This window comes from Paraburkholderia sp. SIMBA_027 (genome assembly GCF_046535315.1).
In the GTDB taxonomy this organism is placed as follows: domain Bacteria; phylum Pseudomonadota; class Gammaproteobacteria; order Burkholderiales; family Burkholderiaceae; genus Paraburkholderia; species Paraburkholderia tropica.
In genome coordinates this window covers 458944-514202 of sequence record NZ_JAWRWY010000004.1, presented here as the reverse complement: position 1 = coordinate 514202, position 55259 = coordinate 458944, and the positions used below count along the sequence as shown (strand labels likewise).

At 65.6% G+C, this 55259-nt stretch carries 57 protein-coding genes and 1 pseudogene (2 of these 58 only partly in view); 31 read left to right on the top strand and 27 right to left on the bottom strand.

Annotation, left to right across the window (positions count from 1 at the left end):
* Positions 1-24 carry the final stretch of an alkaline phosphatase family protein gene (locus SB764_RS10340; RefSeq protein WP_410863474.1) on the top strand. 1509 nt of this gene lie to the left of the window's left edge, so only the last 24 of its 1533 coding nucleotides appear in the window; the start codon falls outside the window, past its left edge; the stop codon is at positions 22-24.
* Positions 25-39: 15 nt separating this feature from the next.
* On the opposite strand, the gene SB764_RS10335 is transcribed toward SB764_RS10340, so the two are convergent.
* From SB764_RS10335 to SB764_RS10320, 4 genes are all read right to left on the bottom strand, one after another.
* Positions 40-696 (bottom strand): septal ring lytic transglycosylase RlpA family protein, encoded by a 657-nt coding sequence (locus SB764_RS10335; RefSeq protein ID WP_410863472.1) that lies wholly within the window; start codon positions 694-696, stop codon positions 40-42.
* A 63-nt stretch (positions 697-759) separates the two neighbouring features.
* A complete protein-coding gene (locus SB764_RS10330) occupies positions 760-1533 on the bottom strand; it encodes a peptidoglycan DD-metalloendopeptidase family protein (protein WP_410863471.1) in 774 nt (257 codons plus the stop codon).
* A gap of 154 nt (positions 1534-1687) precedes the next feature.
* The gene (locus tag SB764_RS10325) at positions 1688-1891 is read right to left on the bottom strand and encodes a hypothetical protein (protein WP_074981856.1); all 204 of its coding nucleotides are present in this window, start codon (positions 1889-1891) and stop codon (positions 1688-1690) included.
* A gap of 211 nt (positions 1892-2102) precedes the next feature.
* The gene (locus SB764_RS10320; protein ID WP_110329214.1) at positions 2103-2594 is read right to left on the bottom strand and encodes an NAD(P)H-dependent oxidoreductase; all 492 of its coding nucleotides are present in this window, start codon (positions 2592-2594) and stop codon (positions 2103-2105) included.
* 98 nt (positions 2595-2692) lie between these two features.
* Between SB764_RS10320 and SB764_RS10315 the strand changes: the two genes are divergently transcribed.
* The 3 genes from SB764_RS10315 to SB764_RS10305 all read left to right on the top strand — a co-directional run bounded on the left by SB764_RS10315 (position 2693) and on the right by SB764_RS10305 (position 4734).
* Positions 2693-3217, top strand: a complete 525-nt coding sequence (locus SB764_RS10315; RefSeq protein ID WP_321891412.1) for a DUF1697 domain-containing protein — start codon at positions 2693-2695, stop codon at positions 3215-3217.
* A 98-nt stretch (positions 3218-3315) separates the two neighbouring features.
* Positions 3316-3981, top strand: a complete 666-nt coding sequence (locus tag SB764_RS10310; protein WP_110329213.1) for a DUF2278 family protein — start codon at positions 3316-3318, stop codon at positions 3979-3981.
* A gap of 198 nt (positions 3982-4179) precedes the next feature.
* On the top strand, positions 4180-4734 hold the full coding sequence (locus SB764_RS10305; protein WP_410863469.1) for a molybdopterin-dependent oxidoreductase: 555 nt from the start codon (positions 4180-4182) through the stop codon (positions 4732-4734).
* A 20-nt stretch (positions 4735-4754) separates the two neighbouring features.
* Here the strand turns inward: SB764_RS10305 and SB764_RS10300 are convergent, their stop codons facing one another.
* The 4 genes and pseudogenes from SB764_RS10300 to SB764_RS10285 form a co-directional block, all read right to left on the bottom strand.
* On the bottom strand, positions 4755-5480 hold the full coding sequence (locus SB764_RS10300) for a copper homeostasis protein CutC (RefSeq protein WP_110329212.1): 726 nt from the start codon (positions 5478-5480) through the stop codon (positions 4755-4757).
* Between the two features lie 42 nt (positions 5481-5522).
* Entirely contained in the window at positions 5523-6515 is a 993-nt protein-coding gene (locus SB764_RS10295; protein ID WP_321871099.1) for an ROK family protein, read from the bottom strand.
* A 171-nt stretch (positions 6516-6686) separates the two neighbouring features.
* Positions 6687-7826 (bottom strand): annotated as a pseudogene (locus SB764_RS10290) (cysteine desulfurase family protein); the annotation flags it as partial.
* Positions 7827-7995: 169 nt separating this feature from the next.
* Complete coding sequence (locus SB764_RS10285; protein ID WP_110329195.1) at positions 7996-9087, bottom strand: FUSC family protein; 1092 nt, start codon at positions 9085-9087, stop codon at positions 7996-7998.
* A 345-nt stretch (positions 9088-9432) separates the two neighbouring features.
* Between SB764_RS10285 and SB764_RS10280 the strand changes: the two genes are divergently transcribed.
* Positions 9433-10443, top strand: a complete 1011-nt coding sequence (locus SB764_RS10280) for a glycosyltransferase family 2 protein (protein ID WP_321865523.1) — start codon at positions 9433-9435, stop codon at positions 10441-10443.
* 16 nt (positions 10444-10459) lie between these two features.
* Here the strand turns inward: SB764_RS10280 and SB764_RS10275 are convergent, their stop codons facing one another.
* Entirely contained in the window at positions 10460-11812 is a 1353-nt protein-coding gene (locus SB764_RS10275; RefSeq protein ID WP_065061531.1) for an MFS transporter, read from the bottom strand.
* Between the two features lie 286 nt (positions 11813-12098).
* On the opposite strand from SB764_RS10275, the gene SB764_RS10270 reads away from it, so the two are divergent.
* Positions 12099-12551: a PRC-barrel domain-containing protein gene (locus SB764_RS10270; RefSeq protein ID WP_065061530.1), complete on the top strand. Its 453-nt coding sequence runs from the start codon at positions 12099-12101 to the stop codon at positions 12549-12551.
* A 120-nt stretch (positions 12552-12671) separates the two neighbouring features.
* Here SB764_RS10270 and SB764_RS10265 read toward each other — a convergent pair whose 3' ends face one another.
* Positions 12672-13616, bottom strand: a complete 945-nt coding sequence (locus SB764_RS10265; RefSeq protein WP_065061529.1) for a LysR substrate-binding domain-containing protein — start codon at positions 13614-13616, stop codon at positions 12672-12674.
* A gap of 154 nt (positions 13617-13770) precedes the next feature.
* Between SB764_RS10265 and SB764_RS10260 the strand changes: the two genes are divergently transcribed.
* The 6 genes from SB764_RS10260 to SB764_RS10235 all read left to right on the top strand — a co-directional run bounded on the left by SB764_RS10260 (position 13771) and on the right by SB764_RS10235 (position 20186).
* Entirely contained in the window at positions 13771-14616 is an 846-nt protein-coding gene (locus SB764_RS10260) for a MaoC family dehydratase N-terminal domain-containing protein (protein ID WP_183039482.1), read from the top strand.
* A 55-nt stretch (positions 14617-14671) separates the two neighbouring features.
* On the top strand, positions 14672-15835 hold the full coding sequence (locus tag SB764_RS10255) for an acyl-CoA dehydrogenase family protein (RefSeq protein ID WP_065061528.1): 1164 nt from the start codon (positions 14672-14674) through the stop codon (positions 15833-15835).
* 15 nt (positions 15836-15850) lie between these two features.
* Positions 15851-17029 carry a CaiB/BaiF CoA transferase family protein gene (locus tag SB764_RS10250; protein ID WP_074981849.1) on the top strand — a complete coding sequence of 393 codons (1179 nt, stop codon included), beginning with the start codon at positions 15851-15853 and terminating at the stop codon, positions 17027-17029.
* Between the two features lie 113 nt (positions 17030-17142).
* A complete protein-coding gene (locus SB764_RS10245; protein ID WP_410863465.1) occupies positions 17143-18543 on the top strand; it encodes an MFS transporter in 1401 nt (466 codons plus the stop codon).
* Positions 18544-18700: 157 nt separating this feature from the next.
* Positions 18701-18865: a hypothetical protein gene (locus tag SB764_RS10240; RefSeq protein WP_167371394.1), complete on the top strand. Its 165-nt coding sequence runs from the start codon at positions 18701-18703 to the stop codon at positions 18863-18865.
* Positions 18866-19208: 343 nt separating this feature from the next.
* Positions 19209-20186 carry a LysR family transcriptional regulator gene (locus SB764_RS10235; RefSeq protein WP_065061525.1) on the top strand — a complete coding sequence of 326 codons (978 nt, stop codon included), beginning with the start codon at positions 19209-19211 and terminating at the stop codon, positions 20184-20186.
* Positions 20187-20429: 243 nt separating this feature from the next.
* Here the strand turns inward: SB764_RS10235 and SB764_RS10230 are convergent, their stop codons facing one another.
* Positions 20430-21722: an NAD(P)/FAD-dependent oxidoreductase gene (locus SB764_RS10230; protein WP_176080912.1), complete on the bottom strand. Its 1293-nt coding sequence runs from the start codon at positions 21720-21722 to the stop codon at positions 20430-20432.
* Positions 21723-21942: 220 nt separating this feature from the next.
* Here SB764_RS10230 and SB764_RS10225 point away from each other — a divergent pair, with 220 nt between their 5' ends.
* Positions 21943-22602, top strand: coding sequence for a helix-turn-helix domain-containing protein (locus SB764_RS10225; protein WP_321891419.1), 660 nt, complete (start codon positions 21943-21945; stop codon positions 22600-22602).
* Between the two features lie 305 nt (positions 22603-22907).
* Positions 22908-23396, top strand: coding sequence for a hypothetical protein (locus tag SB764_RS10220; RefSeq protein WP_231957639.1), 489 nt, complete (start codon positions 22908-22910; stop codon positions 23394-23396).
* A 21-nt stretch (positions 23397-23417) separates the two neighbouring features.
* Here the strand turns inward: SB764_RS10220 and SB764_RS10215 are convergent, their stop codons facing one another.
* From SB764_RS10215 to SB764_RS10195, 5 genes are all read right to left on the bottom strand, one after another.
* The gene (locus SB764_RS10215) at positions 23418-24158 is read right to left on the bottom strand and encodes a GGDEF domain-containing protein (protein WP_410863463.1); all 741 of its coding nucleotides are present in this window, start codon (positions 24156-24158) and stop codon (positions 23418-23420) included.
* Between the two features lie 11 nt (positions 24159-24169).
* A complete protein-coding gene (locus SB764_RS10210; RefSeq protein ID WP_074981843.1) occupies positions 24170-24556 on the bottom strand; it encodes a DUF1987 domain-containing protein in 387 nt (128 codons plus the stop codon).
* A gap of 17 nt (positions 24557-24573) precedes the next feature.
* Positions 24574-25137 carry a SiaB family protein kinase gene (locus tag SB764_RS10205; RefSeq protein WP_110329192.1) on the bottom strand — a complete coding sequence of 188 codons (564 nt, stop codon included), beginning with the start codon at positions 25135-25137 and terminating at the stop codon, positions 24574-24576.
* Positions 25138-25151: 14 nt separating this feature from the next.
* Positions 25152-26267 (bottom strand): SpoIIE family protein phosphatase, encoded by a 1116-nt coding sequence (locus SB764_RS10200; protein WP_408583144.1) that lies wholly within the window; start codon positions 26265-26267, stop codon positions 25152-25154.
* A 487-nt stretch (positions 26268-26754) separates the two neighbouring features.
* The gene (locus SB764_RS10195; protein WP_321865519.1) at positions 26755-27888 is read right to left on the bottom strand and encodes a sensor domain-containing diguanylate cyclase; all 1134 of its coding nucleotides are present in this window, start codon (positions 27886-27888) and stop codon (positions 26755-26757) included.
* A 234-nt stretch (positions 27889-28122) separates the two neighbouring features.
* On the opposite strand from SB764_RS10195, the gene SB764_RS10190 reads away from it, so the two are divergent.
* Complete coding sequence (locus tag SB764_RS10190) at positions 28123-29712, top strand: tetratricopeptide repeat protein (RefSeq protein WP_110329190.1); 1590 nt, start codon at positions 28123-28125, stop codon at positions 29710-29712.
* A 20-nt stretch (positions 29713-29732) separates the two neighbouring features.
* Here SB764_RS10190 and SB764_RS10185 read toward each other — a convergent pair whose 3' ends face one another.
* Both SB764_RS10185 and SB764_RS10180 read right to left on the bottom strand, forming a co-directional pair.
* Positions 29733-30140 carry a DUF2000 domain-containing protein gene (locus SB764_RS10185; protein WP_176080918.1) on the bottom strand — a complete coding sequence of 136 codons (408 nt, stop codon included), beginning with the start codon at positions 30138-30140 and terminating at the stop codon, positions 29733-29735.
* A 50-nt stretch (positions 30141-30190) separates the two neighbouring features.
* Complete coding sequence (locus SB764_RS10180) at positions 30191-31033, bottom strand: helix-turn-helix domain-containing protein (protein WP_410863493.1); 843 nt, start codon at positions 31031-31033, stop codon at positions 30191-30193.
* Positions 31034-31275: 242 nt separating this feature from the next.
* Between SB764_RS10180 and zwf the strand changes: the two genes are divergently transcribed.
* Both zwf and SB764_RS10170 read left to right on the top strand, forming a co-directional pair.
* Complete coding sequence (zwf, locus tag SB764_RS10175; RefSeq protein WP_410863460.1) at positions 31276-32913, top strand: glucose-6-phosphate dehydrogenase; 1638 nt, start codon at positions 31276-31278, stop codon at positions 32911-32913.
* Between the two features lie 139 nt (positions 32914-33052).
* Positions 33053-33853, top strand: coding sequence for an ROK family protein (locus tag SB764_RS10170; protein ID WP_234774692.1), 801 nt, complete (start codon positions 33053-33055; stop codon positions 33851-33853).
* Between the two features lie 35 nt (positions 33854-33888).
* On the opposite strand, the gene SB764_RS10165 is transcribed toward SB764_RS10170, so the two are convergent.
* Both SB764_RS10165 and SB764_RS10160 read right to left on the bottom strand, forming a co-directional pair.
* A complete protein-coding gene (locus SB764_RS10165; RefSeq protein ID WP_065061516.1) occupies positions 33889-34530 on the bottom strand; it encodes a DUF1109 domain-containing protein in 642 nt (213 codons plus the stop codon).
* Positions 34527-35072 (bottom strand): sigma-70 family RNA polymerase sigma factor, encoded by a 546-nt coding sequence (locus SB764_RS10160; RefSeq protein ID WP_074981830.1) that lies wholly within the window; start codon positions 35070-35072, stop codon positions 34527-34529. The genes SB764_RS10165 and SB764_RS10160 overlap by 4 nt, the downstream gene beginning before the upstream one ends.
* Positions 35073-35520: 448 nt before the next feature.
* On the opposite strand from SB764_RS10160, the gene SB764_RS10155 reads away from it, so the two are divergent.
* The 7 genes from SB764_RS10155 (at position 35521) to SB764_RS10125 (ending at position 41789) form a co-directional block, all read left to right on the top strand.
* Positions 35521-36180, top strand: a complete 660-nt coding sequence (locus tag SB764_RS10155) for a cytochrome b/b6 domain-containing protein (RefSeq protein ID WP_110329187.1) — start codon at positions 35521-35523, stop codon at positions 36178-36180.
* Between the two features lie 51 nt (positions 36181-36231).
* Positions 36232-37017, top strand: coding sequence for a molybdopterin-dependent oxidoreductase (locus SB764_RS10150; protein WP_410863458.1), 786 nt, complete (start codon positions 36232-36234; stop codon positions 37015-37017).
* Between the two features lie 85 nt (positions 37018-37102).
* On the top strand, positions 37103-37378 hold the full coding sequence (locus tag SB764_RS10145) for a pentapeptide MXKDX repeat protein (protein WP_074981826.1): 276 nt from the start codon (positions 37103-37105) through the stop codon (positions 37376-37378).
* Positions 37379-37661: 283 nt separating this feature from the next.
* Positions 37662-38756, top strand: a complete 1095-nt coding sequence (locus SB764_RS10140) for an LLM class flavin-dependent oxidoreductase (RefSeq protein WP_176080924.1) — start codon at positions 37662-37664, stop codon at positions 38754-38756.
* A 20-nt stretch (positions 38757-38776) separates the two neighbouring features.
* The gene (locus tag SB764_RS10135; protein WP_065061550.1) at positions 38777-39589 is read left to right on the top strand and encodes a class II aldolase/adducin family protein; all 813 of its coding nucleotides are present in this window, start codon (positions 38777-38779) and stop codon (positions 39587-39589) included.
* On the top strand, positions 39589-40185 hold the full coding sequence (locus tag SB764_RS10130) for a cysteine dioxygenase (protein ID WP_410863455.1): 597 nt from the start codon (positions 39589-39591) through the stop codon (positions 40183-40185). Before SB764_RS10135 ends, SB764_RS10130 begins: the two co-directional genes overlap by 1 nt.
* Positions 40182-41789, top strand: a complete 1608-nt coding sequence (locus SB764_RS10125; RefSeq protein ID WP_074981820.1) for a rhodanese-related sulfurtransferase — start codon at positions 40182-40184, stop codon at positions 41787-41789. The genes SB764_RS10130 and SB764_RS10125 overlap by 4 nt, the downstream gene beginning before the upstream one ends.
* A gap of 49 nt (positions 41790-41838) precedes the next feature.
* On the opposite strand, the gene SB764_RS10120 is transcribed toward SB764_RS10125, so the two are convergent.
* Positions 41839-42750, bottom strand: coding sequence for a LysR family transcriptional regulator (locus SB764_RS10120; RefSeq protein ID WP_065061509.1), 912 nt, complete (start codon positions 42748-42750; stop codon positions 41839-41841).
* A 180-nt stretch (positions 42751-42930) separates the two neighbouring features.
* Here SB764_RS10120 and SB764_RS10115 point away from each other — a divergent pair, with 180 nt between their 5' ends.
* Together SB764_RS10115 and SB764_RS10110 are read left to right on the top strand one after the other, a co-directional pair.
* Positions 42931-43890 carry an ABC transporter substrate-binding protein gene (locus tag SB764_RS10115; protein WP_065061508.1) on the top strand — a complete coding sequence of 320 codons (960 nt, stop codon included), beginning with the start codon at positions 42931-42933 and terminating at the stop codon, positions 43888-43890.
* A gap of 232 nt (positions 43891-44122) precedes the next feature.
* Positions 44123-45208, top strand: a complete 1086-nt coding sequence (locus SB764_RS10110; protein ID WP_065061507.1) for a porin — start codon at positions 44123-44125, stop codon at positions 45206-45208.
* 109 nt (positions 45209-45317) lie between these two features.
* Here SB764_RS10110 and SB764_RS10105 read toward each other — a convergent pair whose 3' ends face one another.
* Both SB764_RS10105 and SB764_RS10100 read right to left on the bottom strand, forming a co-directional pair.
* Positions 45318-46874 carry an amino acid permease gene (locus SB764_RS10105; RefSeq protein WP_110329183.1) on the bottom strand — a complete coding sequence of 519 codons (1557 nt, stop codon included), beginning with the start codon at positions 46872-46874 and terminating at the stop codon, positions 45318-45320.
* Positions 46875-47435: 561 nt separating this feature from the next.
* Positions 47436-48671 (bottom strand): hypothetical protein, encoded by a 1236-nt coding sequence (locus SB764_RS10100; protein WP_410863452.1) that lies wholly within the window; start codon positions 48669-48671, stop codon positions 47436-47438.
* Positions 48672-48951: 280 nt separating this feature from the next.
* Here SB764_RS10100 and SB764_RS10095 point away from each other — a divergent pair, with 280 nt between their 5' ends.
* Both SB764_RS10095 and SB764_RS10090 read left to right on the top strand, forming a co-directional pair.
* Positions 48952-49440 (top strand): cupin domain-containing protein, encoded by a 489-nt coding sequence (locus SB764_RS10095; RefSeq protein ID WP_065061504.1) that lies wholly within the window; start codon positions 48952-48954, stop codon positions 49438-49440.
* A 129-nt stretch (positions 49441-49569) separates the two neighbouring features.
* Positions 49570-50001 (top strand): MarR family winged helix-turn-helix transcriptional regulator, encoded by a 432-nt coding sequence (locus tag SB764_RS10090; protein WP_410863450.1) that lies wholly within the window; start codon positions 49570-49572, stop codon positions 49999-50001.
* Here the strand turns inward: SB764_RS10090 and SB764_RS10085 are convergent, their stop codons facing one another.
* Positions 50002-50784, bottom strand: coding sequence for an enoyl-CoA hydratase (locus SB764_RS10085; protein WP_074981813.1), 783 nt, complete (start codon positions 50782-50784; stop codon positions 50002-50004).
* 208 nt (positions 50785-50992) lie between these two features.
* Here SB764_RS10085 and SB764_RS10080 point away from each other — a divergent pair, with 208 nt between their 5' ends.
* The 3 genes from SB764_RS10080 (at position 50993) to SB764_RS10070 (ending at position 53227) form a co-directional block, all read left to right on the top strand.
* Entirely contained in the window at positions 50993-51715 is a 723-nt protein-coding gene (locus SB764_RS10080) for a GNAT family protein (RefSeq protein WP_321871121.1), read from the top strand.
* Positions 51712-52170, top strand: a complete 459-nt coding sequence (locus SB764_RS10075; RefSeq protein WP_065061501.1) for a GNAT family N-acetyltransferase — start codon at positions 51712-51714, stop codon at positions 52168-52170. Before SB764_RS10080 ends, SB764_RS10075 begins: the two co-directional genes overlap by 4 nt.
* A 202-nt stretch (positions 52171-52372) precedes the next feature.
* Positions 52373-53227 carry an alpha/beta fold hydrolase gene (locus SB764_RS10070; RefSeq protein WP_065061500.1) on the top strand — a complete coding sequence of 285 codons (855 nt, stop codon included), beginning with the start codon at positions 52373-52375 and terminating at the stop codon, positions 53225-53227.
* 52 nt (positions 53228-53279) lie between these two features.
* Here SB764_RS10070 and SB764_RS10065 read toward each other — a convergent pair whose 3' ends face one another.
* The 3 genes in view from SB764_RS10065 to SB764_RS10055 are tightly spaced (at most 50 nt apart) and all read right to left on the bottom strand, a layout consistent with a single transcriptional unit that may run on beyond the window.
* Positions 53280-54326 carry an ABC transporter substrate-binding protein gene (locus SB764_RS10065; RefSeq protein ID WP_176080927.1) on the bottom strand — a complete coding sequence of 349 codons (1047 nt, stop codon included), beginning with the start codon at positions 54324-54326 and terminating at the stop codon, positions 53280-53282.
* 50 nt (positions 54327-54376) lie between these two features.
* Positions 54377-55243, bottom strand: coding sequence for an ABC transporter ATP-binding protein (locus tag SB764_RS10060; protein WP_322005755.1), 867 nt, complete (start codon positions 55241-55243; stop codon positions 54377-54379).
* Positions 55237-55259, bottom strand: partial view of an ABC transporter permease gene (locus SB764_RS10055; protein WP_183717000.1) — the end only. It continues 1015 nt past the right edge of the window; the window shows 23 of its 1038 coding nt (coding positions 1016-1038); its start codon lies beyond the right edge, outside the window; the stop codon is at positions 55237-55239. The genes SB764_RS10060 and SB764_RS10055 overlap by 7 nt, the downstream gene beginning before the upstream one ends.

Here is a 55259-nt window from a genome sequence, read left to right as displayed (position 1 = left end):
CGGCGGCGAAGCGGACGTCGCTGAGCCGCGCGCAATGCGTCAGCGTGCGCGATCGACGCGATAGCGCTTCGGCGGCGGCACGGGCTTCGCGCGGCGCGCCGGACGTTTGGCGCGCCGCGCGCCGGATTGCGCCGCGGCTTCCCGCGCCGCCACCGGCTCGATGCGCACACGCGCCGACCCCGCGCCCGAATAACCGAGCACGCGCGCCGCGCCGAACGACAGGTCGATCACGCGACCGCGCGCATACGGCCCGCGATCGTTGATGCGCACGACCACGGAGCGCCCCGTTGCGGGCAGCGTCACGCGCGCGAACGAGCCGAACGGCAGCGTGCGATGCGCCGCAGTCAATGCGTACATGTCGAAACGTTCGCCGTTCGCGGTGCGATGGCCATGGAATTCGCGTCCGTACCACGACGCGATGCCGGTCTGAAAGCGTCGCTGCGCGTGCCGCATGCGCTCGACATGCTGGCCGGATACCGCGTGGTGCGACGCGACACGCGTGTGCTTCTGCGCAGAGACTGCGTGCCCTTCGCGCGTCTCATGCCTGATCGGCGAAACCGGCGCGGGCTTGCGCGCCTGCGCCGTGCCCATCAACGCAACAAGCAGCGGCACCAGCGCGACGCGCCAACGCCGCGCGACGGGTGCGTTTTGGCCCCGCGCGCGCCCGAGCGCCACGGCAAACTGGATCTTCTTCAACGTGTTCCCGAGGGTCTGATTGTTCTTCCGCCCGCGCCTGGCAGGCGTGCAGCGTGCGCCCGGTCAGGGCTGCGTGAGCGGCCCCGAACCGGCAGGCAGATGCGCGAGCGGGTCGACCGGCTTGCCGCCTTCGCGCATCTCGAACTGGAGCAGCGCTTGACCATCGGCGCGTGCCCCCATTTCGGCGATGGACGCGCCCTGCTGCACCGGATCGCCTTCCGCGACGAGCAGGCGGCGGTTGTTGCCGTACGCGGTCACATAGCCGTTCTCGTGCTTGACGATCACCATCAGCCCGTAAGCCTTGATGCTGTCGCCCGCATACACCACGCGTCCGGGCGCGGCGGCGCGAATCGGCGTGCCCGCATGACTGGCGATCTCGATCCCGCGTGCGCCATCGGCACCGAACTCGCGCACGATCACGCCGCTCACGGGCCACACGAAGCGACTGCTCGCGCTCGCCGACACCGCGCCCGCGGACGGCTGCGCTTGAGCCGACGCGCCGTCATGCCACGCACGCCAGTCCGGCGGCCCCATGCGCAGCGTCTGCCCGGCATGCAGCGGCGCGTTTTCCTCCAGGCTGTTCCATTGCGCGACGTCGCGCGCAGTGCGCCCGAAGGCGAACGCCACGCTCTGCAAGGTGTCGTTGGGCTTCACGCAGTAGTAGCCCGCGATCACGCCATGGCACGCGGACGCCGCGCCGCCGCGTTCGAAGTCGCCGTCGAACGCACAACCGGACAGCGTCGCGGCCGCGGTCACCGCCACGGTCGCTACCAGACCACTTGCCCACCCCGCGCCGCGTCCCGGCCTGACCATGAACGACCCCAGCCACGATTTCATTGATTCGTCATCCTATGTTTATCGGCAATGCAGGCGGCGCGTCGATTCGACGGAGTCCACCACGCGGCCAGTCGAATGCGCAAGCGGCGCAAGTCCCGTTCGGGAGCCTGCGCCGCTGCGAAATGCGCCGCTTCAGGCGGCCATGACGTTGGCGTTAGTGCTGAAATGCCGGCGCCTGATCGAGCGGCTGTGCACGATCGGCGGGCGATTGCATGGCGACGTCGCGGCGGGCGTGGTGCTTGCCGCTGTGCTTGTGGGCGTGCTTGTGATGATGGCCGGCGGGCGCGGCGGATGCCGTCTGCGTGAAGGCAGCGGCGGAAACGAAAAGGGCGAGGCTGGCGATCAGGATGCGCTTCATGGTGTGACTCGATAAAACGGGATTAAGAAGGATCGAGAACCAACCAAGCGATTGGCCCTCGCCCGCAAAACGCCCACCTTATCGCCCAGTTGACGCCCCGCTCTCACACCTGACAATCCTTTACAACAATGCGCGAAACCCGACCATCTCTGCAAATTTCCCTTAAATTGCGGGGCCGCTTTGCGCGTCGCGGATGACCTTCGCGATCGCCTCAGAACACGCCGAGTGCGAGTCCCGCCGCCAGTCCTTCGCCGAGTTCGGCGCAGCGCGCGAGATCGTCGGGGCCGATGATCTTCGGCGCGAGAATGCGCTCCGGCGTTTGCGCGTGCGTGCACACGATCATTCCTTGCGCCACGGCTTTCAACCGCCAGCCCGTCGCGATGCGTTCGATCTGGCGCAGCGCGTTTTGTCCGTCGCTGCCCGCGCAGATCATCGCGGCATAAGGACGCCCGTTTACGCGGTCGAGTGCCGCGTAATAGCAGCGATCGAAGAAGTCCTTCATCAGCCCGGACATCGATGCGAGATTCTCGGGCGTCGCGAACAGATAGCCGTCGGCGGCCAGGACATCGTTTGGAACGCTGGCGTCGGCGCGTTGCAGACGCACGTTCACGCCCGCCTGCGCACGCGCCGCGCGCGCGGACGCTTCGGCCATCTGCTGCGTGCCGCCCGTCATCGAGTGATAGACGATCAATAGCGTTTTCATTGCGTCTTTGTGAGCCTGTTCGCTTCGCGAAATGCCGATGATACCGTGCCCGCCCGCGCCCACAGCGCGCGCCCGGCGCTTCGCAGTATTATCAGGCGATGCCTACCTCTACCTATGTCGCCCTGCTGCGCGCCGTGAATGTCGGCGGCACCGGCAAACTCGCGATGAACGAACTGCGCGCGATGTGCGAAGCACTCGGTTTCGCCAACGTGCGCACCTATATCGCCAGCGGCAATGTCGTGTTCGACAGCCGCCTCGCCGCATCGAGCGTGAAGAAGCAACTCGAAGCGAGCCTCGCGACTTACGCGGGCAAACCCGTCGGCGTGCTGTTGCGCAACGCCGCCGAGATGGCGGCCATCGTCGCCGCCAATCCCTTCGCCGATGCGCCGCCCGATCGCACTGTCGCGATCTTTCTCGACACCGCGCCGCCCGCTAACCTGCTCGAAACGGCGCGCGGCCAGCAAGCGGAAAGCATCGTCGCGGGCAAGCGCGAAATCTACGTGCAGTATCCGGACGGCATTGGCCGCTCGAAGCTCAAACTGCCCGCTGCCGCCGACGGCACCGCGCGCAATATGAACACCGTCGCCACGCTCGCGCAATGGGCCAATCAGCGCGCCGAATAAAAATGAAAGCTCGCTGACGCCTTCGCGAAGCCGCGGTGCAGCACGACTGTCACGCGTCTGTCTTATGATGAAACGCCATGCACCCGGAGATGCAGACGATGACGCTTCCCTACGGTTTCGCAAAAGGCAAGATCACTTCCGCGCCGCAACTCAAGCCCACGCAGCGGCCGCATGAAGTGCAGTATCACCTGCATTTCGGCCTCGATGTGGGCGGCGCGCAGTGGGATGTGGCGGTCAATGTCGGCACCACCGACGCCGACGACCTGCTCAAATACAAGCTGCTCTTCGATTTCCGCCACGCCATGTTGCAGACGCTGCAAGCCGATGCCTCGGGCGAGCAGAATCTCACGGGCCAGCACGCGCTGCCCGCGCTTGATTTCCAGCGCAGCGACTTTCTCGCCAACACCGGCGCATGGCGCAACAGCGACGTGATGGACGGCACCGATGCCGTCGAACCGGTCGCCACGCTCCAGCGTCTTTTGTTGCGCGCGCAACAATCCGGCTACGACGTTTATGTGTATGGCCGCTTCTACAGCGAAGGCAACGGCGTACACGACGTGCACATGAATCAGGGATCGAAAGGCGAATTCATTCATCGCGCGGGCAACGACCGCAACGATCACAACGACATCTGGCAGGACGGCGCGCTGCTCGTCGACGTGGGCGCGCCGCAATGGGCGCTCTATGTGGCCGCGTTCGATCAGCAATATCTGCCGACCGACGATCTCGGCAATCCCACCGCGGACTCGAAACCGATCGCCTGAGCGGTCAGCGCGATTCAGCCCCGCCGCAAGATAAGCGCGGCAATATGCGCGACATGTCAGGCCGATCGTTGATACAGCGGCGCGGGCTATCGTAATATACGCGAAGTTATATCGACGCTTTGTCGATTTTTCCGGTCGATTTTCAGCCGATCCCCTGTCGATCGCCGTCAGGCCGCCGCGCGGCCCGGAGCCTCCACGATGAACCTCGCGCCCCACGCCGCTGCGGCCACTTCCACCGATCACACCGATCACACCGATCACACCGATCACACCGATCACACCGATCACACCGATCCTGCCGACGAAGACGTCGTACTCACGCTCTCCGGCAGCGTGGTACGGCCTCAAACGCTCACGCTCGCAGCCTTGCGCGCGATGCCGAGCGTCACGTGCGCGCCCTTCGATCTGCGTTGCTACACCACGCAGCGGTTCATCCGCACGGTCGAGCCTTATCGCGGCGTGCTGCTGACGGCGTTGATCGAGCACGCGGGCCTGCACTGCGAAGCGCCCGGCGACTTCAAGCGCATGATCTTTCTGGCCGTCGGCCATGACGGCTATGCCGTGCCGTTCACGTGGCACGAGCTGTTCAACTCGCCGGTGGGCGAGCAGGCCATCGTCGCCTACGAATGCGGCGGCCAGCCGCTCAGCGCCGCGGACGGCGCGCCCGTGCTGTTTTCCGGCGCGGATAACGTGCCCGCGCCGCGCCATCTGAAGCGTCTCGCGCGCATCGAAACGCGCGTGCTTGCGCCTTGAACATGCCTTGAGCACGCCGCTCAGGCGAGCGCCGCCATCGCGTGCTTGAGGCCCATCACCGCGCGCGCCGACGTCATACTCCCGCGCTCCGGAAAGAAGCCAAGTTCGACGCCCTTGTGCTCGCCGTGCGCAAACACCGCGCGGCATGACGCGTGCACCTGCGTCGCGCCGCTCGCGCGCACGATGCCCGCCACGTTGAGCGCGTCGATGCCGCTGCCCGGCATGATGCCGATGCGGTTCGCCGCGTGCCGCACGAGGGCGTTCAGCGCGACGATGCCATCAGCCGCGCGCGCGGCGCCGCCCGAAGTCAGAATGCGTTCGAAGCCCAGCGCCACCGCTTCTTCGAGCGCGCGCGCCGGATCGGGCACGAGATCGAAGACGCGATGCAACGTGGTGCCGAGCCCGCGCGCGCGTTCGCACAAGACGGCCAGCATCTGCACGTCGAGCTGACGATCGGCCCGCGCCGCGCCGAGCACGACGCCCGCGAGACCGGCCGCGCGCATGGCGTCGATATCGGCGAGCATGGCTTCCGTGTCGGCGGGCGACCACGCGAACGAGCGCGCGTGCGGCCGGACCATCGCGTAGACGGGAATCGGCGCGTGCGCCGCCGCCGCGATCAGGCCGGGCGTCGGCGTGAGGCCCCCCAGATCGAGCGCCGAACACAATTCAATCCGATCGGCGCCGCCCGCGACGGCGGCGTCGAGTCCGTCCACGCTGTCCACGCAAATTTCGAGCGTAATAGGCATCGGCGATCCTTGTTTCATGAGGTGAAAGAGCGTTGACGAGGCTTAGCGGTTTGAAGCCTGACGCGCGAGCAGCGCCGCGCCGATCAGGCCGCCATCGGCGCTGAAACGGCCGGGCACCACGAGCGGTTCGTCGCGCCGATGCAGCACGCGCGAGCGGACCGCCTGATCGAGCCGCCCTATCAGCGCGGGCGAACCGGCGAGCCCGCCGCCCACCGTCACGCGCGACGCGCCCGTGACGTTGACCACGGCAGCCAGCGGATCCGCGACCAGTTCGAGCCAGACGCCGATCGTGCGCACGGCGGCGCGATCGGCGTGCGTCCAGGCATCGAGGATCGCGTGGCTGTCCAGTGCGGGTGTCGGCGAATCGGTGGTCGATGCCGCGTTCAGGAACACATGCAGCCGCTCGATCCCGCGCGCGCCGCCTATCGCATCGACACAACCGCGCTGACCGCAGCCGCACGCGAAGCGCGGCACGTACAGCGGCTCGGGCTCGCCTTCCGGCTGACATTGCGTGTTGACGATGGGACCGTGCCCCCACTCGCCCGTCACGCCGCCCGCGCCCTGTATCAGCTGTCCGTTCGCGACGAGGCCGCCGCCGACGCCCGTGCCGAGCACGGCGGAGAACACCACGCGATGACCGGCGCCCGCGCCGGCCACGGCTTCCGCGAGCGCGAGGCAGTCAGCGTCGTTCGCGGCGAACACCGGGCGGCCGAGCCGCGCGCCGAGTTCGCTCGCGAGCTTGCGGCCCGTGATACAGGGAATATTGGCGGAAAACGCGGTGCTGTCGGCGGGATCGACGAGGCCCGCAATCGATAGCGCGAGCGCCGCATCCGCGGCACCGTCGACATGCGCCGCGAGCATTGCACTCAACGTATCGACGAATTGAGTCCAGTCGTGCGCGGGCGTAGGCTGCTTCGCGAGCGCGACGAGTTCGCCCGCGTGCGTGCAGGCGGCGAGGCGGATGAACGAGCCGCCGATATCGGCGGTATAGAGCGTGCGCGCGCCCGCGAGTGCGGGCAGGGCGTGATCCGGCATGAAGGACCTCTCGCAGCGCCGCCCGCGCGGCTTGCGCGCGCCGCGCCGGGCGATCCCGGCCGACGCCTGTGAGCGGCAGCCCTCACACTTTACGCGGCGCGCCGTGGTCGAAGCAAACGCACCGTCTTGAGCGCTTCAAACCGCCGCCGGCGCTTCGCGGCGTTGCACCGGCCGGCATTGCGCCACGACCTGGGCGAGACGGGCGATGGCGTGATCGACATCGGCTTCGGTCGTGTAGCGGCCAATGCTGAAACGCAGCGTGCGGCTCGCGGCGTCGGCGTCGAGGCCGATCGCACTCAGCACATGCGAAGGCGCGCCCGATGCCGAGTTGCACGCCGACGTGGACGACACCGCCACATCCGCCGCCAGCATGAACGGGAAAAAGCCCGCGTGGCCGATCGTGAGACTCAGCGTATGCACAATGCGGCGCGCCGCGCGCGCGTTCTGCGTGACGCCGTCGAGACGCAGCGCACCGTCGAGCAAACGCGCGGCCAGTTGCGCGATGCGCTGCGTATCGGCGTCCATGCGCTCGGCGGCCAGCGCGCACGCCGTGCCCATGCCGACGATCTGATGCGTCGCGAGCGTGCCCGAACGCAACCCGCGCTCGTGGCCGCCGCCGTGCATCTGCGCCGCGATGCGCGCGGCCGCTTCGCGGCGCACGTACAGCGCGCCGATGCCCTTCGGCCCATAGACCTTGTGCGCCGACATCGACAGCAGATCGATGCCGAGCGCGTTCACGTCGATCGGCGTCTTGCCGAGCGCCTGTGCGGCGTCTACGTGCAGCAGCGCGCCCGCCGCGTGCACGATCGGCGCGATGGCGGCAATGTCGGTCAACGTGCCGATCTCGTTGTTCACGAGCATCAGCGAAACGAGGCCCGTGTCGTCGCGCAACGCGGCCTGCACGGCGGCGGGCGTGATGTCGCCGTGCGCGTCGGGACGCACGAAGCTCGCTGTCATGCCGCGCTTTTCGAGGCTCGCGACGGTATCGAGAATCGCCTTGTGTTCGAGGCAGCTGGTGATCAGATGGCGACGGTCGGCGGCGTTATCCGCGTAGCCTTTCAAGGCGAGATTGTTCGATTCGGTCGCGCCCGAGGTCCAGACGATCTCGTCGGCGTGCGCGCCGATCAGCGCGGCCACCTGGGCACGCGCGGCTTCGACGAGCGAGCGCGCCTGCATGCCCGCCGCGTGCGAACTCGATGCCGGATTGCCAAACGCGCCTTCCATGCCGAGGCATTCGCTCATGGCGGCGATCACGCGCGGGTCGGCCGGCGTGGTCGCCGCGTAGTCGAAATAGTGCAGTTTTTCAGCCATTCTCGTGGTACTGGGAAGAGAGATTTCGAGACTCGAATGGCCATCCATGCTACGCGGCAGCGACGAGAAAATGATTCCAAATCGCTCGCCGATTTCGGGCAAACGCAGAATTATTTTTTCTTTCGTGCCAGATCGCACGCGTCTCGCGTGTCTTTAAAACGAAAAACGGTTAAACCGGCGCTTCGCCGAGATGCTCGGTATGCATGTCGCTCAGGCGGCACAGCAAAATGCCGTAGCCCGTGAGATGCCCGAGATACACGCTGGTGTAGATGCCTGCCGCGGGCAACGATTCGAACAGCGTCTGGAGCGTGGCAAGCCGCAGCGGCTTGTCGTCCAGTCCGGGCCGTTCGACTCGCAGATCGGCGACATCGGCCAGTTGCCGGTGCGCGGCGGCGAGCAAACCGAGCCCGCGCAGATATTCCGTTTTCCAGTGCGCATCGAGCGCTTCGAATTGCGCATGAAACGTGTCGAACGTTTCGAGAAAATTAACCACCGAATCGAACAGTTCGTGATAACACCAGAACAGCGGCAGGCGCGAGCGATTGCGCTGTAAATGCGGCGACACCCACGACTGCGCGAGATCCGCCTTCAAAAGATCGTGCGCCTCTTTCAGATTGCTGCTCGATTTGCGCAGCGCGGCCGTAAGCGACTTCAATTGCGTGCGGTCGAGTTTCTCTGCGGCGATTTGCGTGAGCAACGCCGTCGCTTGTTCATTGCCGCTATTCACGAGCGTATTCGCCCAAAAACCATGATCGGGCGGAAACACGATCTGCTGGATCACGAAACCGAGCAGCATGCCGAGCACCACGCCAATCAGGCGTTGTTCGAGCAAGGGAATATGTTCGCCGGTATAGAGCACGAGCGTCATGGGCACGGTGATGCTCGTCATCTGAAACACCGAGGGACGCAGGCTCACGATCGCGAAGATCACGATCGGCAGCAGCAGCACGCCCAGCCATAAATGCGGCGCGGTCAGCCAGATCAGCAATGTGCCGATGGGCATGGCCACGAGATTCGAGGTCACGCGCTTGTAGAAATAACCGCGCGCGGCCGAAATCGAACTGCCGAGCGCCAGCGTGAGCATCGCCGAACCGGCGAGCGCGACGGCCGCGTCGGGATAACCGAAATGGTAGGGAATGGCAAAACCGATCCACAAGCCGAGCGTGAGCTTCGTGTACTTCGCCATTTCCGATAACGAAAAGCGCGCGAACGAGCGGCGAAACGGCGTTAAGGGTTTGTGGACGTATTGGGATGGCGTCATGGGTGTCGATCGGTACAGGCGATATCAGGATGCTAATCGAGCCGACGCATTTTCCGGCAGCCATTTACGCGATGACGTGGCGCTATTTTCCGGAGCCGCGCCGATGACCCGTGGTTATCTTCCAGTTAGCGCACCGCAAGCTTTTATTTGCACTGCACCATGCGTTTTTTTTTTCGAATCCTCTGACGAATTCCGTACAACGCCCACCTGATCAGCGTTTTCCCGAATCCGCCAAGCTTGCGATTTATTTTCAATTTCTTTCGAGTTTTTATCCCTTACCGTCTTGCAAGTTGTTTGGCGTTCGCATGGCGAACCTCACTGGATTACTGAGCAATGGGTAGGCCCATGACGATAAAAACCAAGGTCTCAATATGTCTGCCTACGTGCAATCGTCCCGATCTGTTGATTCGCTGCATTGAATCGTGTTTGCAGCAAACACATACAAACATCGAGATCGTGATTGGCGACGATTCGCAGGACGACCGTACGGCGGCTTCAATCGCCGCGCGTTACGGTCGCGATAAGCGCATCGCGTATCGGCGCAACACGCCTTCGCTCGGACAGGCGCGCAATGTCGCGAGTCTGTTCGCGCGCGCCACCGGCGAAAAGATTCTGCTGATTCACGACGACGATTTGCTGGTCGCAAACGGCATCGAAAGGCTGCTGGCGCAATGGACGCGTTATCCGGATCTACAGGTCGCGTTCGGCAATCAATATGAAGCCGATCATCGCGGACGCATCGATCTCGCAGGCAGCCGGCGGCTCAATCTCGCGTTTCATCGCACGCCCGCGGCGGCCGGTTTGCTGGCGCTGCCCGGACGCGCGGGCATCGTGCAGATGTTCCCGAACAACGGCTGGCTCGCCGACGCCGCGCTCGTCAAGCAGATCGGCTATGGCGGTCACGACGAGGTGTGCTGCGACTTCGTGTTCGGCACGCAGTTGTGTCTCGCGGCACGCAAGGTCTGTTACGTCGACGATTACGTGTCGGTCTATTGCAAGACAGACGTGTCGGTTTCGCAGGCCACGCGTCACACGCCGAATGCCGCTTCGCTCGCGGCCTGGCGTTTCGTGCAGGCGCTGGCCTTGCCGCCCGCACTCGAACCCGCGCGGCGTATTGCTTTGCGGCGGCTCGTGCCGATCGTCGTGTCGCTGCATGCGCGCAATCGCGAGGCGCGTATCGGCCTGAAGCTCGCGCTGCGCAATCTGCGCGCGTATCGCTTCGGCTTGAGTCCGCGTCTCTACTATCACCTGCTGATGATCTGGCGCAGCGCGCGGCGCGTGAATCCAGCGTTGCCGTCACTGGATTTCGACGCGAGCGAACAGCCCGTCGACATCACGCGCACGCGACTTCCTTAGGATGCCGATATTTTTGCTATGAGCCCATGACCTTGTGCGCGTCGGACGGTCCGGCGCGGTCGGGCGTGCCCATGGTTTCGAGCGCGGCGTCGTGATGCAGCAGCAGCGCGGCCGCCGCGCCGACGAGGCCCGCGCCCGCGAGGCACAGCAGCCCCGCGCCGAAACCGCCCGTGCTGTCCTTGATCCAGCCCATCGCATAGGGGCCGAAGAAGCCCGCGAGATTGCCAAGCGAGTTGACCGCCGCGATGCCGCCCGCCGCCGCCGCGCCTGAGAGAAAGGCGGCGGGCAGCGTCCAGATCACCGGCAGGCAGCCGAAGATGCCGAAGCCCGCCACCGAAAGCGCGAGCATCTTGAGCACCGGATTGTCGAGCCCCGCCGCCGCCGCAATGCCTGCCGCGGCCACCGCGAGCGCAAACGCCACGTGTTTCTTGCGTTCGAGACGCCGGTCCGAGTGACGGCCCCAGAACACCATCGAAATCACGCCGACGATATACGGCAACGAAGTCACGAAGCCGGTCTGCACATTCGTGAGCCCGAACGCCTTGACGATCTGCGGCAGAAAGAAACTCAAGCCGTAATTGGTGGCGTTCGCACCGAAATAAATCAGCGCCACGGCCAGCACGCGCGGATTGATCAGCGCTTCCACCACGCTGAAGGTATGGACCGCTTCGCGATGCTTGCGCTCCTGCGCCTGACGCGCGACGAGCCATTCGCGTTCGTCGTCGGCGAGCCAGGTCGCTTGCGTGGGTTTGTCGGTGAGATAGAACAGCACGACGAAGGCCAGCACGAGCGCGGGCGCCGCTTCGATCAGATAGACCCATTGCCAGCCCGCGAGTCCGGCGAGGCCGTCCATCGACAGCAGCGAGCCCGACACCGGACCGCCGATCACCGTGGAAAGCGGAATGGCCGCCATGAAATAGCCCACCACGCGCGCGCGATATTTGGCCGGAAACCAGAGCGTCAGCAAAAAGATGATGCCGGGGAAAAAGCCCGCTTCGGCAATGCCCAGCAGAATGCGCAGCGTATAGAACACGTGCGCGTTCGACATGCCGCTCCACTGCGCGATATGCGGAATGAACGCCATCGCGCCCGCCAGCAAGCCCCACGTAAACATGATGCGGGCGATCCAGCGCCGCGCGCCGAAACGTTCGAGCAGCAAATTCGACGGCACTTCGAAAAAGAAATACGCAATAAAGAAGATACCGGCGCCAAAGCCAAATGCGCTCGCCGATAAATCGAGCGCCTTGTTCATTTGCAGCGCAGCAAAACCCACATTCACGCGATCCAGATAGGCGATGAAATAGCAGACGATCAGGAAGGGCACGAGGCGTGCCGTCACGCGGGTCATCGTGCGCGTTTCGAGGTCCATCGGTTGTCTCCTTCAAGGCTGGCGTCTCGCTCCGCCGCACCTGCGCCGAATCCGGGCCAGTCCGTATCATGTGGTTACAGACTAGGCGCTCGCGCGCCGTTGCGAAAGGCGCGTTTCATAAAACGTCCGGTATGTCATCGAGTACCGATCGACCGTCGAATGACCGTGGGCTTTCTGCCGCATTGCACCTTAAGCGCAGCTTTTTTTCATTCCGGCTACTATGGCCGTTCGATTTTTATATCGGGCGGCATCGCCGCAAACCCAACCTGATTCAGGAGCACCAGAAATGTCTTTCCGCATGACGATGTTGGCGGCCGCAGTCGTGGCCGCGAGTGTGGCCAGTGCAGGCGCGCAAGCCCAGGTCGCCGGCGCGCAGCCGCTGAGCGTGACGGTCGAACAGTCGCAGGCGCTGCTCGAAGGCTGGAGCGTGAAGAAGAGCGTGCTCGGCAAGGCCGTCTATAACGACGACAACGTCAAGGTGGGCACCGTGCGCGACCTGATCGTGGCGCCGGACGGTTCGGTGTCGGCGGCCATCGTCGCAGCGGGCGGCTTCCTCGGCGTGGCTGCGCACGACGTGGCCGTGCCCATCGCTTCGCTCGAAGTGCGCAAGGGCAATCTCTATCTGCCGGGCGCGACCAAGGAAGCGCTCAAGGCTACGCCGGCCTTCCAGTACGCGAAGATCGAATCGCCGCCGAAGCCCAAGCGCATCGACAACAAGCAGCAAGAACAGCAGCAATAAGCAGTAGCAAGCAGCACGACACGGGCGGCGCAATGCCGCTCTCGCACGCCAGCGTATGTATGACGCTGGCGTGCGGTCGCGAAAACAGTTGTTTTACCTATGGCTCGCGGGCCGCGCTGTCTAGCCGCCCTGCGCCATCTCCCGCAGTTCGATCCCTTCCCACGACCCGCGCGCGCACAGCGCCTCGATCGTTTCGCAGATCGTGCGGCGCACCGCCAGCGACGCCGAACTCACCGGCAAGGCATTCGGCCAGCAGATGCTCGCAGGCCGCCGGATCACCGGATCGACGATGCGGCGCATTCTGGGCCGGTCGGCGCTCGCCCGCAGCGCCAGCGCCGAAGCCGGCAAGATCGTGCACGCCGCGCCCGACTGCGCGAGCGACAGCAGAATCGGCAACGAATCCACATCGGCGATGATATTCAGCGGCACCTGTTCGCGCGCGAACGTACGCTCCAGCAGCAGGCGCAAGCCGTTCGCCACGCCGGGCGCGACCATCGGCACGTCGGCGAGCGAGGCCAGCGTGACGGTGCGCGTGCGCGCCGACACGCCGCGCGGCTCGCCCAGCAGATACAGCTCCTCGTCGAGCACCGGCAGCGCGGAGATGCCTGGCGTGGCCGTGTCGCGAAACAGAATCGCGAGGTCGAGCCGCCCGTTCGCGAGCAGTTCGTTCAGGTAGCCGCTCATGCTCTCGAAGAATTGCAGGCGAATGCCCGGATAACGCTCGCGCACACGCTCGAATACCGGCATCGCCAGCACGGACGTCATGGTCGTCGGAAAGCCGATGGCGACCGTGCCCGACTCCGCGCCCACGCCGTCGCGCACTTCCTGGCGCAACTGTTCCATCTGATGCAGCACGAGCCGCGCATGGCGGTACAGCGCCTGCCCGGCCGCCGTGGGCTTCACGCCCTGCGGACTGCGTACGAGTAGCGGCACGCCGAGATCGTCTTCGAGCTTCGCGATCTGCTGGCTCAGCGAAGGCTGCGCCACGAAGAGCTTTTCGGCGGCCTTGCCCAGACTGCCGTAATCGACGATGTGCACGAAATAGCGAAGCTGACGAACGTCCATGAGGTGCTGCCCTTCCTGCCGGTTCAAGCGAGGGTCATAGGATACCCTTATGACCGGCACATTCAATCGGTATTTCCGCCGCGCCGGACATTCGCCTACAGTCGCCTCATTCCTATTGCAAAAAGCGCTGGCCGCACCGGCGCTGGAGACGGCGATGCACGCATGCCAACCCGATCGGCTCGAACAGCCGACGCAGAACGTCACAGATTTCCTCTCCCCAGCTCCCGCCGCCGCGCTGGCCGCCACGCTCGATTGCCGCAGCACGCCGCGTTCGGGCGACGCGCTGCCGCCCATCTGGCATTGGCTCTACTTCTGGTCCGCCGCGCCGCAAGCCGAACTGGGCAGCGACGGTCATCCGCAAAAAGGCGGCTTCCTGCCCGATCTCGGTCTGCCGCGCCGCATGGCCGCGGGCGGGCGCATGAGCTTTCATGCGCCGCTCAGGATCGGCGCGCAGGCCGAGCGCGTCTCGCGCGTGCTCAATGTCGAGCACAAGGAAGGCCGCAGCGGGCGTCTCGCCTTCGTGACCGTCGAGCATGCGATCGAATCCGATGGCGTAACGGCGATCCGCGAGGAACAGGACATTGTGTATCGCGAGCCGGCGCAGCCTGGCCAGCCGCAACCAAAGCCCACGCCCGCGCCGGCGAACGCCGACTGGACACGCGAGATCACGCCGAGCGAAACGCTGCTGTTCCGCTATTCGGCGCTCACCTTCAACGGCCATCGCATTCACTACGACCGCGAGTACGCGCGCGGCGTCGAGGGCTATCCCGATCTCGTCGTGCACGGTCCGCTGATCGCCACGCTGCTGCTCGACCTCGTATCGCGCAGCGTGCCCGGCGCGGTCGTGCGCGAATACGCCTGGAAAGCGGTCCGGCCGACGTTTCTCGGCCACCCGTTTCGCGTCTGCGGCCGCCGCGCCGAAGACGCTCAATCCATCGAGTTGTGGGCGCAGGACCACGACGGCGCGCTGACCATGTCGGCGCGCGCCGTGCTCGCCTGAAGCATCGCGCCCCGCAGGCTCCTTCCTTCCACCGAGATTCACCGAGATCCACGACATGAACGACGCCACGCCCGATCAATTCCAGGACATTCGCGAAGCCGTCCGCGATCTGTGCAGCCAGTTTCCGAACGAATATCACCGCAAGATCGACGAAGCGCGCGGCTATCCCGAAGCCTTCGTCGACGCGCTCACGCAAGCGGGCTGGCTCGCCGCGCTGATTCCGCAGGAGTACGGCGGCTCGGGACTCGGCCTCACCGAAGCGTCGGTGATCATGGAAGAGATCAACCGCAGCGGCGGCAACTCGGGCGCGTGCCACGGCCAGATGTACAACATGGGCACGCTGCTGCGCCACGGCTCCGAAGAACAGAAGCGCAAGTATCTGCCGAAGATCGCCAACGGCGAACTGCGCCTGCAGTCGATGGGCGTGACCGAACCGACCACCGGCACCGACACCACGAAGATCAAGACCACGGCCGTGCGCAAGGGCGACCGTTATGTGATCAACGGCCAGAAGGTGTGGATCTCGCGCGTGCAGCATTCCGACCTGATGATCCTGCTCGCGCGCACCACGCCGCTTTCGGACGTGAAAAAGAAAAGCGAAGGCATGTCGATCTTCATCGTCGATTTGCGCGAAGCCATCGGCAAGGGCCTGACCGTGCAGCCGATTCTGAACATGGTCAATCACGAGACCAACGAGCTGTTCTTCGACAACCTCGAAATTCCGGCGGAAAATCTCATCGGCGAAGAAGGCAAGGGCTTCAAGTACATTCTCGACGGCCTCAACGCGGAGCGCACGCTGATCGCGGCCGAGTGTATCGGCGACGGCTACTGGTTCGTCGACAAGGTATCGCAATACGTTAAGGATCGCCAGGTATTCGGGCGTCCGATCGGCCAGAACCAGGGCGTGCAGTTCCCGATCGCGCGCGCGTTCATCAACGTGGAAGCCGCGAACCTGATGCGCTTCGAGGCCGCCCGCCGCTTCGACGCGCACGAGCCTTGCGGCGCGCAGGCCAACATGGCGAAGCTGCTGGCCGCCGACGCTTCGTGGGAAGCCGCCAACGCCTGTCTGCAATTCCACGGCGGCTTCGGCTTCGCGTGCGAATACGACGTCGAACGCAAGTTCCGCGAGACGCGTCTCTATCAGGTTGCGCCGATTTCCACCAACCTGATTCTCTCGTACGTCGCCGAACATATTCTCGGCCTGCCGCGTTCGTTCTAACCGGAGAGCCGAATCATGCGCCCTCTCGAAGGCATCAAGGTCGTCACGTTCGAGCACGCAATCGCGGCGCCGTTCTGCACGCGCCAGCTCGCGGATCTGGGCGCGCGCGTCATCAAGGTCGAGCGTCCCGGCGTGGGCGATTTCGCGCGCGGCTACGACGAGCGCGTGCACGGTCTCGCCTCGCATTTCGTCTGGACCAACCGTTCGAAGGAAAGCCTCACGCTCGACGTGAAGCGCGCTGAAGCGCTGGAGATCGTGCACACGCTGCTCGCCGACGCCGACGTGTTCGTGCAGAACCTCGCGCCCGGCGCGACGCAGCGGCTCGGCCTCGGCTACGACGCACTGCGCGAGCGTTATCCGCGTCTGATCGTCTGCGATATCTCGGGCTATGGCGGCGACGGTCCGTATCGCGACAAGAAGGCCTACGACCTGCTGATCCAGAGCGAGTCGGGCTTTCTGTCGATCACCGGCACGCCCGACGAATCCGCGAAAGCCGGTTGCTCGATCGCCGATATCGCCGCCGGAATGTACGCGTACTCGAACATTCTCGCGGCGCTGATCGAGCGCGGCAAAACCGGGCGCGGACGCCATATCGACGTGTCGATGCTCGAAAGCATGGTCGAGTGGATGGGCTATCCGCTCTACTACGCGATCGACGGCCAGACGCCGCCGCAACGCAACGGCGCGGCGCACGCCACGATTTATCCGTACGGTCCGTTCAAGGCCGGCGACGGCAAGTCGGTGATGCTCGGCCTGCAAAACGAGCGCGAATGGAAGGCGTTTTGCGACGTCGTGCTGCGCCAGCCCGAACTCGCCGCCGACGAACGCTTCGCCTCGAACAGCCGCCGCGTCGAGCATCGCGCGGCGCTCGGCGCGCTCATCGTGGCGGCCTTCGCCAGCCTCAGCGCGCGCGACGTGGTCGAGCGCCTCGAAGCCGCGAAGATCGCCAATGCGCACATCAACGACATGCAGGCCGTGTGGGAGCACGCGCAGCTCGCCGCGCGCGAACGCTGGACGCAGGTGCAGACGCCCGCGGGCGCGGTGCCCGCGCTGCTGCCGCCCGGCGTCACGCTCGCGGACGCGCCGCGCATGGACGCCGTGCCCGCGCTCGGCGAGCACACCGACGCAATCCTGAACGAACTCGGCTACGACGCGACGCAGATTCGCGCGCTGCACGACACCGGCGCGGTCTGACCTGAGCGGACGACCCGCGCCCACCATAGAACGCCGCAGCAATAAGCGGCGCATGGCAGCAAGCCCCCGCGGCCCTTCGGCCTCGGGGGCCGCATCACAATCGGAGACATCACATGCACCACGCGGTCAATGCCGCCGGACGCCTCGACCGGCTACCCGTTTCACGCTTTCACTGGAAGATACTCGGCCTCATCGCGGGCGGCGCGTTCCTCGACGCCTTCGACATCTATCTCGCCAACGGCGCGATGGCGTCGATGGTCAAGGACGGCTTCACCGACATGCGTCACGGCGCGCTGTTCGTCTCGTCGACGTTCATGGGCATGATGGTCGGCGCGTTCATCGCGGGCTGGCTCGGCGACCGGCTCGGGCGGCGCTATTCGTATCAGGTCAATCTCGCGGTGTTCGGGCTCGCCTCGATCGCCGCGTGCTTCGCGCCCAACATCGAATGGCTGATCGTGCTGCGCTTCATCATGGGCCTCGGGCTCGGCGCGGAACTCGTGGTGGCGGCGGGCACGCTCGCGGAATTCGTGCCGCCCGCCACGCGCGGCAAGTGGGTCTCGCTGCTCGCGGTCATCACCAATAGCGGGCTGTTCGCGGCGCTCGCGGCGGGCTACTGGGTCATCCCGCATCTCGGCTGGCGCTATATGTTCGCGCTCGCGGGCGTGGGCGCGCTGGTGGTGTGGTTCCTGCGCCATCGCATGCCGGAGTCGCCGCGCTGGCTCGAATCGGTCGGCCGTTTCGAGGAAGCCGAAGCCACGCTCGCGGAAATCGAGCAGGAAGTACGCGCGCAGGTGGGCGAACTGCCGCCCGTGCAGCGCGCCGTCGATCTGCACAAGGGCAGCGTGCCGCTCAGCGCGCTGTTCGCCAAAGGCATGCGCGGACGCATGCTGGTCGCGGCGCTCACGGCCGTCGGCGTGAACGTGGGGCTGTATGGTTTCATCGCGTGGCTGCCGACGTTCTTCGTGGCGCAAGGTCTGTCGATCGTGAAGTCGCTCGGCTTCGTGTTCGTGATGTCGATCGGCTCGCCGGTGGGCGGCCTGATCGGTTACTTCATCGCCGACCGGGTCGGACGCGCGCGCGGCATCGTGGTGTCGTCGATCGTGAGCGTCGCGCTCGGCTGGCTCTACGTGACGCTGCGCGATCCCACCGCCATCATGCTCGTGGGCTTCTGCCTCGTGAGCGCGATCTACACCATCTGCACGCTCGGCCTGTTCGGCTACATTCCCGAACTCTTCCCGACCGAAATGCGCCTGCGCGGCACCGGCGTGGCGGGCACCTGCGGACGCGCCTCGTCGATCGCCACGCCGTGGCTCGCGTTGATGCTCTACGAACGCTTCGGCGTCTCGGGCGTGATCGCGATGGTGACGGCGATTCTCGCCGTGCTCTGCGTGGCGATTCTCGCGCTGCGCGTGGAAACGAGCCGCGCCGCGCTGGAGGATATCGCGGGCGACGTGGGCAATGCGGCTGAAAACCTCGACGACGCGCCGGCCGTGCTCGCGCCGGAAGGCCGCTGATCGAGGCCGATATTGCGGGTCATTTCAAGGCCCGCTGCGAAAGCGCTTTCCGCGCGTAAGGAACGGTAAGCGCTTTCGCAAACTCCTGCTTTCTGTCACAAAGGAAACTTCCCCGGACTGGGTACTATCCGCGCATTGCTTACAAACGGATCACGCCATGTCCGCATTTCGACGAACCCTCGCGGTGCTGAGTCTGTGCGCCGCGCTCGCGGGCCTGAACGGCTGCGCCACCACCATTGGCAATATCGGCCTCGGTGCGGGGTTGGGCGTCGCGGCCACGGTCAGCGCCCTGTATTGCGTGCTCGCCTGCTCGCATTACTGATCCTTATCTGATCCCCGCCTGATCGCAGGCTTTCGAAGCCTGTCCCGCGATATCGAAGCGACGCGCCGTGCAACGCGAGCGCGCCGCCCACGGTCGAACACCTTCATTTCCCTCGCATCCGCAGTCCGCTCCAACCCGGCGATCACCGTCGCGGCCTGACGCTTTCACTCGCTTTCCGGATCTTTCCTTGCACTCGCGCGCGGCGTGCATCCTCGAAAATGCCTACGTAGAAGGCTTTTCGTAAGCATGCACACTTTGACACACGCTCGTCCCGCGCAGTAAAATTATTTCATCACGCGTTGAATATATGCGCGAGTGGCCTCCCCTCCCCCTACGGAATCCGATGGACAAGCTGGGCAGCATGAAGATGTTCGTTGGCGTCGCCGAAGCCGGCGGTTTCGCCAAGGCCGCGTCGCGCGCCGCGCTCAGCACCGCAGCGGTGTCGCGCGCGATCATGGAACTGGAGGCGAGTCTGCAAACGCGCCTCTTCAACCGCACCACGCGCCAGATCTCGCTGACCGAAGCGGGCCGCCGCTATCTGGAGCATTGCGAGCGCATTCTCAACGAAGTCGCGCTCGCCGACGCCGAAGCCATGGGCGCCGCCGCGCAACCCAACGGCCGCCTGCGCGTGCACGCCACTGCGAGCTTCGGCCAGCATTACCTCACGCCGCTGCTCGCGCGCTACACGCAGCAATTCGAAGATGTGTCCGTCGACCTGGTGCTCGCGCAGCGCACGCCCGATCTGCTCGAAGAACGCTTCGACGTGGCGATCGTCGTCGCGCAAACGCTCAAGGATTCGTCGCTCGTTTCGCAGCGGCTCGGCACGTCGCGTTCGGTGCTGTGCGCCGCGCCGCAATATCTTGCGCGACGCGGCACGCCACTCGACATCGGCGATCTGGAGCGGCATACCTGCGTGCAGCTCACGCGCCAGGATTTGCCGGTACTGGCGTGGGAATTCGAAGGCCAGCACGAAGGCGAGCCGGCGCGGACCTTCCGCCCCACGCAGCAGGCGCCGCTGACCGTGAACATTGCGGAGGCGCTCGGCGAGGCCATACGCGCGGGGATGGGCATCGGCATGTTGCCGATCCCCACGGCGCTGCAAGGCATGCGCGACGGCACGCTCGTGCAGGTGCTGCCCGGAGCGCGGCTCAAGCCGTTCAACGTGTTCGCGCTCTATGCGTCGCGCCAGTATCTCGATGCGAAGATCAAGACGCTCGTGGAGTTTCTGCGCGAAGCGGTTCCGCGCCGCATGGCCGAGCACGAACAGGAACTGCAACTGCTGAACGCGCGCTACGATCACGACGTGGTGTGCGAGAGCTGACGCGCGCGGCTTGAAGTTTAACGCGCGTTTTTGCCCGTGACTTATTTGTAGTTATCCGAATCAATTCGAATCGATGCCATGACAAACGGCGCTCAGCGCCTCGCTCGCTTCATCGCACGGCACGCGATGAGCGCGAGCGACGATCCGCGCACCGCGCCTGCCGATGCTCACGACCGTCTGCCCGCTCGCGATGCGCGTGGCGCTTCGTGCGCCTCGCGCTCCCGCACAGCCACCGCACGGACTTCACGCGAGCCGGATCTTCGGCTGCACCCAGCCGTTGATCCGCTCGGCGGTCCACAAAAGCGTGGCCTTGCGCAAGCCATGCAGCGATTGTTGATGGCGGCGATACAGCATCGCGTGGCTCAGTTGCGCCACGCGTCCGCGAATGAAGCCGCCACGGAAGAAGCCGAAGCGCCCGAGCGTGCCGAACGCGTCGTAGTCGCTCAGCGAGACCAGCGCGCCGAAATCGCGGAACGCGAAATCGGGCAGCGGCTTGCCCGCCAGCCAGCCGGGCAGATGGCGCGCCAGATACTCCGCCTGCTGCGTCGCCACCTGCGCCGTGGGCGCGAGCGGACGTTCGGCGCCCGCGGGCGTGAGGCTCGAACAATCGCCGAGCGCGAAGATGTGATCGTCGCGCGTGGATTGCAGCGTCGGCCCGACCACGATCTGGTTCGCGCGGGTGGTTTCCAGTCCGCCGATGCCGCTCAGGAATTCCGCCGCCTTCACGCCCGCCGCCCACACCATCAGATCGGCCTGTGCCAGCGCGCCGTCATCGTGGACGAAGCCGCCCGGGCACGCCTCGGTCACGCGCGTGCCGGTCTTCACCGTGAAGCCGATCATCTCCAGTTGCTGCTGGCTCGACGCCGAAATAGCCGGCGGAAACGCGCCCAGAATGCGCGGTCCGCTTTCGAGCAGCGTGAGTTGCAAACGTTCGCGCACCGAAGCGTCGCCGTACGCGCTCGCCACTTCGAGCAGACGGCTCAGTTCGGCCGCCAGCTCCACGCCGGTCGCGCCGCCGCCGACGATCGCCACACGCAGCGCCTCGTCGCGCGCCACGCTGCGAAACGCCCGCGCGCGCAGCGCTTCGTTGAAGATCTCGGCCTGCTTCTGGCTGTCGATAAAGTGACAGTGCGTCTTCACGCCCGGCACGCCGAAGTCGTTCGCGCGGCTGCCGAGCGCGAGCACCAGCACGTCGTAACCGACTTCGCGCGGCTCCAGCACCATCGTCCCGTCCGGCATGGTGATCGCGCCCAGTTGCACGCGGCGGCGCTCGCGGTCGAGACCGAGCATCTCGCCCGGCTCGTAGGCGTAGCCGTGCTCGCTCGCATGCGCGAGGAAGATCACCTGCTGCTGCTGCACGTCGCGCGTGCCGGCGGCGATGGTGTGCAGCATCGGCTTCCAGATGTGCGTGGGGCTGCGGTCGATCAGCGTGACCTGCGCCTTGCCCGCGCGCCCGAGCGTGTCGCCGAGCTTCGTTGCCAACACAATGCCGGCGATGCCGCCGCCCACGATCACGATACGAACCGGTTTCGACATTTTCAATTCAACGCGTGATGAATAAAGACCGATGGTAAACCCGCCCCATGCTGTGTGTCAAACGGACGCAGAATCGGACGCAGAATCGAATCCAGACATCGACGCAGCCCCGCAAGCCGACCCGCGCGCCGCGTCAACGCGTCCGATACGGGCTCTCGCGGTGACGCGGCCAGGCTCGGGTACACTCACGTCCATCGAAAATCATGGAATGCAGACCCGCATGAAAGAGAAGGCCACCGCATCGTTCACGCCTACGCCGATGAAGCGCGGCCGCGGGCGGCCGGCGCAGGACGCCTCGGTCGGCCCCGACGTGCTGCTGCGCAATGCGCGCAAGACCTTCGGCACGCGCGGCTACGACGCGACCAGCGTGCGCGAGATCGCGCGCGAGTCGGGCGTCGACCCCGCGCTGCTTGCGCATCACTTCGGTTCGAAAGAGGCCTTGTGGACGGCCGTGGTCGAGCAGATCGCCGAACACGCCGCGCCCATGATCGCAGCCACGGCGGCCTTGCGCGACTCGGATCTCGGCCCGAAGGCGCGCGTGGACCGTGCGCTGGAAATCTATATCGACAAGGTGTTCGATCAGCCCGATATCGGCCTGTTCTTCGCCACCGCCGCCACCGAAGAAGGCGCGCGCCTCGACCGCCTCGTCGAACGTCTCGTGCGGCCGGTTCACGACGTATTCGTGCCGTTGCTCGCGGATGCCGCCCGCGCGGGCGAGCTCAAGGTGCAGGACGCCGAGATGCTGTTCTTCGTGCTGATGAACGGCATCAGCAAGACCGTCAGCTACGCGCATCTGATGGCCGCGTTCTCCACGCTGCCCAATCATCCGAAGAAATTCAAACGCAGCGTGCTGGAGACGGCGCTCGCGCTGCTGGCCTGAGCACGGCCGGCACGCGGACCAAACCAACCAGGCCGGACGCATCGGGCCCGCACGGTGCGCGCGACAACCGGCTGCGCATCGTTCGCGCGCGTACGGTCGCCAGCGCACACATTGAACTGGCAGGACGCGCAGGACTGACTACAATGCTTGGGTGTCCTTCACGCTTCTGTCGCGCGAAGCGGCACAGGCATTCGCTTTCGGTACTTACCCCAGGCGTACCCCAGGTCGTGTGACGTTTCAATTCCTTCATTGGAGGCATGGTCATGACGTGCCTGAACGAAAGGATTGTCGGCGCAATCATTTTTATGCTGAGCGGATATGCATTCGCGGACGGCATCGCGACCGATGCGCCCGGAACCCTGACGCTGGCGAACATCGCGCCCACCCTGCCCATGGAAGTCGTCGCGGCGATACCCGAGCCGCAACGCTACGTCTATCGCTACGAGATGGCGTATCAGAGCCGCACGCCCGGCGCGCCAGAGACGCAATTCGAGAACTTCTACAGCGCGGATGTCGCGCACGAGTACCGCTTCGCCGATGCGAAGGCGGCGGCAGGCAGCGCGCCGCCCGGTGCGGCCGGCCAGCCCGCGCAGGCGTATCTGCGCATGGGGCCGTCCACGGCGCCGCAGCTCTCGATCATGCAGATACCCAACTCCACGCTCACGCTCGGCGCGCAGCCGCAACGCCGCCTGTCGCTGATCGTTGACGACTGGGTGTTCTCCGGCACGGCGCGCGTGGCCGTGCTGCACTCGCACGACACGGGCGCGACGCTGACCGTGCGCCACGGTTTCTAGCGCGCCGCAACGAAGCCGGCGTTACGCCGAAGCGAGCGGCCCGTCGAACGACACGCGGTCGCGGCCGCCGCGTTTCGCCGCGTAGAGCGCGGCGTCGGCGAGACCATAGGCCGTGTCGAAGTCGGTGCCCGCCGCGTTGTCGCTCACGCCGAAACTCGCGGTGATGCTGCGGCTCACCGGATCCGGAAACGCGTGCGCCGCGATCGCCGCGCGCATGCGCTCGGCCAGATCGAGCGCATCGCGAATCTCGAAGCCCGGCAACACCACCGTGAACTCCTCGCCACCCACGCGGCCGATGAGACCGTGCTCGCCCAGAATCCCACACAGGCAGTTGACGATGCCGAGAATCACCGCGTCGCCCGCCGGATGGCCGAAGTCGTCGTTGACCTTCTTGAAGTCGTCGATATCGAGCAGGATCATCACCGCGCGATCCGCGCGCAACGCCTTGACGGTGCGCTCGATCACCGCGCTGCGATTGAACACGCCCGTGAGCGCGTCGTGCGTCGCGCGATAGTGCAGTTGCTGCGTCAGCGCCTGCATCTCGCGCTCGGCGCGGTCGCTGCGCCCGATCAGGCGGCGCGTCTCGCGCATCAGGCGCTCGTAATGGCGGATCAGTTCGTCGAGCGCCTGGCGATAGGCGTCGGCATCCGCGTGCGGGTCCGCGCCGATCGCGCGCGCGCGTTCGAGCGCTTCGCTCTCGTTGCGAAACAGGTCCGGCGCATGATCGTGAGAGACCTCGCGGCGATATGCGGTGGCGTCCACGCCCGCGGTCCTCAAGTCGCCACCGGACAATCGTTGAACTGGATCGCCGTGAAGTCGGTCTGCAACTCCTCGCCGAATTCGAGGATCGTCTCGTCTTCCTCGTCGCGATACCAGTTCACCTGCACCTGATTGCCCGCCGATGCCGCGCGGTCGAGCGCGTCGAACACGCTGAACAGCATCTTCGTGCTGGAGCTGTTGAAATACGTGAGCGTGACTTCGACCGTGATGGTCGCGGCCGTGCTCGCATCGAGCCACGCGTTGAGCTGCTCGATGATCGGCGCGTAGAACGCGGCGGCGTTCTCGGGATACGACTCGCCGCGAAGCGAAAGCCATTGCTGATCGAAGCGGAAATCGATTTCCGGCGAAGTCGCCGTGGCGGCAATAAATAGGTTTTCCATTCTGTAACCGGCCCTGGTCAGATGATGGTCTTGAGGCAAAAGAGCGTGGTCTCGGGATCGTCCTCGCGCGGATAGAACGCGAATTCGAGCGGCGCGCTCGCATCGCGCGCCATCGTCAGAAAGCCCAGCCCCGCGCCCTTGCTTTCGGTCGGCGTGTCCGCGCGCAGCGACAACTTGTAGGCCTGCTTGATTTCCTCGATCGACATGGAACGCAGCGGCTCCAGCTTCTCGCGCAGATCGTTCACGGCCACCGTCGCGATCGGATTCATGCACACCATCAGATGGCGCTCGCCGTCGGCGGAAATGCACATCGCGCCTTCGCGCACCGCGCCGCCCTGCTGCCAGTTCTCGGAGAGCGCATCGGACGAGTAATGCACGATGTTCTGCGAGAGTTCGATGAACGACGAGAAGATCTTGCGGCGCGTCGGCCCGCTCAGTCCGGCCACTTCCAGTTGCAGCTTCACGACCTCGCTCATGGCGGCCACGATGCTGTGGGAGAAATAGCCCTTGTGATAAAAAATCAGGTTGCGCTGACGCGCAATTTCAAAGAAACAATGGTTCTGATCCAGAATGGCAGACATATTCGTGGATTGCCTTAAACACGTGCAAAGAAAAGTGTGACGTCGTCGCGTCGCGCCTGCGCGCCTTGCCACTTGCCGAGCGCCTCGAGCAGCCGCGCCGAAATCGCGGCGGGCGTGTTCTCGCGGGCGGCAAGAATCAGTTCGAGCGCGCGGCGTTTGCCGAACGCGATCTTGCGCGGACCGCCGATCTGATCGGTCAAACCGTCGGTCGAGACGAACAGCAGACTGCCTGGCGGCACGTCCACCGTATGCAAACTCCACGCGTAGTCGGCGAGGCTGTCGACATAGCCCACGCCCATACGGTCGCCCGCGATGCTTTCGAACGCGTCGGCGTCGGGGCGCAACACATGCAGCGCCACGCGCGCGCCCGCGAACCGCAGTTGCGCGCGGCTCGCGTCGTACCAGAAGAACGCGGCGTCGAGGCCGTCGTTGGATTGCGGCGCGTCGCCCACGCCGTTGATCTGCCCGAGCAACGCCTTCACGTTGCGATTGACCGCCGCCAGCAGCGCGGACGGATCCAGCGGACCCAGTTGCTCCAGCGCCTGCGAAAGCGACGCTGACGCCAGCAGCGTCATGAACGCGCCCGGCACGCCGTGGCCCGTGCAGTCGGCCACCGCGCCGAACCAGCCGTCGGCGAATGCGGCGAAGTGATAGAAGTCGCCGCCCACCACGTCGCGCGGTTCCCAGACGAGCGCCGCGTCGGGCAGCGTGGTCGAGAGCGTTTCGCGCGAAGCGCGCAGCATGGCTTGTTGGATCACGCTCGCATACTCGATGCTCTGCATGATCTGGCGATTCTTCTCCGCCTGCATTTCCGCGACGATGCTCAGCAGACGCAGCCCGTTGCCCACGCCCAGGAAACGGCCTTCGCGCGTGACGATGAAGCCATCCACCAGCGCCTTCTCGCCCACCTCGACGGTCTTGAACGTGAGCGCCTCGATGCTCATGTCCGCCTCGACGATCAGCGGCTCTTTGTCCATGAACGCGATGCAGCTTTTTTTATCGTAAAGCTCGCGATGAAACGGCTTGCTCATTTGCGACAGAAAAATATCGCGATTGATCAGGCCGATGGGGCGATCGTTTTCGATCACCGCCAGACTGGCCATATCGCGCCGCGAATAAAAAATCTCCATCACCAGAGAATTCGAATCCGCAGCGTCGATGGCCGGTACGTCCTGTGCCAATTCCCCGGCGCTACGCGGACCTGCTGAAAGTCCCGGACGACGAAACTGCGCAAGCGCGGGATGCATGGCTATCCGTTCCAATAAATAAGGAAAACCAGCACGCTAATGACTCTTTATGTCAGTTTCGTTACATTCGTCTGAGAAATAGCTCGAATCGATGCGTTCGCATTCGACGGCTTGCACGCTAACGTTTGCGCGTTTTTTGCCTGCTCGAAGCGGGTAATTTTGACTGCCTCGCGCACGCGGAGGCTTTTTTTTGAGGGTTGCGGTGCAACACGCCTCGTGGCACGAATGTACGATGCGCCGTTAGCCGCATGCGCGCGGCGTGAATGGATTATTTCTGGAAATTAAATAAACAACGCCCGTTGGCAATCGTTAATCTCGGCGCGATTTATTTAGAAAATGGCGAATTGCCATCTGGTTTTTTATCAGCGATTCAAGCATGCATGTCGAGCGTCGATACGCGATTGCGGCCTTCGAGCTTGGCCTGGTACATCGCACGGTCGGCGGCGTCGAGCAGCGTCTGCGCGGTGCTGGCCGCGTCGTCGCGGTTCGTTGCAGCGGAATCGGCGCGATGTGCGCGATGGGCCCGATAAGCGGAAACGCCAATCGACACGCTCAGCTCGAGGCACGCGCCGTCCTCGCTATGGACTACGATCGATTGCACCGCGCGCCGGATGCGCTCGGCCACGTTGAGCGCGTCGGGCATATCGCATTGCAGCAGCGCGACGAATTCCTCGCCGCCGTAGCGCGAAATCGTGTCGCCCACGCGCACGTGCTGGCGCAGCGCGACGCCAATCGCCGCCAGCGCCTGGTCGCCCACCGTATGACCATGCGCATCGTTGATCTGCTTGAAATGGTCGATGTCGATGAACAGGCACGAGATCGGCTCGGCGTGATGCGCCGCGCGATACACGTCGTGATGCAGGCGCTCGTCGAAATAGTGCCGGTTCGACAGGCCCGTGAGCCGGTCGGTGATGCCGATCAGGCGCAGATGCTCGCGGTGCGCGACGTTGTCGAGACTCAGCGCGGCGACGTTTGCAAAGCGTTCGAGCAGATCGGTCGCCATGCTCGCCTCGTAACGATGCGGGTCGCCGCTCGCGAGGCACAGATAGCCGAGCACCGCGTCGTGCGCGCAGAGCGGCAGCACGATCGCGCTGCCCTTGTGCGCGCGTGCGTCGATAAAAGTGTCGCGGGTCGTCGCGTCGAGTTCGCTCGCCGGGCCCAGCCAGCAATGCGCAAGGGCGGCCTGCGCGCCGCACAGACGCGCGAGCGCCGCACCGTGGCCGCGCCCGGCTTTCAGGCACGCAGCAGCGGCTTCGTGCGGCGCGTCGATCTCCAGCAGCTCGCGCAGCAACGGTTCGCGCTCATCGACCCAGAGACTGACCGACGCAAGCGCGAACACTGTGCGAAGCCGCACGAGCACGCCGTCGAGAAAAGTGCTCCAGTCGCGCGCGCCGATCAATTGCAGCTCAACGCTCTGAAAGCTTCGTAGTGTGCGCTCGTTGCGCTGCACGGTTTCGATCAGCGTAGCCAGATCGCTTGCGGCGGGGGTCGCGGAGTCGGTCAAAATGCGCGCAGGAAATGCCAAATATTACTAATTACGGCAAATTACGAAATTGCTTGAGCGATTTGCGCAATCGGTACGCGTGCACAGCGCTTCGCGGCGGGCCGTTCGTATCATGCGACCGTGCGGGCGATCCCTTACAATGAGCCGCTTTCGGGCCGCGTTGCCGGGCGCGCTTGTCGTTCGTTCACGGCGCGTTTATCGTCGGCCCGACGTCTGCCTTTCTCCCGCCTCGCCATGAATCGTGATATCGAACGCGCGCTCGACGCCGCGCAACAACACGCCGCCGCCGGGCAAACCGACGACGCCGCGCGTCTCCTGCAAGACGTCCTGAACCACGCGCCCGATCACGGCGAAGCACTCGAAGGTCTCGGCTATCTCGCCGCGCGTCAGGGCGATCACGCGCGCGCCGCCGATTATCTCGTGCGTGCGGCGGCCAATATGACGATGTCGACGGAGCAATTGCATTTCGCCGCGCAGGTCTGCCAGCTCGCGCAGCGTCACGCCGATGCACTCGCGCTTTACGAACGCGCACTCGCGCGCTCGCCGCATCACGCGGAATCGGTGCTGGGCGTGGCGATGGCGCTGATTCGTCTGGAGCAGCCGGCGCGCGCGCTGGCCACGATGGAGCAACTCTGCAAATTGCAGCCGCGCTCGCCCGAAGCGCATTACAACCGCGGCACGCTGCTCGGCACCATGGCGCGCTACAACGAGGAGCTCGACGCGTACCGGCACGCCATCGCGCTCAATCCGCGCTTCGTGCTCGCGCATGTGAATCTGGGCGTGGCGCTGCGCGATCTCGGGCGTTTCGACGAGGCGATGCAGCAGTTCAAGAAGGCGCTCAGCATCGATCCGAACGATGCGGGCGCGCGCACGAATCGCGCGCAGACCAATTTGCTGCGCGGCGAATTCGAGCACGGCTGGCGCGAATACGAATGGCGCTGGCGCGACGGCAGCCAGGATCACGGCTTCCCGGCGCAGACGCTCTGGACCGGCGCGCAGCCGGTCGCGGGCAAGACGCTGTTCGTGCATCACGAACAAGGTTATGGCGACACGCTGCAATTCCTGCGTTTCGTCGATCGGTTGAGCGCGGCGGGCGCGCGCGTCGTGCTGCGCGTGCAGGACGCGCTGTTGCCGCTTCTGCGCGGCTATCGCGGCGCGGCCGAGGTGATCGGCGAAGCGGACGCAGCACCGCCGTTCGACTATCACATCCCGCTGTTGAGCCTGCCTTTCGTGCTGAAATTGCGCGCGGCCGATCTGGCCGCGACTGCGCCGTATCTCGATGCCGACGTGGATACCGCGCCATGGAACGACGTGCTCGCCGATAACAACGGCAGCAGTGATGGCAGCAGCGAGCGCAAACCCAACATCGGCATCGTCTGGTCGGGCAGCCGCACGCATCTGAACGACCGCAATCGTTCTATGACGCTCGAACAGCTCTTGCCGCTCTTCGACGCCGACGCGCGCTTTTTCGCGCTGCAACCGGATATCCGCGAGCGTGATCGCGACACACTCGCGCAACTCGAACAACGCGGCGTGCTGCGCGATGTGTCGGCGCGCCTTTCGAATTTCGCCGACACCGCCGCGTTCATTTCACGGCTCGATCTTGTGATCAGCGTGGATACGGCCGTGGCGCATCTCGCAGGCGCGCTCGGCAAGCCGGTGTGGATCGCGCTGCCCTTCATGCCCGACTGGCGCTGGCAACTCGCGCGCAGCGATACGCCGTGGTACGCGAACGCGCGCCTGTTTCGCCAGACGCGGCGCGACGACTGGTCGAACGTGGTCGGCGAGTTGCGCGCCGCGCTCGACGCGCTGCCGCGCGACTGATTCGGCGCGAGGCTTGACGCTCACGCGTGCAGCTTGAGACCTTTCACGGCCTTGTCGACGGCCTTCTTCGGCCCGTGCAACGCGATGCCCACGAGATTCAGATGGTCCGCGTCCTCAGCGCGAAACACCTCGCGATTGGCGGCGTCGTGGCCCGTCGAGAACATCGCGTGCACATAGGGCACGATCCGCACCTCGCGCGACATCGCCTGGCGATGCGCGGCCTGCAAGCCCGGCAGATCGGCGGCGAACACCATCATCGGCTGGCCGAGCATGCGGCCGTACCGACGCCCGGCGGCGTCCTCGTACGGTTCGCCCAGCGCGTCGGGCGCGGCGGCGGCCACGCCGGTCGCGAGAAACGCGACCACATTGAGCTTTTGCCAGACGGCGAGATCGTCGCGCACGATCAGGGCCACTTTCGTATCGAACATGATTGCATCCGGAATGAACAAGCCGCCCATGATCGGCGACGTCCGGGGCATCAGTCTGGAACGTTTGTGCACATGCGCCGGTAGGCGGCGGGCGTCATCCGGTAGGCGCGGCGGAACCAGCGTCCGAGGTGGCTCTGATCGGCGAAACCGACTTCCGCCGCGACCTGCGCGGGCGTGCGCCCCGCCGCCAGCAGACGGCGCGCGGCGCGCAGCCGCAAGCGCACCAGATACGCGTGCGGCGACGTGCCGAACGCGCGCTGAAACAGCCGCGTGAGCCGGAAACGGTCGATGCCCGCGATCTGCACGAGGTCGTCGAGGCCGAGGTTGCCGTCCATGTGCGCGTGCAGCGCGTCACGCACGCGCGCGATCGCGGGCGGCGCCGCGCTGCCGTTCAGGTGAGCGGCATCGGCCAGCGTCTCGCGCAACTGGCCGCCGAGCAGCATCAGCAGGCGGTCGAGCGACTGGTCGCGTGCGAGGCGGCCCTCGTCGCCGTAGATCGCGAGAAAGGCCTGACGAATCGACTCGACGAGCGCGCGGTCGTCCACGAGCGTCTGGCCGAACGCGGCCTCCACGCGGCCGAGGCCGGGCAGGTTGAGCCGCTGCGCCGCGTGCGCGACCCACGTCTGCGGCAGGTAGAGCATCGCGTAGGTGAAGCCCGCGGTCTCGGGCGCGTGGCCGTCGTGCAACGCGCCCGGCTCGATCAGGATCGCGCGGCCCGGCACGCTCGTGTGCAGCGCGCGATGGCACTGGAAACGCTGGACGCCCTGCTCCGTGTAGCCGATCAGCATGTCGTCGTGATCGTGCGGATCGTAGGCGTGGCCGCTGAAATGCGCGCGCAGGCCTTCGATGCCCGTCTCGGCGTCGCGGCGCGCGACGAGCCAGTTGCCGTCCATCTTCGCGCTTGCGTCCACGCTTGCCTGCGCGTTCGCATCGGTTATCGCGTTCGTCATGATGGGCGGGAATCCTCGTCTTCGGCAGCGGAATCAGCTAACCAGTTTACGTCAGCCGCGCGCGCCCTCGTGTTACAGAACGCTTTCGGCGCGGCAGGCGGATGGAACTCCGCGCGCGGCGCGCGGGTCCGTCAAGGTATCGCACTTGCTCACAGAGAACGTTCACGTTCAACCGAAGCGAAATCATGCCGACGAATACCCCCGCAAGCACCGCGAACCAGGCCGCCAAGCTGCCCGCCGATCCGCACACCGCCCAGAACCCGCAAGCCGCGCCGCGCGCGAGCGCGTCGGCCGCCGGCGAACATCCCGCGCCGCCCTGCACGCTCGTGATCTTCGGCGCGGGCGGCGACCTGACGAAACGCCTGCTGATGCCGGCGATCTACAACCTCGCTGTCGACGGTCTGCTCGACGGCGGCATGCAGATCATCGGCGTCAATCACGGCGAGCGCGCCACCGACGCCTGGCGCAACGACCTGCACGACGCACTCGCGCAATTCGCCGCCGACAAGGCCAGCACCTTTCACGCCGGCAAGCTCGACGAACGCGCGTGGGACTGGGTCGCGCAGCGTCTGCACTACATGGCCGGCGACTTCGAGGACGACGCGCCTTATCAGCAGCTCGCACAAAAGCTCGACGGCGAAAAACGCGGCAATGTCGTGTTCTATCTCGCCGTGGGCGCGCGCTTTTTCAAGCCGATCATCGAGCGGCTCGGCAAGGCGGGTCTGCTCAAGCAGGACGGCGATGGCGACAAGAATGGCGATCAAGGCAGCGGCCCGTTCCGCCGTATCGTGATCGAAAAGCCCTTCGGCACCGACCTCGCCACCGCGCGCGATCTGAACCAGCATCTGCTGCGTTTCGCGCAGGAATCGCAGGTCTATCGCATCGACCATTTTCTCGGCAAGGACACCGTGCAGAGCATTCTCGCGGTGCGCTTCGCGAATGCGATGTTCGAGCCCATCTGGCGACGCGAATATATCGACAGCGTGCAGATCACGGCGTCGGAAGTGATCGGCGTGGAAGGACGCGGCAGCTTCTACGAGCCGACCGGCGCGTTCCGCGACATGGTGCCGAACCATCTGTTCCAGTTGCTCGGCATGATCGCGATGGAGCCGCCGAACTCGTTCGACGCGGAGTCGGTGCGCAACCGCAAGGCCGAGATCTTCGACGCACTGCAGCCACTCAAACGCGAGGACGTGGTGTTCGGGCAATACGCGAAAGGTCCGGCGGGCGCGGCGTATCGCGACGAACCGAACGTGGCGAAGGACAGCACGACGCCCACTTATGCGGCCGCGCGCGTGCATATCGACAACTGGCGCTGGGTGGGCGTGCCGTTTTATCTGCGTACCGGCAAGCGGCTCGCGGCGCGGCACACGGAAATCTCTGTGCAACTCAAGAGCGTGCCGTTCCGCCTGTTTCGCGACACGCCCGTCGACGCGCTCACGCCGAACGTGCTGACGCTGCGCATCGACCCGACGCACGGCACGCGCTTCGATTTCAACGTGAAGGTGCCGGGGCCGGTCATGCGAGTGGGCCCGGCGTATTCGTCGTTCGACTACAACCAGTTCTTCGCGGAACAGGCCAACGTCGGCTACGAGACGCTGCTGTACGACTGCATGCTCGGCGACCAGACGCTGTTCCAGCGCGCCGACAGCATCGAGTCCGCGTGGGCCGCCGTCGATGGCGTGCTGCATCCGCGCGGCGCGCCGATACCGGTGCACGACTATCCCGCAGGCAGCGCCGGCCCCGCCGAAGCCGACGCGCTGCTCGCTCGCGACGGACGCGCCTGGCGCGCGCTCGCTGCGGACGAGCCCGCAAGCTCATAAACTCGAGTTATCGCACGGACGAACCATGGAGGAGCGAGTGGCAACAGCACGAAAAACAACGACGCCGAGTACGTCGGGTACGCGGAAAGCAACGGCGAAGCGCGCTACGGCGGTTAAAAAGACCAGCTCGAAGCAAACCGTGGCGAAGCAAGCCCCGGCCAGACGCACGCGCGCGCCCGAAAACATTCTCGCCATCGACATCGGCGGCACCGGCCTGAAAGCGGCCATCATCGACGCGAACGGCACCATGCGGACCGACCGCGTGCGCGTGGCGACGCCGCATCCGTGTCCGCCGGATCTGCTGGTCGAGACCCTGCATACGCTCGTTCAGCCGCTGGTCGAGCAATATCCGCCGCAGCACATTTCGATCGGCTTTCCGGGCTTCGTGCGCGACAACCGCGTGCTCACGGCGCCGCATCTCGGCGTGGACGGCTGGAACGACGTGCCGCTCGCGCGGCTGCTCGGCGAGCGGCTCGGCGTGGCGTCGGTGCGCATGATCAACGATGCGGAAATGCAGGGTTTCGCCGCCATCGAAGGACGCGGCCTCGAATTCGTGCTGACGCTCGGCACGGGCGCGGGCACCGCGCTGTTCCGCGACGGCGAGCTGATGCCGCATCTCGAACTCGCGCATCATCCGGTCAGCAAGAAGCACGCGTATGACGAATATATCGGCGACGCGGCGCGCAAGAAGGCGGGCAACAAGCGCTGGAACGCGCGCGTCGAGAAGGTGATCGGCATTCTCGAATCGCTCGTGCATTACGACAAGCTCTGGATCGGCGGCGGCAATGCCGAACGGCTCACTTTCACGCTGCCGCCGAACGTGGCGACCGTGCCGAACGATCGCGGCATCGAGGGCGGCGCGCGGCTATGGCATCCGCGCTCGATGCGCGAGACGCGGCAGTTGGCCGCCGCAACGCAGCGCACCGGCGAATTCGAGTAGACGCCGACTGCCCGATCGACCGCGCGCTGCCGCGCTTACCAGCGCAGCAGCCGCGGCCCGAGCCACGCGCCGATGGCGGCGGGCAGCAACATGCCGATCGCGTACCAGACGCTCCAGAACGCCGGGCTCATCTCCGGGCAATGCGCGCAGTAGGCGATGGTCGCCAGCGCGCTCGCGAACAGTCCGGCGGCGGCGCCCGCCACGCGCGGGCGCGTCGGCGCGAGACCGCGCGCGGCCCAGAACACCGCCGCGAACGTGGGCACCGACAGCAGCACGATATTGAACGGACAGGTGCGCCACGAGAGGCCGAGCACGAGCGTCGCGCGCTGCGCGGGTTCGGCTGCGCCGAGCGTGATCCAGCCGCCCGCCCACACGGCCACGAACGGCACGACCAGCAACGCCCACGCATAACCGCCACGCACACCGGGACGGCCGACACGGCTCACTGCGAGCGCCGCCGCCAGCGCCACGCAAACCGGAAACGCGAGCTTGGCCCAGAAGATCGGCGTCTGCGCGACCGTCAGCAGATCGTGGCGCACACCGAACACGATGCTCATCAGCACGAGCGAACCCGCGAAACCCAGCGGCAGCGCGCGCGCGAAGCGGCGCAGCGCGACCTTGCGGTCCACTCTGGCGACGCCCGTCGACAGCAGGCTGATCAGGTCGTCGGTTTTCATTGCGCCCCCCGGATGCGCGCGGCGAGCGCCTTGAGGCCGCGGTGGATGCCCACTTTCACCGCCGATTCCGAAAGCCCCGTGAGCTTCGCCGTCTCCACCACCGACATGCCTTCGAGCTTCACATGCACGATGGGCAGGCGCTGCTTGTCCGGCAACTGGTCGAGCAGCTTGCCGATGTCGCGGCGCGCCTGCGCCGGTTCGTCGTCGGGCGTGGCGAACAGATCGGCATGGTCGTCGAGCGGATCGTTGAGCGATTCGCGGCGCGCGCGCGAGCGGAAAAAGTCCATCAGTTTGTAGCGGGCGATCGCGTGCACCCAGGCCGTGAGCGGTTCGTCGGGACGCCACGTGTGACGCGCGTTGTGCACCGCGAGCAGGATTTCCTGCACGAGATCTTCGACGTCGTCGTGCAATTGCGGAATGCGGCGGCGCAGATAGCCGCGCAAATGACGCGTCAACTCTTGCAGGAAGCTGCGATAAGCGTCCGCGTCACCTTCCAGTCCGCTGACGAAGAGCGCTTTGAGACGGATTTCCGCGGGATACAAAGGGCGTCCTGGGCTGTCGCAGCGGTCGGTTGGCGTGACGGGAGCGCCCGCCTGGTGAAAGCTTGCAACGGGCTTGCGGCTGGCCGAACCCGCGTGTAATACGGGTTCGATGCTCCGAGCGTAGCCGAACCCGTTGCGCATCGCAATAGCGCCCGCGCCGACGCCGTCGCCACCTCCGCTGTCGGGTTCCTGCATCCGCCATCGCTTTGCCGCTTTTGCCCAGCTCACCTTGTTGATGCTCCGTATTCGTTCGCCCATACGCCGCTCGCGCGTGCGTGCCGTGTCGACGTAATTCGTCGCGGGCGGCGCGCCGGTTACACGCGGCGTGAATTGAATCGCGCGGCGCAGCGCGGCACGCGCGAAAATTTTTCACGCGCGCTGTAACCGGCGAAGCGCACGCGGCGAATTCACCGTAACCGCAACGCACTTGCCCCACGAGGAATTCGCCATGGGACCGACCACCGGAACGCCGAACGCCATCGAGCACACCACGCCGCCAGCGTCACCTGCGGCGCGCCGCGAACGCCCGATTCATCCGCTCTGGCTGCGCGTCACGCACTGGCTCAACGCGCTCGCGGCGCTCGTCATGATGTTCTCGGGCTGGCGCATCTACGACGCGTCGCCGGTGTTTCGCGGCATCGTCATTCCGCCCTCGATCACGCTGGGCGGCTGGCTCGGCGGCGCGCTGCAATGGCATTTCGCGGCGATGTGGCTGCTGTTCTTCAACGGCCTCGTCTATCTCGGCCTGAATCTCGCGAGCGGCCGCCTGTTCGCGAAGTTCTTGCCGCTGAGTCCGCGCGCCGTGCTGCGCGATCTGCGCGCCGCGCTCGCGGGCAAGCTCTCGCACGCCGACCTGCGCGAGTACAACGCCGTGCAGAAGCTCGCGTATCTCGTCGCCATCGCCGATCTGATCGTGCTGGTGCTGTCGGGTCTCGCGATCTGGAAGTCGGTGCAGTTTCCCCTGCTGCGCGAACTGATGGGCGGCTACGACCGCGCCCGCGTGGTGCACTTCTGCGCGATGGCGCTGCTCGCGGCGTTCGTGGTGGTTCACGTGACGATGGTCGCGCTCGTGCCGCGCTCGCTGCTCACGATGTTGCGCGGACGCTGATCGCCGCGCCGTTTCGCAAAACCGGCATCGAGATTTCCATAAGGATTCCAAATGAATACGAAACATGCGCGCATCGTCACCGTGGACCGCGCGGCGATTCTCACCGACGCGCGCCGCGCGATCGACAAGCTCGACATGCCCGCGCGGCGTCTGTTCGGCAAGCGCCTGCTCACGCTCGGCGGCCTCTCGATGCTGACCGGCTGTTCGATCACCGACGACGCCTCGGTCAACACGCTGCTTGGCGCCGTGTCGCTTCTGAACGACCGCGTGCAGGCGTTCATCTTCAATCCGCACCAGCTCGCGCCGACCTATAGCGAGGCGCAGATCACGCGGCCGTTTCCGTTCAACGCGTTCTATAGCGAGGATCAGGCGCCCGTGGTGGATGGCGGCAGCTACCGGCTCAAGCTCGGCGGGCTCGTGAGCGGCCAGCGCGTGTGGACGCTGCCCGAACTCTACGCGTTGCCGCGCGCCGATCAGATCACGCGGCATATCTGCGTGGAAGGCTGGAGCGCGATCGGGCGCTGGGGCGGCACGCCGTTCGGCGACTTCCTGCGCCGCGTGGGCGCGGACACGAGCGCGCACTACGTGGCCTTTCGCTGCGCCGACGATTACTACGAAAGCATCGACATGGCCACGGCGCTGCATCCGCAGACGCTGCTCGCGTTCGATTACGACGGCCAGCGTCTGCCCGCCAAATACGGCTATCCGATGAAGCTGCGCATGCCGACCAAGCTCGGCTACAAGAACCCCAAGCACATCGTCGAGATTGTCGTCACGAACACGTATCCGGGCGGTTACTGGGTCGACCAGGGCTACAACTGGTTCGGCGGTTCGTGACGCTTCGCTATTTTCGCCTCGTTTTTTTCACCTCGTTTTTTCACTCCGCTTTGCGCGGTACATTTCACTCACCAGGAGCACGCTCATGAAGAAGATCACGATCGCCGCACTCGCCGCCGTTTCCCTCGCCGCCACGCTGGGCCTGAGCGCGGGCAGCGCCTTCGCGCAAAGCAACGGCGCGATGTCGAACGACGCCATGTCGAAAGACAGCATGCAGAAGGACACGATGGGCAAGGACGCCATGTCGAAGGACGACATGGGCAAGGGCGGCGCGATGTCCCACGACAAGGCCAGCAAGCCGATGAAGAAGGACAGTGCCATGGGGATGGACCACGGCGCATCGGGCGCGATGTCGAAGTAAGTATCGAAATAAGCGCCACGCGCAGGTCACGTCGCCAGCCGCGCTCCCCGCTCACGCGGGAGCGCGGCTTTTTTTGCCCGCTTGAGCGCCTGACCGGGCCTCCCGCGGGGCATCCTTAACATGCACATCTGAAATCTTTATACGAAATCACTATTTAAATTGCGCATGACGCGGTGATAGGCTGCATTCGATCGGCGGCGTGGCGTTCGTGCGCGCCGCGCTCTCCCCCAACACGACAATGCGCGCCGGCGGCGATCCGGCGTCCGCCAGCCCAGGAGTCACGATGAGCGTCGAATTCATAGGCATGATCCAGCAGCGCAAGGTATCTGAAACCCATCTTGCGCAAGGCCCCGCAATCGACGTCGACTATGTGCGCCAGTTCGCGCAGGCGCACGAAAACGCCGGATTCGACCGCATTCTCGTGCCGCACAGCTCCGTGAGCCCGGACGCCACGCTCACCATCGCCTACGCCGCGAGCGTGACCTCGCGCGTGCATTTCATGCTCGCGCACCGTCCCGGCTTCGTCGCGCCGACGCTCGCCGCGCGCCAGCTTGCCACGCTCGATCACTTCTCGGGCGGCCGTCTCGCGGTCCACTTCATTTCGGGCGGCAGCGACACCGACCAGCGCCGCGACGGCGACTTCCTCACGCACGACGAACGCTACGCGCGCACCGACGAGTATCTGCAGATCCTCAAGCGTGTCTGGACCGAGGAGAAGCCGTTCGATCACACGGGCCGCTTTTATCGCTTCGAGCAGGCGCATTCGGAAATCAAGCCGCGCCAGCAGCCGCACGTGCCGATCTATTTCGGCGGCGCGTCGGCGGCCGCGCTCGAAGTCGCGGGCAAGCACGCCGACGTCTACGCGCTGTGGGGCGAATCGCAGCAGCAGGTGAAGGAACTGATCGAGCGCGTGCGCGGCGAAGCGGCCAAACATGGCCGCAGCGTGCGCTTCTCGGTGTCGTTCCGCCCGATTCTCGCCGACACGGAAAAGGCCGCGTGGGCGCGCGCCGAGCACATCCTCGAAGCAACGCGCCGTCTGCGCGCCGAACAGGGCGTCGCGGCCGGCGGCCCGTTGCAGAGCGAAGGCGCGCGGCGTCTGCTCGCGGCGAGCGGCGACGGCGTGCGCGCCGACGATCGGCTGTGGACCGCCGTCGCGAAGGAAATCGGCGGACGCTCGAATTCGACCGCGCTCGTCGGCACGCCCGAGCAGGTCGCGCAGACGCTCGCCGAGTATCACGCGCTGGGCGTCACGACCTTCCTGATTCGCGGCTTCGATCCGCTCGAAGACGCCATCGACTATGGCCGCGTGCTGATTCCGGCCACGCGCGAACTGACCTCGCGCTTGACCGCTTCAAAAGCGGTGTCGAAGGCGGCTTGATCGACGAACCGGAACGCATCATGACCACCACGCTCGATATCGCCCAGGATTTCCGCCAGCCGCCCGTGCGCCGCTTCTGGTTCGACGACGACACCGCCGCCAGCGCGCGCAGCGTCGCCGAAGAACGCCGTCATCGCCAGGAACGGCTCGCGGGCGCGTTTCGCCTGTTCGCACGCTACGGCTTCGATCAGGGGCTCGCGGGCCACATCACCGCGCGCGACCCCGAATGGCCCGACCACTTCTGGGTCAATCCGCTCGGCCTGCACTTCGGGCGCATCCGCGTCTCGGACCTGCTGCTCGTGAACCGGCACGGCGAGATCGTGGTCGGTCACGGCCCCGTCAATCAGGCCGCCTTCGCGATTCACGCCGCCATCCACGAAGCGCGCCCCGACGTGGTGGCCGCCGCCCACACGCACTCGCTCTACGGCAAGGCGTGGTCGACGCTCGGCCGCACGCTCGATCCGCTGACCCAGGACGCCTGCTCGTTCTACGAGGACCACGCGCTGTTCGACGATTTCCAGGGCGTCGTGCTCGACACCGGCGAAGGCGCGCGCATTGCCGCCGCGCTCGGTCAGCACAAGGCCGCGATCCTCAAGAATCACGGCATCCTGACCGCTGGCCCGAGCGTGGAGGCCGCCGCGTGGTGGTACATCGCGCTCGACAACGCCTGCCACGCGCAACTGCTCGCCGAAGCGGCGGGCACGCCGCAGCGCATCCCGCACGACGTGGCCGCGCTCACGCATCAGCAGGTGGGCCGCGCCGGCGGCGCGCAATACGCGTTCGAGAGCCTTTACGCGGGCCTCGTCGCCGCCGAACCGGAGTTGCTCGACTGATGGCGATCCACAAACTGCGTCACTTCGTCGGCGAGATCGCGCGTCTCGTCGACGAAGCGCCCGAAGAACCCGCGCTGATCGAACGCGGCCTCGCCGCCTTGCGCGATCTCGTACGCGACGACGACTGGCTGCCCGACGCGTTCGCGCAACCTTCGCCCGAGCGCTATTGCCAATATCTGCTGCACGCCGACGCGCGCGAACGCTTTTCGGTCGTGAGCTTCGTCTGGGGGCCGGGTCAACGCACGCCCGTGCACGACCATACGGTGTGGGGGCTCATCGGCGTGCTGCGCGGCGCGGAGTATGCGCAGGCGTACCGGCGCGACGCGCAGGGCGCGCTGCGCGAAGACGGCGCGGAAGTGCGTCTCGCGCGCGGCGACGTGGAAGCGGTCTCGCCCGCCATCGGCGACATTCATCGCGTGCGCAACGCCTTCGACGACCGCGTGTCGATCAGCATCCACGTGTACGGCGCGAACATCGGCGCGGTGCGCCGCGCGACCTATCCCGCCGACGCGCCGCCCAAACCGTTCATCTCCGGCTATTCGAACGACTTTCTCCCGAACCTCTGGGACCTCAGCAAGGAACACCCCGTCACATGAAGTCATTTCCCACGCGCAGCCTTCACGACGTGCGCGCCGCCCTGCTCGCGAAACGCGAAATCGCCCTGCTCGACGTGCGCGAGGAAGATCCGCACGCGCAATGCCACCCGTTGTTCGCGGCGAACCTGCCGCTCGCGAAACTCGAACTCGATGCGTGGACCAAACTGCCTCGCCGCAACGTGCCGATCATCCTGCTCGACGACGGCGAAGGCTTCGCCGAACGCGCGGCGCAGCGGCTCGACGCGCTCGGTTATACCGATGTCGCGCTGCTCGAAGGCGGTCTGCGCGGCTGGATCGATGCGGGCGGCGAGGTGTTTCGCGACGTCAACGTGCCGAGCAAGGCGTTCGGAGAATTCGTGGAAGCGCAGCGTCATACGCCGTCGCTGTCCGCCGAGTCCGTCGATGCCCTGCTGCGCAGCGGCGCCGACGTGGTGGTGCTCGACGCGCGCCGCTTCGACGAATACCGCACCATGAACATTCCCGGCAGCATCAGCGTGCCGGGCGCGGAACTCGCGCTGCGCGCCCGCGCGCTCGCGCCCAATCCGGCCACGCGCGTGATCGTCAATTGCGCGGGGCGCACGCGCAGCATCATCGGCGCGCAATCGCTCGTGAATGCGGGGCTGCCGAATCCGGTCGCCGCGCTGCGCAACGGCACGATCGGCTGGACGCTCGCGGGACAGACGCTGGAGCACGGCAGCGCGCGCCGCTTCGACACACACGCGGGCCGCGACGACGCCACGCTCGACACGTCGCAACGCGCGGCGCGCACGCTGGCCGACCGCGCGGGCGTGGGCCGCACGACGATCGCCGAAGCCGCGCGCTGGGCGGCGGACACGCAACGCACGACTTATCGCTTCGACGTGCGCACGCCCGAGGAATACGAACACGCGCATGCGGGCGGCTTCGTCGGCGCGCCCGGCGGTCAGCTCGTGCAGGAAACGGAAATGTTCGCGCCGGTGCGCGGCGCGCGCGTGGTGCTGTTCGACGACGACGGCGTGCGCGCGAACATGACGGCGTCGTGGCTCGCGCAGATGAATCACGATGTGTATGTGATCGACGATGCGTCGTCCGCCGACCTCGATGCGCACGGCGCGTGGCAAGCACAAAAACCGTTACCCGCGCCCGTGACGTCGATCACGCCCGAGGCACTCGCGGCGCGGCTCGCCGAAGCGGATCACGGCACCGTGGTGCTCGATTTCACGTCGAGCGCGAATCACGTGAAGGCGCATATTCCGGGCGCGTACTGGACGCTGCGTTCGCATCTCGCGCCCGGTTTCGCCGATCTGCGCGCGTTGCCCGACGCGAAGCGTTACGTGGCCGTGTGCATGACGAACGCGCTTGCGCCGTTCGCGGCGCCCGACATCGCCGCGCTCACGGGCAAGCCCGTCGAGGTGCTGGAAGGCGGCACGTCGGCGTGGATACGCGCGGGGCTGCCGGTGGAGGAAGGCGAAGCGACGCTGGCCTCGCCGCGCATCGACCGCTATCGGCGTCCGTATGAAGGCACCGGCAACGCCCGCGAGGCGATGAACGCGTACCTCGAATGGGAGTACGGACTCGTCGATCAACTCGGGCGCGACGGCACGCACGGGTTCTTCGTGATTTGAGCCGTATGTTTTGAGGCTGGAAAACAAGGCTCGAAATGAGCCTTGTCCGTCATGCCGCTTTAGCGATGCGCGCCGCCTTGAAGCGGCGCGCGATACTTTGTGCAAGCACCGCAAGCGCCGATTCCATACGCCCGATTGCGCGCGAACGCACGATCCACACTGCGATTTCCGGCTTGAAATCGGCGATCTGCACGACATCGAGTCGATCCGCGTGCGCGCTCGCGGTCACGAGCGGCTGCGGCACGAGGCCGAGACCCACGCCGTCGGCGACCAGCCCGAGCTGCAATTCCGCGCCCAGCGTTTCAAGGTTCAGCCGCAGCGAATGGCCCTGCGCGGCGAGCGCGTGCTGCAAGCCCGCGCGAAAGCCGCAGCCGTCCGGATTGAGCACCCAGCCATACGCCTGGCACTCCGCCAGCGTATGCGCGCGCCGCTTGAGCAAGCCTTTTTGCGCGACCACGGCGAGCTTGAGCGTGCCGAGCATCTCGCCCGCCAGCGTCTCGGGCAGCGCGCGATTCGCGGGCAGCAGCACCACGGCGGCATCGAGTTCGCCGTCTTCCACTTTTTGCAGCAGCGGTGCGCCCCAGCCGGTCGACACCCGCGCCTGCAATTCGGGATGCGCCGCGCGCAGCGCCTGCAGCGCGTCGAGCATGGCGATGTCGGCGACCGTTTGCGCGACGCCGAGGCGCAGCACGCCCGCGAGCGGCGCGCCGTCGTTCACGAGCTGGCGCAGCGCGTCGACTTCGCGCTGGATCGCGCGGCATTGTTCGTAGACCGTGCGGCCCATCGGCGTGGCGCGCAACGGTTTGGTGTTGCGGTCGAGCAGCGCGACGCCCAGCGCTTCCTCGAAGTTCTGGATGCGGCGCGTGACGGCGGGTTGAGTCAGTTCGAGCGCTTCGGCGGCCTGGCTCAGCGATTCGCTGCGCACGACTGCCACGAAGGCTTCGATCTCGTCGAGTTTCATGAATGGAGTTCCTGCGAAATGCATCTGACGTGCACAAGCTTAGCCGCAATGACCGCTCGGGTTCAAGCTCGGCCTACTGCTTCTTGCATATTTAGATAGAAGAACAATGCGTTTGCGTTATGACGATGCGCTGCTTATCGTGGGGCCATTCCCATCTGTTCAGCTATCGAGGATCGCTCCATGCGCCGTTCCGCTTCACGCTTTCGCTTCGTTCACACCGCGGTCGCCGCGCTCGCGGCGTCGTTCGCCTGTTTCGCCGGCGCGGCGCATGCGCAGACCACGCTCAAGGTCGGCGATCAGCAATTGCAGACGCGCGGCATTCTGGAAGCATCGGGTCAATTGAAGGACGTGCCGTACAAGATCGAGTGGTTCAACTTTCCGGCCGCGCAACCGCTCGGCGAAGCGCTCAACGCGGGCGCGATCGACGTGGGCGGTCTCGGCGATGCGCCGCTCATCTTCGCCTACGCCGCCGGGGCGCGCATTCGCGCGGTCTCCGCCACGCGTTCGGTACCCGTCGATCTCGCGATCCTCGTGAGCGCGTCGTCGCCGATCCGCGATGCCGCCGGTCTCAAAGGCAAGCGTATCGCCACCACGCGCGGCTCGATCGGCCATTACCTCGCCGTGGCCACGCTGGAGCGCGCGCATCTGAAACTCAGCGACGTGACGTGGGCTTTCATGCAGCCCGCCGACGCGAAAGCCGCGCTTGCTTCCGGCACCGTCGACGCATGGTCCACGTGGGACCCGTACGTGGCGCTGGCCGAGTCGCGCGATCACGACCGCAGTATCGCGAACGGCGTGGGCGTCTCGTCGGGCCTGAGCTTCGAGGCCGCGACCGACGAAGCGATCCGCACCAAACACGCCGAAATCGCCGACTTCGTGCAGCGCGTGGCCGCGGGCCAGCGCTGGGCGCTCGCGCATCCGGACGAAGTCGCCGCCATCCAGTCGCGCGTGACGGGCCTGCCTGCCGACGTGCTCAAGACCGTTTATCAGCGCGCGCAACTGCAACCGGTGGCCATCGACAGCAGCCTGATCGCCGAGCAGCAGCGCACCGCCGACCTCTATCACCGCGCCGACGTCATCAAGACCCGGATCGACGTCGCGCCAGGTTTCAATCAGCAATTCCCCTTAAATGCGCATTAAAACGGCTTTAAAAGCGGACCCTGGCAGCGCGCCGAAAACCGTCAACCCCGCGGCAGGGCCTTGTTGCAGAAGGGCGACAGCGCGTCGATTTCATTACAGGAATTTAAATTGTTCGAAATATCATTGCGCCACTTTCAGCGCGCTGGACTCCGCCGGCGCGCACGGGTTATCCAGATCCGACCGCTAGCGCGCCTGCCGCGCGGCGATCCAGACGAATAGAAACGGGGAAGACATGAAAAAGACCACCGCGGCGCTCGGCGTCGCACTGCTGGCCGCATCGGCCCAATCGGCATTCGCACAGAGCTCGGTCACGCTCTACGGTCTCGTCGATACGGCGGTGCGTTACCAGACCAACGCCAATTCGAACAACGACGGCCTCGTCGAAATGCGCGAAGGCGTCGTGACGCCGAGCCGCTGGGGCCTGAAGGGCACGGAAGATCTGGGCGGCGGCACGTCGGCCATCTTCAAATTGGAAAACCAGTTCAATCTGTTCAACGGCAAGCTCGCGAACTCGAACAACCAGTTGTTCCAGCGTAACGCGTACGTCGGCCTTTCGAACACGAAGTACGGCACGCTGACCTTCGGTCGCCAGCAAACGCCGTTCTTCGACGAAATGGGCAACACGTTCGACCCGCTGACCGTCGCCGACTACTGGCAGGACAGCTGGGCGTACAACCCGGTCGGCCCGTTCCTCTTCACGAACAACTCGGCGAAGTACACGAACACGATCGCCGGCCTGCACGTCGAAGCGATGTACGGCTTCGGCGGCGTCGCGGGCAGCACGGGCGAGAACTCGATGTACGGCTTCACGGCTTCGTACGCGTTCGGTCCGGTGCAAGGTCTCGTGGGCTTCCAGCAGAACGACGTCTCGGGCAAGAAGTTCAACATCGCCAACGTGGGCCTCGTCTACACGGTCGTGCCGTCGGTGCGTCTGCTGGCCGGCTGGCTGCATTCGCAGGACAACACGGGTACGGTCGACCAGGCGCAGCAACAGGTCAGCGGCGCGCCCGCCCTGATTTCGAGCCAGAACCGTATCGACGACAACTTCTACGTCGGCTCGACGTGGCAAGCCACGGCGCCGCTGGCGATCACGCTGGCCGGTTACTACGGTCACGCGCGCAATGCCGCGCTGGCTGACGGCGGTTACGGCGTCGGTATCAACTACTCGGCCACGCTGCTCGCCGAGTACTCGCTCTCGAAGCGCACGGAAGTCTACGGCACGGTCGACTTCACGCGCGGCACGGGCGCTTACCTCGCCGACTACCCGGGTCGCAACAACCAGACCGGCGTTGCAATCGGTCTGCGCAACATCTTCTGATGACGCGGCGCCCGCGATGGGCGCCGGGTTCGAAGACGTAAAAAAACCGCCCGCGTTGCAAAACGCGGGCGGTTTTTCTTTGGGCTTTTCTTTTGGCTTTGCGCTCGGCTTACTGCACCGCGCTGTCACGCTGCACAACCACCGTGTCGTTCGACGTCGCCGAGCGGGCGGCGCGTTCGGCGAAGGCCTGAATATCCATCTCGTCGTAACCGATGAAGCGGCTCTTCTTCACGAGACGATAGCCGAGCCACATCAGCGCGAACAGCGGAATGCCGATATACGTGGCCAGCACGCTCGCCCAGTCGATCCTGTCGGCGACGAAGGCCTGATAGTCCTGGCCGAGCATGATGACCAGACACACTACGAACGCGAAGATCGGCCCGATCGGAAACCACTTCGACGTATAAGGCAGTTGCTTGAGCGAGTAACCCTGCGCGACGAAGCCCTTGCGGAAGCGGTAATGGCTCACGGCAATGCCGAGCCACGCGATGAAGCCCGTCATGCCCGAGGTATTGAGCAGCCACATGTAGACGGTCTTGTCGCCGTACATCGACGAGAGAAAACACAGCGCGCCCACGGCCGTCGTGGCGTACAGCGCGTTGCGCGGTACGCCGCTCGACGACAGCTTCGCGAACACCTTCGGCGCGCGCTTTTCGACCGCAAGGTTGTAGAGCATCCGCGTGGACGCGTACATGCCCGAGTTGCCCGCCGACAGCACGGCCGTCAGGATGACCGCGTTCATCACGCCGGCCGAGACGGCCAGACCCGCGCGGCGGAACACGAGCGTGAACGGGCTCACGCCGATATCGGTGACGTCGGACTTCAGCAGGTTCGGATCGGTGTGCGGAATCAGCAGGCCGATGACGAAAATCGCCAGCACGTAGAACAGCAGAATGCGCCAGAACACCTGACGCACCGCGCGCGGAATGGTTTGGCCGGGATTCTCCGATTCGCCCGCCGCCACGCCGATCAGTTCGGTGCCCTGGAACGAGAAGCCCGCGATCATCGTCACGCCGAGCAAGGCCGGCAGGCCGCCCGTGAACGGTCCGCCTTCGAGCATGAAATTGCCCCAGACGTGATCGGCGCCGCCCTTGAGAATGCCGACGATCATCAGCAGACCCACGCCGATGAACGCAATCACGGTAATCACCTTGATGAGCGAGAACCAGTATTCCGCCTCGCCGAAGCCGCGTACGGACAGCGCGTTGAGCAGGAACATCACGCAGAGGAACCCGGCGCTCCACCAGACGCCCGAGACATGCGGGAACCAGTAGCCCATCACGAGCTGTGAGGCGACCAGTTCGACGGCGATGGTCACCGCCCAGTTGTACCAGTAGTTCCAGCCGAGCGCGAAGCCGAAGCCCTCGTCGACGAACTTCGCGCCGTAGGTCGCGAACGAGCCGGAGACCGGCATGAACGCGGCCATTTCGCCGAGGCTCGTCATCAGGAAGTAGACCATCAGGCCGATCACGAGGTACGCGGCCATCGCGCCGCCGGGACCGGCCTGCGAAATGGACGCGCCCGACGCGACGAACAGGCCCGTGCCAATCGAGCCGCCGATGGCGATCATGGTGAGGTGTCGGGCTTTGAGACTGCGATGCAGGGACGGTGCGTTGTCCCGGGCGCCGGAACCACTTTCCGGGGCGCGATGCGGATGCGAATCCATATAAATCTGCTTGAGTTCTAACGTGTGTTGCTGGGTAATGAGCTGCTAGCTAATGAGCTGCCGGCGTATGCCTCGAGGCTCCCGGAAAGCCCGTTGACCCAAGCGATTGCGCAAGAAGCTGGCCGCCCGTTGCTGGGCGGTAAGCGGCGCCGAAGTCGCCGCGAAAAGCAGAGCACTTGACACTACATCTTGACGCAACGCCCGGACAGGCGTGCCGATTGATCGAGCGGACCGAACGGATCCAGCACTGACGCCGCTCGTCTCGAAGACTGGAGCCGCGATTCTATAGCAGTGGCCGCCGCGCGTCGCTAAGGTCGCTGAAGTTCGAGGCGGGTTGGGCGGGTGGGCGTGCGCGGATTTATGCGCGGATGAAGCGCGGGAGGCGGTGAGTTATCGGGGCGCGAACGCATACGGCGCGTTCGTGTAAACGATGGGGACATAACGCACGGCCGTGCAGTTGCAGGCCGCGCTTTGGAATCGACGTTGGACGTGTCTCGGGCGCTTTGGCTCCGAGCGAGAGCCTGAATTGGCTGTTAGTTGCAGTAATGCAGATAGCGCCGATCAACCGCCCGACGGCAACTTTTCGTAGCTCGCGAGCATTTCCTCGAATTCCGCCTGGTCGGGGAAGCTCACCACTTCATGCCGCACCGGCAAATACGACGTCGGCTTCAGATGATCGGCGAAACGCGCCATGACCACGGCGCGCGGCACGAACGCGGTCTGCTTCGTCGCCGCGCGCACCAGCACGAAGAAGTCGGTATCGGGCAGCAGCGCGTGGACGCCCTCGCTCCACGCGCACACGCTGCGCTGCTCGCCATCGGCGCTTTGCAGAACCGTGTGCTTCGCGACGAATACGTCGCGACCTTCGCGCGCGTGCAGCGCAACGAGCGCATCCTGCTGGTCCTGATAATCGGCGTCGCGTTCGCGCAGACGCATGCGATGCAGCCGCGCCGCGAGCGCGGGCGGCACGAAGCGCTCCCACGCCTCGCCGTTCCAGCGCAGCATGAGCGGCGGCAGCGGACGCGATTGCGCGTACGCCTGCTCGGCCAGTTCCACCAGCGTCTGCAAGCCCGCTTCGTTGCGATCGCCCGTCAGCAGCAGCACCGCGCGGTTCGGGGCCATCACCACGGGCGCGCCGGAGATCGACTGGCGATACAGCAGGTCAGTCAGCAACAGGCGCGAGGCGTCGTAGAAGTCGCCGAACTGCGAGAGAAACACGCCGTTCTGCAAGGCCAGCCATGGCATGGACGAAGTCTCGCGCAGATTGTCGATGGCGAAGGCAAGCGCCTCGTCGAAACTCACGCCCCACGTCGCGAGCTGCGCATGGTTCAGCCGCATCACGTTGAACTCGCCGTCGCAGGCAATGCCGATTTCGAGGTTCTCGCACAAGGTGCGGTACGCGAGATCGGGGCGCTTCGCGTGGCCGTGCGTCTGCAGGTCGAGATAGCCGCGCTCCGTCGCGCTGCGGATCACGGGCCGCAGTCGCGCCCTCGCCTCGGCGAGCGTGGCGGGCACGTCTTGATGCATCATCCCCGCCACCGCGCGGCGCATCGTGGCCTCACGCGCGTCGGGCGCGGCATCGGCGTAATCCCGGTGCATGTTCGGCAGATTGATGAAGGCCGGCTGCTCGCCTTCGGCAAGTCCCGTCTGCACGAGACGCGAGTGGGCCAGCTCCGTGCGCCACGTGCGCGTGTCGCCCGCTGCGCGCAACGCGGCCATGAACAGCTCGGCGAATTCCGCCAGGGTCGGCGGCGGCGGCGGAGCCGGCGTTTTGCGGAAACGGTCGAAGAATCCCATGGTCTTTGAGTATTGTTGTCGAGGAAACGGGTGCCGCAGGCCGATGGGTACGGAAACCGGTTGCTGAATGCGGCGCCGCAATAGTGGCGAGCCCCTGCGCGAAGTGCCGTCGATCTCACGGCTAACGGCGCGTTTCACGCATTCTGAAGGCTATTCGCGCCGCAAACACAGGAAACTCGCGCGCAATCGTTTGCCGTTTATTACCGCACTTTTTAAATCGATGGACACCACCGCAGGTCGATGGTGTCATACGCGGATTCTCTTCTCTGGGAGCCCCGTCATGCAACGCCCCGCGTTTATCCGGCACTGGACCGAGCTTGAAGGGCCGGACGACAGCCATTACAGCGGCGACACCGAACTCATGGGCATCGGCGCGCCGCTGGCCCGCACGTTCGGGCTCACGCGCATCGGCATTCATCATGTGCGGCTGCTGCCGGGTCGGCGTACGTCTTATCCGCATGCGGAAAGCGCCGAAGAAGAGTTCGTGTACGTGCTCGAAGGCACGCCCGATGCGTGGATCGACGGTCATCTGCATCGGCTCGCGCCCGGCGATTCGGTGGGCTTTCCGGCGGGCACGGGCATTTGCCATACCTTCCTGAACAACACGCGCGAGGAAGTGCGGCTGATGGTGATCGGCGAAGCCACCAAGCCCGAAAACCGCCTGCACTATCCGCTCAACGCCGAGCATCAAGCCACCCGCGACGATAGCTGGACCGACTGGCCCGAGCGCCCCATCGGCCCGCACGACGGCAAGGCGCGCAGCGAATAACGCACGCGACGCCTGCCGGAAAGCCCGCCTGACCCGCATGTTAATATTCGCACGCGAACTATTAACTCAAGCCATGCCCGCGCGCCAATGCGCAGCGCGGGCGTGGCGAGGCAACGCGAGGTGCGGGGAATGGATCATCGGCTCGTCTATCTGCTGAACGTGGGCCAGCGGCGTCTGCATCGCTGGTCACAGGCGCGGGCGGCGTCGGGCGGCGCGACGACGGCGCAGGTCGGGCTGCTGTTCTTTCTCGCGAAGCACGACGGCGCGTTGACGAGTGAAGCCGCCGCCGCGCTCGACCTCAAGGCGCCGGGCATGAGCGGCCTCGTGGATCGCGCGGAACGCGCCGGTCTCGTCGAGCGCCATGCCGACGAAAACGACCGCCGCGCCTCGCGGCTCTGGCTTACGAAAGACGGACGCGCGGCCGTCAAGCGTTCGAAAGCGGGTCTCGCCGATCTGAACGCGCGTCTGACCGAAGGTTTCAGCGAGGCGGAAATCGACGTCGTCGCGCGCTGGCTCGGCAGCTTGCAGGACAAATTCCCCGCCCTCGACGACGACGCGTAATCACCGCCGCGAAAGTTTCGTGAAATCCGGCGCGCGCTTCTGTGCGAACGCCATGAACGCTTCCTTCGCTTCGGCGCTCGCAAGTCGCTCGACGAAAATCGCGCTTTCGCTGTCCATCTGCCCGACCAGCTTTTCCGCGTCGCGCATCAGCCGCTTCATGGCGGTGAGCGAACCCGCCGGCCGCGCGGCGATTTTTTCGGCGATACGGCGTGCCTCCGCGCGCAATTCCGCGACCGGCACCGTGCGGTTCGCGATGCCCCATGCCACGGCGGCATCGGCGGGAACGGGGTCGCCGAGCGCGAACATCTCGAAGGCGCGCGTGTGCCCGATGCGCAGCGGCATCAGATAACTCGACGCCGCTTCCGGCACCAGCGCGAGGTTCACGAACGGCGTGATCAGTTGCGCGTCGTCGGCGAGCAGCACGTAATCGCAGTGGAGCAGCATCGTCGTGCCGACGCCCACGGCCTTGCCCTGCACCGCGGCCACAATCGGCACCGTGGCCGTGGCCAGCGCGCGCAGAAAGCGCAGCACATGGCGCTCCTCGGGGGCGTTGCCCATCGCCTGCGCGGCGAATTCCGATACGTCGTTGCCTGCGGTGAACAGGTCGCCGTCGGCCTGAATCAGCAGCACGCGGATGGCGTCGTCTTCGTTGGCGCGCGCGATGGCGTCGGCGAGCGCGCCGTACATCGCATTGGTCAGCGCGTTCTTCTTGTCGATCCGCGTAATCGTCGCGGTCAGCACGCCCACCTCTTCCGCCAGTTGCAGCTGAATTTCCGGGGCCATCGTCTCGTCTCCTGATTGGTGCGTCAAATTTCGCATGCGAAGTATAGTTTTGTTCGCATACGAAGTAAACGCAATCTGGCCATCGATCGTGGCCCCAACGAACCCCGTTTCCGTGGATCTTTGCAAGGAACCACCACTGCGCTACCTTATTCATCCTGTCGCGCCTTATCGCTCGATCACGCACGCAACGGACCTCAGGAACGCACTCATGGCCTCCCGCCTCAACGAATATCAGCAGCCCATCGGCCCCGCCGTCGACAACTGGACGCCGCGCGAGCGCCCCGCGCGCGTGACGATCGAAGGCGTGCGTTGCCGCATCGAACCAGTCGATGTCGAGCGTCACGCCGCCGATCTCTTCGAAGCCTATTGCCAGGCCGCCGACGGCCGCGACTGGACCTATCTCTTCACCGGCCCGTTCACCGACTTCGCCGCCTTCCGCGAGTATCTGGTCAAGGCCGCCGCCTCTCCCGATCCGCTGCACTACACCATCGTCGACCGCGCGACCGGCAAAGCCGTCGGCACCTTCGCGCTCATGCGCATCGATCCCGCGCATGGTGTGATCGAGGTGGGCAGCGTGACGTTCTCGCCGCGGCTCAAGCGCACCGCGCTCTCGACCGAGGCGCAATATCTGCTGATGCGCTACGTATTCGACGATCTCGGTTATCGCCGCTACGAGTGGAAATGCGACAGCCTCAACGCGCCCTCGCGTCAAACCGCGCTGCGACTCGGCTTCCAGTTCGAAGGCATCTTCCGGCAAGCGGTCGTTTATAAGGGCCGCAGCCGCGATACCGCCTGGTTCGCCGTCATCGATCAGGACTGGCCGCAGGTGCGCGCCGGCTTCGAGCAATGGCTCGCGAGCAGCAATTTCGACGCCGACGGCAATCAGCGCGCGTCGCTGGCGAGCCTGCGCGAAGGGAGCGCGCGCGCATGACGCCGATTCACACTGAAGCCATCGTGATTCGCGACGTCGCGCCCGCCGACCGCGACGACTGGCTGCGCCTCTGGGCCGGCTACACGGCGTTCTACGAAACCGAAGTCGCGCCGGAGGTCAGCGCGCGCACGTGGGAACGGCTGCTCGATCCGGCCAGCCCGATGCTCGGCCGCGTCGCGCAACTGGGCGATCGCGTGGTGGGTTTCAGCATTGCCGTGCTGCATGAGGGCACGTGGGTCGTGGCGCCCATCGGCTATCTGGAAGATCTGTTCGTCGATCCGTCCTGTCGCGGCCGGGGCGTCGGCCGGCGGCTGATCGAAGATCTCGTCGCACTCGGACGCGCACGCGGCTGGTCGCGTCTGTACTGGCACACGCGGCGCGACAATCCCGCGCGCAAGCTGTACGACACTTTCGTTCAGGCCGACGACTTCGTGCGCTATCAACTCGCGCTGTAAGGCGCACCCACGGCGGCATGGTGATGCAGGGGCGCATCGCGCACCGCCCGGCTCGTCTGCGCCTTCGCTGGAATCGGTTCCAATTCCGTCGTCAAAGGTCCGCAATCAATCAGAAAACCTTATCGCAACGTTCAATTAATTTCGTTTCCCTTAAGCGTTGACCTGCGGCAAAGTGTCATCTCCGCGACTGGAGTGCATCTCCGTGAACCAACGCATCGATCCGTCCCTTCTTGCCCCGCCCGACCTGTCGTTCGCCACGCTGCATTCGGGTGTCGTCCTGCCGTATCTCGAACGCGGGGAAGGCGAACCGCTCCTGTTCGTGCACGGCTCGCTGTGCGACTACCGCTACTGGGCGCCCCAACTGGACGGACTCGCGGACGATTTCCGCTGCATCTCGCCGAGCCTGAGCCATTACTGGCCGGCCGCCGACGCCTGCATTCAGGGCGATTTCGGCTGGGAAAGCCATCTGCACGAACTGGCTGACTTCATCGAGGCGCTGGGGCTCGAATCGGTTCACGTCGTCGGCCATTCGCGCGGCGGCTCGATTGCCTATCACCTCGCGCGCCGTTATCCGCGCCTCGTGCGCACGCTCGTGCTCGCCGATCCGGGCGGCCCGCTGCGCCGTCTCGAAGACGACGAAGACGTGCTGCCGCCGGCGACCAACGCGCTGCGTACGCGCGCCGCAAATCTGATCGAAGACGGTCTGCTCGAAGAAGGTCTCGAACTGTTCGTCGACTCCGTGAGCATGCCGGGCGCGTGGCGCAAGAGCCCGCAGGCATTCCGCGAGATGGCCATCGCCAACGCCACGACGCTGCCCAAGCAGCTCGACGATCCGCTGCCCGCCTACACGCGCCGCCCCGCCGCCGACATTAAATGCCGCACGCTGCTGATCGACGGCCAGCGCAGCCCGCTGATGTTCCGCAACAACGTGGAAGCGCTCGAAGAATGGATCGAGTTCGCGCAGCGCGTGACCATGAAAGGCGCGACGCACGGCATGAACGGCACGCATCCCGACCTCTTCAACACCTACGTGCGCAACTTCATCGCGCAAGTCTGATCGGTCTGACGCAGGCGTTCGGCGCGCGCCGAACGCTTCGCCGTTTGCTCCGCTACGCGAGCACGTCCGCGAACACGCGCGACGCGAACTGATTCGAATCGGTGCTCGCGTTCACCACGCCCACGGTCTTGAGATCGTCGGCGTACAGCGCGATTTCCTTCCTGAACGCCGCGCCCACCGGATGATGACCGTCCGTGTGGCTCTTGAGCATGGCCGTGAGCTGGTTCACATCGGCGTTCGGCGCGTAAGCCGAAAACACCTTCGCCGCCTCCGCCGGATGATCGGCGGTCCATTGCGTCGCTTCCAGCAGCGCCGCCGTGAGCGCCTGCGCCGTCGCGCGATCGCGGCGCACGAGCGTGCCGCGCACGCCCAGCACGCAGCAGACACGATTCGCGTACTCGCCGCACAGATTGTTCGACACCTCGTACAGATGATCCGATTCGCGCAGCGTCCAGATGGTCGGGTCGCCGTCCGCGATCGCCTGCACCTCGCCCTTTTTCAGCGCCTCGCCGAGCAGGTTCGCCGGATATTGACGCCAGCGCACGTCGCTATCCGGATCGATGCCGATCTTCTTGAGCGTGATCGCAAAGAAGTTCTTCGCCGGACTCGCCATGTCGCTCACGCCCACCGCGCGGCCCTTGAGCCCGGCGAGATCCACGATGCCCGACTGCTTCGTCGCGAGCAGACGCATGCAGCCGCCATGAATGCCCGCCGTGAGCTTCACGTCGAAACCCTGTTCGAGCGGTTTGATCCAGCGTAGCGCCATGCCGACGCCCGCGTCTGACTTGCCCGTGGCGATCGCTTCGAGCAGTTGATCGGTCGAGCCTGCGAAGTTCACGAGTTCGACGTCGAGGCCGTGCTTGCGGAAAAAGCCTTGCGTCGCGGCCACTGGCACGGGCGCGGTGCAGATCGCGCCCGCGTTCCACGAGAGCTTGAGGTGTTTGGCGTTCTCATCGGCGCGCGCGCGGGACGCGGGCAGACCGAAGGCGAGTCCGCCCAGCGCGGCCGCGCCGGTTGCGAATGCGGTGTTGCGCAGCCACGTGCGGCGTGCAGGTTGAATGGGCTGATCGGGCGTGGCGTGTTGGTCGGTCGGGTTCATGGTTTATCGGTATCACAATTATTTAGGCATTCTGATTAACGACGATGCACTCACGCATCGAGACCGAGTTGCGCGAGCACGTCACGCCGCAATTCGACGATCTTCGGATCGTCGCGATGGCGCGGATACGGCGCGTCGTTTTGCACCTGCGCGACGATGCGCGCAGGCCGCGCGCTGAACACCACCACGCGGTTCGCCATCACGAGCGCCTCTTCCACGTCATGCGTAACGAGCAGCACCGAAACACGCGTGCGCTGCCATAGCGCGACGAGTTCCGATTGCATGCGCATACGCGTGAGCGAATCGAGCTTGCCGAACGGCTCGTCGAGCGCGAGCAGCGCCGGATCGTTGACGAGCGCACGCGCGAGCGCCGCGCGCTGCGCCATGCCGCCCGAGAGTTGATGCGGATACGCCTGCTCGAAGCCTTTCAGGCCGACGAGTTCGAGCGCGGCGTCGATACGCGTCTCGGCTTCGCCATGTGCGGACGTCGCGCGGCGTGCGAACCAGCCGCGCCGCGCGCGCTGCGCCTGCGGACCGAGCCCGACGTTCTCGCGCACCGTGCGCCACGGAAACAGCGTCGGGTCCTGAAACACCAGCACGCGCGACGGATCGGGACCGGCAATCGGTACGCCGTTCGCGTGCAGCGTGCCGCTCAGCGGCGCATCGAGGCCCGCGACGAGACGCAGCAAGGTCGACTTTCCGCAGCCGCTCGGCCCGAGCAGCGCGACGAACTCGCCCGGTTCGACCGTGAGGCTCACGTCTTCGAGCACGGGCAGCGTTTCCCCGCGCAGCGCGAAACCCTGCGTGACGTTGCGCACGTCGATGCGCGCGCCAATGGGCGCATCGTCCGGCGCCGGATCATGCGACTCGTACGGCGCGAGGTCTTCGGGTTGCAATGCAAGCGTCGCGGCTACCATTTGAGCAGTCCTTTTT

What these genes read in the sequence shown, in the direction of transcription:
- SB764_RS10330 (WP_410863471.1), bottom strand. Translation starts at nt 1,533, where the DNA reads ATGAAATCGTGGCTGGGGTCGTTCATGGTCAGGCCGGGACGCGGCGCG.
- SB764_RS10325 (WP_074981856.1), bottom strand. Translation starts at nt 1,891, where the DNA reads ATGAAGCGCATCCTGATCGCCAGCCTCGCCCTTTTCGTTTCCGCCGCT.
- SB764_RS10320 (WP_110329214.1), bottom strand. Translation starts at nt 2,594, where the DNA reads ATGAAAACGCTATTGATCGTCTATCACTCGATGACGGGCGGCACGCAG.
- SB764_RS10315 (WP_321891412.1), top strand. Translation starts at nt 2,693, where the DNA reads ATGCCTACCTCTACCTATGTCGCCCTGCTGCGCGCCGTGAATGTCGGC.
- SB764_RS10310 (WP_110329213.1), top strand. Translation starts at nt 3,316, where the DNA reads ATGACGCTTCCCTACGGTTTCGCAAAAGGCAAGATCACTTCCGCGCCG.
- SB764_RS10305 (WP_410863469.1), top strand. Translation starts at nt 4,180, where the DNA reads ATGAACCTCGCGCCCCACGCCGCTGCGGCCACTTCCACCGATCACACC.
- SB764_RS10300 (WP_110329212.1), bottom strand. Translation starts at nt 5,480, where the DNA reads ATGCCTATTACGCTCGAAATTTGCGTGGACAGCGTGGACGGACTCGAC.
- SB764_RS10295 (WP_321871099.1), bottom strand. Translation starts at nt 6,515, where the DNA reads ATGCCGGATCACGCCCTGCCCGCACTCGCGGGCGCGCGCACGCTCTAT.
- SB764_RS10285 (WP_110329195.1), bottom strand. Translation starts at nt 9,087, where the DNA reads ATGACGCCATCCCAATACGTCCACAAACCCTTAACGCCGTTTCGCCGC.
- SB764_RS10280 (WP_321865523.1), top strand. Translation starts at nt 9,433, where the DNA reads ATGACGATAAAAACCAAGGTCTCAATATGTCTGCCTACGTGCAATCGT.
- SB764_RS10275 (WP_065061531.1), bottom strand. Translation starts at nt 11,812, where the DNA reads ATGGACCTCGAAACGCGCACGATGACCCGCGTGACGGCACGCCTCGTG.
- SB764_RS10270 (WP_065061530.1), top strand. Translation starts at nt 12,099, where the DNA reads ATGTCTTTCCGCATGACGATGTTGGCGGCCGCAGTCGTGGCCGCGAGT.
- SB764_RS10265 (WP_065061529.1), bottom strand. Translation starts at nt 13,616, where the DNA reads ATGGACGTTCGTCAGCTTCGCTATTTCGTGCACATCGTCGATTACGGC.
- SB764_RS10260 (WP_183039482.1), top strand. Translation starts at nt 13,771, where the DNA reads ATGCACGCATGCCAACCCGATCGGCTCGAACAGCCGACGCAGAACGTC.
- SB764_RS10255 (WP_065061528.1), top strand. Translation starts at nt 14,672, where the DNA reads ATGAACGACGCCACGCCCGATCAATTCCAGGACATTCGCGAAGCCGTC.
- SB764_RS10250 (WP_074981849.1), top strand. Translation starts at nt 15,851, where the DNA reads ATGCGCCCTCTCGAAGGCATCAAGGTCGTCACGTTCGAGCACGCAATC.
- SB764_RS10245 (WP_410863465.1), top strand. Translation starts at nt 17,143, where the DNA reads ATGCACCACGCGGTCAATGCCGCCGGACGCCTCGACCGGCTACCCGTT.
- SB764_RS10240 (WP_167371394.1), top strand. Translation starts at nt 18,701, where the DNA reads ATGTCCGCATTTCGACGAACCCTCGCGGTGCTGAGTCTGTGCGCCGCG.
- SB764_RS10235 (WP_065061525.1), top strand. Translation starts at nt 19,209, where the DNA reads ATGGACAAGCTGGGCAGCATGAAGATGTTCGTTGGCGTCGCCGAAGCC.
- SB764_RS10230 (WP_176080912.1), bottom strand. Translation starts at nt 21,722, where the DNA reads ATGTCGAAACCGGTTCGTATCGTGATCGTGGGCGGCGGCATCGCCGGC.
- SB764_RS10225 (WP_321891419.1), top strand. Translation starts at nt 21,943, where the DNA reads ATGAAAGAGAAGGCCACCGCATCGTTCACGCCTACGCCGATGAAGCGC.
- SB764_RS10220 (WP_231957639.1), top strand. Translation starts at nt 22,908, where the DNA reads ATGCTGAGCGGATATGCATTCGCGGACGGCATCGCGACCGATGCGCCC.
- SB764_RS10210 (WP_074981843.1), bottom strand. Translation starts at nt 24,556, where the DNA reads ATGGAAAACCTATTTATTGCCGCCACGGCGACTTCGCCGGAAATCGAT.
- SB764_RS10205 (WP_110329192.1), bottom strand. Translation starts at nt 25,137, where the DNA reads ATGTCTGCCATTCTGGATCAGAACCATTGTTTCTTTGAAATTGCGCGT.
- SB764_RS10200 (WP_408583144.1), bottom strand. Translation starts at nt 26,267, where the DNA reads ATGGAGATTTTTTATTCGCGGCGCGATATGGCCAGTCTGGCGGTGATC.
- SB764_RS10190 (WP_110329190.1), top strand. Translation starts at nt 28,123, where the DNA reads ATGAATCGTGATATCGAACGCGCGCTCGACGCCGCGCAACAACACGCC.
- SB764_RS10185 (WP_176080918.1), bottom strand. Translation starts at nt 30,140, where the DNA reads ATGTTCGATACGAAAGTGGCCCTGATCGTGCGCGACGATCTCGCCGTC.
- SB764_RS10180 (WP_410863493.1), bottom strand. Translation starts at nt 31,033, where the DNA reads ATGGACGGCAACTGGCTCGTCGCGCGCCGCGACGCCGAGACGGGCATC.
- zwf (WP_410863460.1), top strand. Translation starts at nt 31,276, where the DNA reads ATGCCGACGAATACCCCCGCAAGCACCGCGAACCAGGCCGCCAAGCTG.
- SB764_RS10165 (WP_065061516.1), bottom strand. Translation starts at nt 34,530, where the DNA reads ATGAAAACCGACGACCTGATCAGCCTGCTGTCGACGGGCGTCGCCAGA.
- SB764_RS10155 (WP_110329187.1), top strand. Translation starts at nt 35,521, where the DNA reads ATGGGACCGACCACCGGAACGCCGAACGCCATCGAGCACACCACGCCG.
- SB764_RS10150 (WP_410863458.1), top strand. Translation starts at nt 36,232, where the DNA reads ATGAATACGAAACATGCGCGCATCGTCACCGTGGACCGCGCGGCGATT.
- SB764_RS10145 (WP_074981826.1), top strand. Translation starts at nt 37,103, where the DNA reads ATGAAGAAGATCACGATCGCCGCACTCGCCGCCGTTTCCCTCGCCGCC.
- SB764_RS10140 (WP_176080924.1), top strand. Translation starts at nt 37,662, where the DNA reads ATGAGCGTCGAATTCATAGGCATGATCCAGCAGCGCAAGGTATCTGAA.
- SB764_RS10135 (WP_065061550.1), top strand. Translation starts at nt 38,777, where the DNA reads ATGACCACCACGCTCGATATCGCCCAGGATTTCCGCCAGCCGCCCGTG.
- SB764_RS10130 (WP_410863455.1), top strand. Translation starts at nt 39,589, where the DNA reads ATGGCGATCCACAAACTGCGTCACTTCGTCGGCGAGATCGCGCGTCTC.
- SB764_RS10125 (WP_074981820.1), top strand. Translation starts at nt 40,182, where the DNA reads ATGAAGTCATTTCCCACGCGCAGCCTTCACGACGTGCGCGCCGCCCTG.
- SB764_RS10120 (WP_065061509.1), bottom strand. Translation starts at nt 42,750, where the DNA reads ATGAAACTCGACGAGATCGAAGCCTTCGTGGCAGTCGTGCGCAGCGAA.
- SB764_RS10115 (WP_065061508.1), top strand. Translation starts at nt 42,931, where the DNA reads ATGCGCCGTTCCGCTTCACGCTTTCGCTTCGTTCACACCGCGGTCGCC.
- SB764_RS10110 (WP_065061507.1), top strand. Translation starts at nt 44,123, where the DNA reads ATGAAAAAGACCACCGCGGCGCTCGGCGTCGCACTGCTGGCCGCATCG.
- SB764_RS10105 (WP_110329183.1), bottom strand. Translation starts at nt 46,874, where the DNA reads ATGGATTCGCATCCGCATCGCGCCCCGGAAAGTGGTTCCGGCGCCCGG.
- SB764_RS10100 (WP_410863452.1), bottom strand. Translation starts at nt 48,671, where the DNA reads ATGGGATTCTTCGACCGTTTCCGCAAAACGCCGGCTCCGCCGCCGCCG.
- SB764_RS10095 (WP_065061504.1), top strand. Translation starts at nt 48,952, where the DNA reads ATGCAACGCCCCGCGTTTATCCGGCACTGGACCGAGCTTGAAGGGCCG.
- SB764_RS10090 (WP_410863450.1), top strand. Translation starts at nt 49,570, where the DNA reads ATGGATCATCGGCTCGTCTATCTGCTGAACGTGGGCCAGCGGCGTCTG.
- SB764_RS10085 (WP_074981813.1), bottom strand. Translation starts at nt 50,784, where the DNA reads ATGGCCCCGGAAATTCAGCTGCAACTGGCGGAAGAGGTGGGCGTGCTG.
- SB764_RS10080 (WP_321871121.1), top strand. Translation starts at nt 50,993, where the DNA reads ATGGCCTCCCGCCTCAACGAATATCAGCAGCCCATCGGCCCCGCCGTC.
- SB764_RS10075 (WP_065061501.1), top strand. Translation starts at nt 51,712, where the DNA reads ATGACGCCGATTCACACTGAAGCCATCGTGATTCGCGACGTCGCGCCC.
- SB764_RS10065 (WP_176080927.1), bottom strand. Translation starts at nt 54,326, where the DNA reads ATGAACCCGACCGACCAACACGCCACGCCCGATCAGCCCATTCAACCT.
- SB764_RS10060 (WP_322005755.1), bottom strand. Translation starts at nt 55,243, where the DNA reads ATGGTAGCCGCGACGCTTGCATTGCAACCCGAAGACCTCGCGCCGTAC.